Genomic DNA, 57671 nt, shown 5'->3' on the forward strand with positions numbered 1-57671 from the left:
CAATTGCAGTGGCGGCACCAACCGCGGAATCCGTGATTACCTTTTATTCGGAAGGTTATGACAAGAAATATGTAATCGATCTCACAGATCTGACGCCGAAGGCAGAAGACGACGGTACGACGGCGTTGATTCGCGGTATGGCTGCGGGATTCGGAGAGTTTGGATACAAGGTGGGCGGCTTCAAGGCGTACATCTCCAGTAACGTGTTCTCGGCATCGGGTCTAAGCTCGTCGGCTTCATTCGAGATGCTGATCTGTACGATTCTTAATCATTTCTACAACGAAGGAACGCTGGATGTTGTGGTGATGTCCAAGATTGGTCAGTATGCGGAGAATCAATATTGGAATAAACCGTCCGGTCTGCTGGATCAGATGGCATGTGCTTATGGTGGTCTGATCGCGATTGATTTTGCGAACCCGGCTGAGCCTGTCATTGAACCTGTGCAATGGGATTTCCAACAGAATGGCTACTCCCTGGTGATTGTAAATACAGGCGGAAACCATGCCGATCTGACCGAAGACTATGCTGCCGTGCCGTTTGAGATGAGAGCGGTTGCTCAGGCGCTGGGCCAGGAGTATGTTCGGGAGATTACAGCCGAGAACATCTACGCGAACCTCAAGCAGGTACGTGAAGCTGCGGGAGATCGTGCGGTGCTGCGTGCACTTCATTTCCTGGAGGAGAATAACCGGGTAGATGGCCAGGTGCAGGCGCTGCGGGATGGACGTTTTGCGGACTTCCTGAATTTGATTACAGCGTCAGGGAACTCGTCCTGGAAGTGGCTCCAGAATGTATATCAGAGTGGTTCTGTGAAGGAGCAGGAGATTGGGATTGCGCTTGCCCTGACCGAAAACTATCTGCAAAACCTGGGCGATGGTGCCTGCCGTATCCACGGTGGTGGATTCGCAGGGGTAATCCTCACTATCCTTCCAAACGACAAAGTCGATGAGTATATGTCCTGGATGCACGGCATGCTAGAAACACCAATTATTGTCGTGAACGTGCGTGCACAGGGTGCAGTGTGTCTGAATGAATTGATCGGCTAGGCGTGAGGTCATCGTGCATTAAATTTATGGGTAACGTGTAACGCTTCGAACATAAATGATTGTGGAACGTGAACAAACGAATCAGAAGAATAAATAAGTGTTTAACCAAGTCCGGGCCTGCCCGGGCTTTTTGGTTTATTTTAATTTCGACTAAAGTCCAAACTTTGAAGATGATTTGCTTGTTGATTAGGTAGTGGGTTAGAAACGGCGGGCTGATGCTGAGAGGGTATTTAACATGAAACAGAGGAATATTTCAGTAGGTTTTGACAAGGGAGGGTATTCAAGATGACTACAACCACAGTGACGGATGCGCTTGAAGAGGAACAATTATATCAAGAGTTGAGGCGTGAACTGGAAGATATAGAGGACGGCGAGCAGCGGCAAAGAGTCCTGAACCGAATGATCAGACAGCTCAAGTTTGCCAAATGGCGAAAAGGACGAATGCATAACTTCGACACCTACTTTCAAAATGTAAAACCGGTAACACTTTGGTTTATTTTAGCGACGGGTGCACTTACGCCCGTACTGTTATTTAGCATGTTCATATGGGTGTCGCTGTGGGTGGAATGAGATTGAAGCAGGGAGGGTAATTACCTTGTATAGGGGAGAAGCAAGAGATTGACATCCAGAGACAAGGGAGGTACTTATGTTATTTGCAATTTTTTTTGTTGCCATTATATTCAGTGCTCTGCTGATCGTTCGAATTGAAGAAGGAAGAAGACTGAGAATTGGCGCACTGACGGTCGTGGTGTACTGCATATTGCTGTGTCTGTTACTTGTATTTCAATCGGTTGAACAGGGTGAAGATTTTATGTATCTGGGGTTCTTCAATATAACCTATGGTGCGGCCAAAGTATGGATTAACATTTACGTGGTCATCGCCCTGGCAGCGTTCATAACGTATCTGGGTGCGAGCGAAGAGGAGTAGGTGTTTTGAAGTTATGGTAACGGCGAGTGAGGTTGGATGTATAGATGTATCTGATTCTACTTCTTTTGATCAAGAATCTCTTTGGGAACAATCGCATTCTGCACTTCAAAAGTATCATAATTGACGAGAATTGTGATCTCCGTATTTTTATTATTCTTTACATGTCCGCTCAAACTCACATTATGACTCAGGTCAGCGGGAAGGAATTTATGATCTGTGAACTCTACCTCCACACCATAGTTCTCCTTAAGATAGGCGAGACTCACTTGCTGGGCTTTCTCTAAAGTTTCCTTTTGTTCGTTAGACATACATCCAGAAAATAAAAAGATGCATATGAATAAGAAAGAAAAAGTAAGATATTTTTTTATGGGCATGTTCAACTTGAGTACTCCTTGCTGCTATTAATTGAGTAGGATGTTGTTACTTTCTAAAAAGGAGTTTAAATTTTCTATTTAATACTAATACAGCTCTTCTTTTTCATTAAAATAACGATGCAACCCCTTTATATATAACATATTACAATTATATTTGGAATTAATTAGTGAAAAGGAGAGAACCACAAATCACCAGAATGGAGCATTCCAATGGTTAGCGGTTCTCTGAGTTAACTTTATTTTAGTGTGACCCTTGCGGGTGTTTCTGTTCGAGAGGTTGCACTTGCCCTTGCATAAACTGGTGATATTCACGGAAACTGCTGATATGATGCAAAGCATCGGTTTTGGAAGACTGGATTTTGACCTTACCGTCTCCAGGGTTCTTTTTCATCTCGGTAAGTGCTGACTTGGATCCTTCGATATCACCTGACATTTCCTGAATTCGCTGCAGCAATGCGGGGTGCCCTTCATGCTGAAGCATTTCAGCAAGTGGTCTCATTTCCTCAAGCTTTTGACTGGATCGTTCGAGTGTGGTCATCACCTGATCCCCATCGGTATGTGCACTCAATGAGACCATTCGGTGGATATGATCTTTCTCCATACGCTCCAGAGCCTCAAGATGAGAAGCCTCAAGTCGCTTGGGGTCATTCCAGCTTTCAACTTGAACCTCTGGTTCATTTTGCTGTGATGCATGGTTTGGACTATTCCCGTTATTCCCGCATCCCCATAGTAAAGATGAACAGGTCAGGATTGCACCGACTGCAATGATGCTTTTCAAGCTCATGTTGTCACTCCTTCAATTTTTTCCTGAAGGTAGTATGAGCCAACATATATCGAATCATGCCTTTTCCGCAGAAATTCTTTCCTGAAATTACCCATATCCCCAAAAGTTCTGGTAACAACAGCCTACATTAATCCATTGGTGATGGTCCTTCGATTGCCTCAATTGCAGACTTTTAGCTTATTTTTTCTGACCTTTGTTTTCGGTGTAAGCATCTTGATTTATAATTAATTTATTTGAATAAGAGGTAATTATTACAAATGAACTACATCTAACCGTTACATAAAGAGAACCGGGAGTTCTCAGGGTCAATTTTTGTTAACACAGCTATTTCATTGCAGTGATTCCTTAGGATGAGGGAACTTCTTTTTTTGGATTACGGTTATCCATAAACCAACCCGGTCCTTCGACACTGAGAACTTCCTGTCTGTCATAGTTATACGAAACTGTAATCCGTTCATCTTCATGTCCTGTTACATAACCGTACAGGTAAAGACGCGAATGGATTGAAGGATCATCAATATCATAGCTGGTTACAACAAATTCAGCATTGTAATATTGCTTGATGTACTGGGCACTGATAGGCGTAGCGATTTCTACCATTTTTTGTTGATCTGATGTGGACATGCTCGAACATCCTATTACAAATGTAAAAATAAGCAAAAGAACTACCGTTAATAGCTTTATTCTCATTAGGTGTATATCTCCTTTTATGGTAAAAGGTATAAATATAAATTTAGTTTAGTTGGAATTTTAGCGACAGACAAGGAGGAGGCGATGCACATCTATAACAACCCGATTTGGCGCTGGACCTTTACCCTGCTGTATCCAGCCATTATTTTCATCTTTCAGAGCTGGGGGCCGATATTGGAATCATGGGCGGGTCCCATTATCTTTGTTGCTTTATTTTGCTTTCTGTGGAGCGGGATTGAGGAGATGTTCATCTCGACAGGGCTGACCTGGTTAGTGGCCATCCCGTGCTGGTGGTATTTTATTGAGCGTCCGCAGCCGTCTTTCGGTGCGGAGAATTTTGCGGCACATCTTTGGCTGATTGTCATTATTTATATCGTTTTCGTGCTCATTCCTCAGGCGCTGATCCTGACCACTCGTCTAAGGATTATGGAATATTATAAGAAGTGACATCAAAATGGGCAATTACATCGGATTTCTTACAGAATCTTCAATCAACAGATAGTTTCAACTCGGCACCAGTTGGAAGGCAGCTTCTGAATATCCTTATACAGTACTTACAATAAGCCATTTCACCGCATGGCACAGTGCTGTTCAACACATGTTTGATTTAAGTAACTCATTTAACGGAGGTTATAACTGGCAATGAATAATTTTCAAAAAATTGTGTCTGTATTACTGGTGCTGATAACTGTCTTACTGGTACTTATCTATTTTGAAATAAGGCATAACAACAAAGTACAAGACGGCATTCATAATTATTTGTACAATGCAGATTAATCTTCTTGAAACAGAACAAGCTACAGACCTTCTTATTAGGTGTCTTTTCTTTTGAAGTAAGAATTACTCTTTTTATTTGAGTATGAAGTAGTTTTAAACAGTACACAGTTGTGACAAGTGTAACAGTAGAATTCGGCGGTGTACCGTTTTGGCTGGTTGAATCAATATACGAATACTCTTTATTACAATGTTCCAATCCTGCTGTTCGGATTATCATTAAATAAGCCCTCTTGTCCGGTTTTTAACCAAACAAGGGGGCTTACTGCTTCTGATTTGCTATACTCTTCTCTGGAATTTTCCCGTATAGGGGATGGTGATCTTGATGTTCAGGTTCTGAATGGAGTCTTCGGTCAGGATCATCTTCGAACCATTATTGGATAGCTTACGCCACAGGCCTGGATTTTTGCGGTACAGCTTCTCCTGAAGGCCATACACATCGACTCCGCGCCGCAGCCCCTCACGGTACGTTTGCAAGATTTGATCCCGTAACGTTTTCTCACTATATTTGACCATTTCATCATAGGAAATGGGGGTGAGATATTCGTACAAGGCGGTTAGGTACTTGGCATCGATATTGAAGTGAACCTCATTCCCCTTAACAACAGGCTTGATCTTAAGATTGGGCAGACCCACACTGAGGACCCCATAGATGGTTCCCTCATTTTCAATCATCAGTGGTGCGCGCCGCATATCCTTGAGCAACCAGTGGTATCCCGGAAGCTTACTGCGAGGCAAATATTCGAAATTATCTCCGGTTCGTTCGAAAAAAGCACCCTCAATGACAAACAGTTCGTGTTTCTTTTTGTTTTGAGACCAATGCTCCTTGTTCAGGGCAATACTTGGCAGATACGTTGTCGTGGACGTATTGTTATGCGTGGCAATCAGCTTGAAACTAAGCACTGGAGGAAAGAGCGACTCCTCCAAAAATGTGGGGAGTGGGTTATGAAGAATGCTGTCCAGCGGCGACATATTGTAGATGGATGTCGCACTCAGAATATCCTCCAGTGGCTCACGAGTACCATACACCCAAGTGGTATATCGCGATTCCGGAAAGCGTCCGAGCATATCGAACACATCCTTGATGTGATTGCTTGTCAGAACGCTTTCGTCCATGACGATAGCGGTCACATGGCCCCAGGCGATATGAAGCTGAGCGCTCCGGAACAGTTCATTTACAGCCAGATTCAATGTTTTCCCAGCCGCATGTCCCACCCATACGGGAGGGGTATCCGCTGTTTTGGCAGAGCTTTCGCTTTTGGCTACACTGGCAAAGTCCATCGTTTGAACATACATGTGATACAAACCGTCCTTGTATTCAATGCCGATCGCTTTGGCATAATCGACCTGCTGAATCTCATAGGCACTCCAGCATCCGCTGGTCACGAGACACAGAGCAAGGCTAAGCAGCCCGAGCGACCACCTTCGCATCTGCCGTTTCATCGATCGTTACCTTCTTTGCGTGGCTTTTGTGTTTCAAGATAGACCGGTCTGCGCTTCATCCATCCCTTCGGCAGCTTGAACAGGGATGCCATGGCCTGCTTGAAATTAAGTGGTGTCAGCGGGGTCAGGTAAGGAATGCCGAACGACTTCAGATCGGTCAGATAGATCAGGAACAGGATGATGGACAGGATGAAGCCGTATATACCCAGGGATGCGCTAAGGACAAAACAAAAGAAACGGAGAATCAGCACGGAACTGGTCATCACCTGATTCACGATTGTAGCGCCTGCGACCACTGTGACGGCAATGACGACAATCATGAGCGGGGAGACCATGCCTGCACGGATGGCTGAATCCCCGATAATCAAACCACCAACGACGGTCAGCGTTTGACCAATAGCGCTGGGAAGACGTACTCCTGCTTCCCGGAACAGCTCCATCAGAAGCATAATGAGAAACATCTCCACACCCGATTCCATCGGCAGACCCATCCGTCCAACCGAGATCGTGGCTACGAGTGGAAAAGGCAGCTGATCCATATGAAAGGAAGTCAGGGCGATATAAAATCCGGGCAGGAATATGGTCACCAAAAGACCGATAAAGCGGAGCATGCGGCCCATGTTTACCGGGAGGAAAGGGAAGTTTGCATCCTCCGGGGATTTGAGAAGCAGAAACAGATTCACCGGACCAATGATAACACTGGGATTGCCATCTACGATAATAATGAAGCGACCATTGAGCAGGCATTCTGCTGCAAAATCGGGTCTGCCCGTGTAATGAGTTACCGGAAACAATGTGAGCTTCGATGGCGATAACAATTCCTCCAGCTCGTTGGCTGCCATAATGCGTTCCGTATCAATCTTGCGCAGCCGATCCTTGACATCGTCAATTAAGTCGGGGTTGGCAATATCTTTGATGTACATCAGAGCGACTTTGGTCACCGTACGTGAACCGATTAGTTCGATATTGCATGCTAATTCGGCTGTACGCAGACGTGTACGAATCAACGTGATATTCACTGACATTCGTTCGATGAAGCCATCCCTTGGACCGCGGATAGATACTTCCGTTGTGGATTCTTCCGGTGTGCGGGTAGGAATATTGGATATATCCATGCTCCACATGGTCTGCAGGGAAGGGATGCAGACCAGCATATGCCCCTCAAACACCCGGAGGGATATCAGTTCCTTCCCCAGTTCAGCCTGCAAATCCATACGTGTCCACTGCAGGGTGATGGCTCTCTCGATATCGGATGTACGTAGAAAGTGAGTATGCTCGTAAGCACGAGTCAATTCAGGCAGAATAATATCGTATATGGATTTGCTATCGACCATGCCGCTGCAATACACAAGGATGATCTGTACGGGAGACTCCCCGATCATATGGCTGCTGATGATGACATCATCAGATCCGTCAAAAAATGTCGTCAGGTTATGCTCATTCATTCGAAAAGGTTCAGCCTGTTGCTGGCCCTTCTTGGGTGTTGTTTTGATCGGCATGGGCAGGAGCCTCCTTGTCTTTTTTGTGTATGAACGCGGCCAGCGTTAATAGGACGGTAACAATGGATACATAGATGAGCATTGCCGGAAATTGAATGTGTTTCACATAATATTCAACATAATCAATCCGCCACCAATGTACAGCTATCAAGCACATGATGAATGTGACGGACAATACAGCAATGTATCGCTTCTTGGGCCTGCGAATATCCAGCAGATCTACAATGAGGTAGATGGAAATCGCTACTCTGGCAAAAGAACCGCTCAGCCATTGATAAATGGATAGGAAGTCCACGTGCTGGAGCAGCTTCCCGATATTCACCAGCTTCCATTGCTCATAAGGACTGCTCCGCTGCTTGGCTGCCTCCTCCGGGCCAAATTCAACAATGGCTCCCAGGGTAGGGCCGATGGCCATACTAAGCATAAATAGACCAAGGAGCAGAACATGCCACCAACGAATTTTGCCTTTAACATCGTGCTGAAACAGCATCAAGATCCAGATCTCCATTAGTCCTGCAAGCGAATAGATCATGCCATTCATAACGGGTCCGGCACCATATTCCATGATCGGGAATAACTGGCCATAGTCCTTGTATTTCATGTTGGCTGACATGACAAAATAGCCGAGTAGGACCACGAAAGGCAGCAGAATGCTCGAAGTCATGGCAATGGAACGGATCCCTTTGGCAGCCGCCCAGGCAGCAACCAGCGCTCCGCCTCCGGCGAGCACGTATGGCGGTGTGAATTGCAGATACGTGGATACCGTCCAGTTCGTTGTCTCATATAAGGTATGTGTGCCAAGTGCGAGCAGTAAAAGAGAGGCCGAAATACGAAAGATCCAGGAAAAAACCGCACCGAACTCCCGCGTAATCCAGTCGGTTAGACGCTGTCCCCTTACCCTTCGAATAATAATGAACATCATACATAGAAAAAGCATGAAGAAAGGCGCAGCAGCTACTACAGATAGCCAGCCGTCTCTACCGGCCTGATCGAGAATGGCCGGAATGGATAGAACATGGCATACCAGTCCGGCGCTGAGCAAGATGATGGAAAAGGAAAGCCATATCGTGATTTCTCCCTTTTCACGGCTCATGGAAATCCTCCTTTCCGTACGAGGAAGTTTCCGTTAGCTTGTACAGCATATGGTGATTCGATTCCTCTAATCTTCTTTTTGAAGCAAAACGTTCCATTACATAACGGTCGGACAATTTTTGTCCCCTTTTCCGAAGCATTTGCCATAGTACTGCACATCTTCCCCAATAGAACGGACATAAATTTCATGTTCTTTATCTGCAAAATATGTCCCTACTGTGCCTGCTGCTCAAGGTATACCGTTAAGGTACATCGCAGACAAGAGGAGGATGATGCGAATGAAATGGTGGTCTTCAAACCGTCTTCGCCTGATTCAAAATAATCTCCGCGAGATTGATGCGGATATGAATGTGGACCTGCTGATCCAGGAGCTGCAGGAGTTCCAAGCTAATGTGCTGATGATGAATGCGGGAGGAATCTTCGCCTTTTATCCTTCTGCACTGGAGCATCAATATGTCACACCTTATCTTCATACCGATTTATTGCAAGAAGCTGTATCGAAGACCCATGAGCAAGGAATGAAGTTTATTGCCCGCTTCGATTTCAGCAAGGCGCATGAATCGCTCTTTGAGGCACATCCGGAATGGTTTTATCGTGACCGTAACGGACAGGAAGTGAACTATTATGGAATCGTGCATACGTGTCTGAATGGGGCGTATCAGCAGGAAAAGTCGATCGAGACGATTACGGAGGTGCTTGAGAAGTATCCGGTGGACGGCATTTTCTTCAATATGTTTGGATACCAGCATTGGGATTACAGCGGCAACCATTATGGACCTTGTTATTGCGACAACTGCAGGCGTCGTTTTCAGGAGATCTGCGGGGCTGAACTGCTGAACTACACGGGGCCGGAGCATGAACTGCATAGAGCGTATCTTCATTTTCAGGAGATTACATCCAGGGCGATCCTGGAGAACATTGCAGACCGGGTAAAATCCCGTTGGCCGGATGTGGCCATAAGCACCTACCACCCGCACCGGGTTGACATCATTCGCAAGGAATCGAATACATCGCTAACCCGAAGCTTGCCTTTATGGCAGTATTCCGCCTCAGAGAATGTGGCCTCCGTAGTGAGCAGTTGGGACGATAAACTGGTCAGCAATTGCAGTATCAATGCCATAGATTTGACCTATCGATTCACGGGAGTGTCTCCCTATGAGACGGAAGTAAGGTTATATCAGAACATTGCCAGCGGCTCCGGACTTGATTTCTGTATTATAGGAGCGTTCGAGGGATATCCGGATCGGAAGAATTTTGAAGCAGCCCGGGACATTTTTCGGTATCATGCAGCGCATGAACATATCTATGGAGGTCTTGCTTCCATGGCTGAAGTCATTTTGATTAAACCAAAGGCACCAGAGGCAGGGACTGAATATTTGGGTCTGTTCAAAATGTTAAAAGAAGCCCATGTCCTGTTCGATGTCATCGTCGAAGATCAGATTACCGCCATGGCACATAAGCTGGCCGCAGTGAAAGCAGTCATCCTGCCTGGTTTGCAAAGGCCTCACATCGATACCAAGGAAACGTTGAGCAAATTGCTCAGCCAAGGCGCAGCGCTGCTTGCTACTGGAAATGCCTTAAGAGAGGATTCAGAAGCATTATCAGACTGGTTCGGAGCCGTGCATACAGGGAATACCAACTTGCTTCCCTCTGCCTATCTTCACGTGGGAGATGAAGAGCGTTTTCCCAGTCTGAAGGCCCGGGAGTGGATCACGGTTAGCGGTAATTTTGATCACGTAGAATTTGACCCATCGAATACCGAATGCTGCATGCCGTATATTGAACCTGCATCATTCGGTCCGCCTGAACGGGCGTATGGACACCGGGTGGGGGACAGTTACGGGCTGGGAATCTCCAATCCGCCAACCGGCGGTACAGCAGCCTATTACACGTGGAATCCGGGTGTTCTGTATTACAGGCACGGTTTTGAAGATCACAAGCATGCCGTGGTGGATATTCTGGCCCGGCTGATCGGGGAGAACGTGTTAAAGAATGATCTGCCTGCCAGCACGGAGCTATTTCTGAATCGGACGGAACAAGGAGATGTACTTCTCCAGCTCCTGAACTTGTCCGGTTTTAACGGAACGACATATCTGGAAGCGATACCGCTATATAACCGCACGATTGAGTTTCGCGATATCGGAGTACCTGTTCAAGCGTACTCATTATGTTCGTCGAATAACATTCCCATGAATATCGAAGGGAACAAAGTCAGACTAACCATTACCGAACTGAAGCGGTATGAAGCCATTGTACTTGAGATGGAACATGTCCCGAAGAAAGAGGTGTCGTTAACCGAATGAAACCTCAGATAACGACGGTGAACCGTGCCGCGGGCAAGCTGCAATCGGGCAGCCTTCTGTCTCGCATGTACAAACACCGAATGATCTATTTGCTTATTTTGCCGGGGCTGCTGTATTTCCTGCTGTTCAAGATCGTTCCTCTCTGGGGACTGCTGCTGGCTTTTCAGGATTACAATCCGTTCCTCGGGTTTACGGGAAGTGAATGGGTGGGATTCAAGCATTTTAATGAGCTGTTTGCCAGCTCCAACTTCTACATCATGCTGCGAAATACGCTCGCCATTAATCTGATCGCACTGGTATTCCATTTCCCGTTGCCGATTCTGCTGGCTCTCATGTTGAATGAAATTCGGCATGAGACGTTTAAACGCATCAACCAGTCGATTGTGTACTTACCGCACTTTCTGTCCTGGGTCGTCGTTGCCAGCATGACGTTTTTTCTGCTCTCCACGGACGTCGGCATTGTGAACAAGCTGATTGCACAGAGCGGCAAGGATACGATTTCGTTTCTATCAGAACCGAACTATTTCTGGGGGCTGCTTACGGCTCAGAGCATGTGGAAGGAAGCCGGCTGGGGAACGATCATTTTCCTCGCGGCCATGGCGGGAGTGGACCCTCAGCGGTATGAAGCTGCCGTTGTAGACGGAGCCGGACGGTTCCGGCAAATCTGGCATATTACGCTGCCTGCCATCCGGCCGACCATTATCATTTTGCTGATTCTGCGCCTCGGCAGCATGGCCGATACGGGGTTTGAACAAATTTTGCTGATGATGAATCCGTTGGTTCGTTCGGTTGGAGAGGTATTTGATACGTATTCCTATACGTACGGGATATTGCAAGGCAAGATCAGCATTGGGGTTACCGTGGGGCTGTTCAAGGGACTGGTTGGATTGTTCCTGATTGTGGCAGCCAACAAAATTGTAAGAAGACTTGGACATGAAGGCATCTATTAATCCCGTGGGTGGGTGGTCTATCAGAAAGGAGGATAGGTTATGAGCTTTGTTGTGCAGAAAAAAGGGCTCACGCTCTTCGACTGGATCAATTACAGTCTGGTTGCTTTGATCTCGCTGGCATGTATATTCCCGTTCTTATATGTCTTCAGCGTTTCGTTTACCGATCCGAAGGTGTATGTGCCGCTCAAGTTTTATCTGTTCCCGGAGAAGTGGTCGCTTGAATCCTACCGGTATATTTTATCAACCAACAGTTTTATCAATGCGTTTAAAAGCACGTTGTTTATTACGGTTGTAGGCACCATACTGAATATTATCGTATCCTTCACCATGGCTTATGGGTTAACCAAACGCTCTCTGCCGGGGCATAAGTGGATAATGGGATTGGTTATTTTCACCTTGGTGTTCAGTGCGGGGATTATCCCGAATTACTTGCTCGTGAAGGAGCTGGGACTGCTAAACTCCTATTGGTCCATGATTTTGCCTGGACTGACGAATGCCTGGAGCCTGATTGTGATAAAAAGCTTTCTGGAATCGCTGCCTTCGGAGCTGGAGGATGCGGCACAGATCGATGGATGCAGTGATCTCACCGCATTTTTCCGGATTATTGTACCGTTATCCATGCCAGCGATCGCCACGTTTACATTATTTTTCGCGGTAGGACATTGGAATGCGTATTTCAATGCATTGATCTATTTATCCGATTCAAGCAAATGGACACTTCAGCTGCTCATCAAGACGCTCGTCATTGATTCGAACTCTGTCGCCGTAGCTCAGGCAGGAGCAAGTGATGAAAGTGTCGTTCCGCAGGAGACCATTCGTATGGCGTCGATTGTACTCGCCATGGTGCCGATCCTGATTGTGTATCCATTTTTGCAAAAGCATTTTGCCAAAGGTGTCATGATTGGCTCCGTCAAAGGTTGAACGCTGATGAAGTTGAATTGTGCTTTATGTATAAATGCAAACGCTTACCAATCTGACGATAAGGGAGATGAAGGCGAATGAACAAGGGGAACAAACGATGGACGACATGGCTCTGCATGTTTCTGGCTGTAACCATGCTGGCGGCATGTACGGGGAACAGTGGTTCAGGTGAAACGGCAGGCAGCACAAATAGCGGAGAATCCGGTGGAAATCAGCCGCTGGACATCAAGATGTTTGCCGGATTGTACAATGAAATTCCCGATATGAACAACGAATACTGGACCGAATGGGAGAAGCGCACCAACGCCAAACTCGATATTGAATGGGTGCCTTCAGGCGATCTGGATACAAAGCTGGATTTGCTGCTCGCCTCCGGCGATCTGCCAGAAGTGGTGGCCTACCAGAATCAGATTCGCCCCACGCTGATTACCGCGATCAAGAACGGTGCGTTCTGGGATTTGGCTCCGTTCCTAGGAGATCTCAGTGAATATCCGAACCTGAAGGAGAATCTGGCGCCGGATGCGCTCAAATACCTGTCTGTGGATGGAGGGATTTACGCTGTTCCACGCTCCCGTTCCCGAGTTGATGGCGGACTGAAAATTCGGGAGGATTGGCTGAAGCAGTTGAACCTGCCGGTTCCCAAGACATTCGAGGAATATAGGGAAGCCCTGAAGAAAATCGTGGACAGTGATATGGACGGCAATGGCAAAAAAGATACGGTCGGCTTGTTATTCGTCAACAATCCACCAGCCATGTTCCAGGCCGGATTCGGGGCGTATAACCCGACCTACGATAACGATGGTGGGCTCATGAGCCCGGGTTTAACACCACAATATGTGGAGATGGTCGAGTGGTTCCGCGAACTGTATGCGGATGGGCTGCTGTCCAAGGAGTATGCCGTAATGAAGGAAAGTCAGGCCGAAGAACTGTTCAAGACCAACCGGGCGGCTTCTTACGGACGTCCGATCTGGTGGGATCATGAATGGGAGCAGGCCATGAAAAAATCAGGGCAGCCTGACGCCAAAATTCTGAATTTGTCTCTGACAGGTCCTCATGGAGACGCAGCGGTCGGTCTGGAGACCGGAGTTGCTGGTGGATTCTACATTTCCAAGAAGGTGCCTGAAGAAAAGGTGAAGCAGCTCCTGAAGTATTTTGATATGACCGCTTCCCAGGAAATGACGGACTTTGCCTACTATGGAATTGAGGGTACGCACTATACGGAACAGGATGGTCAGAAAGTGCTGACGGAGCAAGGTGTCAAGGAAGTGAACACAACGAGCAAAGGGGCAGGTGTGCTCGCCTATGCCAAGTGGGGCAAAGTGATTAGTGCTTCCGGAGACAAAGCCTATAATGACGCCAAAATCAAGGAAGTCGAGAATTTCGACGAAATTGGTAAGATCGATTTCTACCGGGTGATTACCTCGGAGGCCTGGAGAGAGACATGGCCCAAATATGGAGACGAGTACAGCTCCATGTTGACCCGAACGATTGTTGGACAGATCAGTGTCGAAGAATTCAGAGCCTATGTAGACAAGTTGAACAGCCAGCCGGACATCAAGCAGGCCTATCAGGAAATGGCCAAGGCTTATGAGCAGTTTAATCAACAATAACGAGGTAAAGGAGAAGCGATGAAGACTCCCATACTGAGCGATAAGGAACAACGTCCCTGGTGGCAGCAGCCGCTGCGCATCATTCAACCTAACATGCAGGTGAAGGACACCGAGAAGATTGATCCCGAACGGCTTGCGGACCAAATGTTCGAGATGGGTGCCAATGCCATGGTGTTTAATGTGGGTGGAATCTATGCCTGGTACCGATCGAGTGTCGCATTTCATGTTCAAAATGAATACTTGCCCCGCGGCAGCGACCTGCTGCGGGATATGATCCAGAGCTGTCATCAGCGCGGGATTCGCTTTATTGCCCGCTTTGATTTCAGCAAGGCAGAGGACTCCGTTTATTTGCAGAAACCCGGGTGGTTTGTCCGCAAGGAAGGTGGCCAGCCGGATATTATCGGCGCCACTCGGCCGGGGGCCTGGCCTCTGTTGATGTCGACCTGCATTAACGGAGGCTACCGCAACGAAGAACTGGCGGTTCCTGTAATTCGGGAAGCACTGGAACGTTATGAGATTGACGGTGTCTTCTTCAACGCACCCGGATATGTATATTGCCAATGCTCCAATTGTCAGAAGAAATACAAGGGGATGTATAGAACAGAGCTGCCGAGTACTTCAGCAGAGCTGGCGTCTGATTTTGCAGCTCGCTGCTTCGATGATAATCTGGGCCGGATGTATCAAGAGATCAAGGCTGTACGGCCTGAAGTGCCGATGATCCTGTACTACAATCTGCATCGGGATAATCTGGAGAAACGGGTGTCCATCACTGACATGCTCTGTACTGAACCGCAGGATGTGTTGTCGCTGGGGCATACCCGTATCCCGGAGTTCTGGCAGCCTGCGCTCAGTATCAAGGTGGGGCGTTCCGTTCCGGGTCGTCCTGATCCCTTCGGCATTGTACATTCTTGCCCCGGCATGGACTGGCGGCATACCGGGCTTCCGCCTGCCGAATACCGCTTCTGGCTCTCGCAGATTCCAGCCAATGGCGGTCAGCTCTGGCATTCATTAACCGGAATCCCCGATACGATTACGGATAAGCGGATTTTGCGAACCGTGACAGAAGTCAACAGGGATGCAGCGAAGCTTGCTTCCCATATGGACGGCGCACAACCCGTGAACCAGGTGGCGCTCATGTGGAGTGCCAATCGTTCAGCGGAAGGCTTGGCGGAGGCGCTCATCCATAAGCATATTCCCTTCGATGTGATTCTGCCTGAACAGGTGGCCAGCGTGAACCTGAACCACTATCCGGTCGTTATTTTGCCTGAAGGATTTGCACATTCATCCCATGTTATAGATTTGCTCCGCGATTATGTGAGTCAGGGAGGCAGCCTTATCGCAGAGGGAGAGCTGCCGAAGATGGAAGAACCGACGGAATCGATGCTGATGGACCTGTTTGGTATTTCCGGGGAAATGCAGGAGAGCGAGTATTTGGCTGCATCCTACCTGCGGTTTGAACAGATATCTAGCACAGACAATGAAGGGAATCCACTGCAGCGGAAGCTGGAGGAAACGGAACTCATACCGCATCGAGGCAAGGTGATGTACTGTCAGCCCAAGGATGTGGATGTGCAGGTATTGGCAACGTTAGTTCCTCCGTTTTCTCCGTTGGAAAGTGTAGGAGCGCCTCCGGAACGGGCCTCACTGGCTGTTAAACAAACCGATATTCCGCTGGCACTGTTGCGAAGCTTTGGCACAGGGCAGACCTTATATTTCCCATTTTCGCTTAGCGGTCTGATACAGGAATTCAAATTGGAGGAGCATTTCCGATTGTTTGCCAATGCAGTTCATGTGCAGCTGAATAATAGAGCTCTGGTATCGATCACGGAAGCACCCGGTTTACAGCTGACTGTTTTCCGCAAGGATAACGACCTGCTGATTCATCTGGTGAACGGGGCAGGACGCAGACCGCTGTCCTCTGTGCTCCCCATCCATGATATTGAGATTACAGTTCGTTCAGGGGAGGATAATTCTGTAGGGGACGCTGAAGCGTTAATCGCAGGAATGAAGCTGAAGACAGAGCGTACTGGAAATAAACTGAAAATTAGATTCCCCACGCTGGACGTTTGGGAGTGTATCCGGGTACCTCTCTTGATATAATGAACCCGAACAGAGGCATGCGAAAATGAGCCTAAGGCGCAGCATACGGGGGTGATTCCATGAGGCGGGTAATGCATACCATCCAATCAGCGCTTGACCGCTGGTTCGCAACGAATGGTTATCTGAAAAGACTGATCTGGTTGGGCTGCATGTCGGTGGTCATCCCGGTGGTGCTTGCCGGAAGCGCGTACTATCATTTCTCGATGATCAAACTGACTGAACAATTCCAGGATAACAATATGGCCTCATTGAACTTGCTCAAAGACAGGGTGGAGAATATTCTGACCAATATTGAGCATGAATCCATGCAGCTCGCGAGTGGCCCGTTGATGCGAAATGCATTAGGCAGTGCTCATTATGAGAGCGATTACTTTCTCCATCTTGATCTGCTCGATCTGTTTCAGCTCCACAAAAACACCAATAACTTAATTGAAGAAATGATTTATTATGATGCCAAAACAGATATGGTTCTGTCCCATTATTACGGATTGGTCCCGCTGGCGGATTACAAGGAGAAGCAGGATATGGAGACTGCTCTGGAAGGCCAAGCAGCTGCAGGTTGGAGTTATCTCCCTCAATCCGGAGAAGCGGGTTATATTTCCTATGTTAGGCAAGTGCCCGTCATGGGCCAGGGAGAACCGCGGGGAGTGGTCATTCTCCAAATGAAGGAACAGGAGCTGCGGAGTTTGCTGCGCAGCTATTCCGTCAGTCTGAAAGATCAATCCCTCGCCATTCTTAATGCAGATCAGCGTATTATTTTGCACACGGAAGGCCCTGGAGAGATAGGCAAAAGGGCATCGGAGGACGATGTGCTGCAGCAGATTGCATATGCAGAAGGCAGAGAACGTTCCGGCCATGAGGTACTGAAGAGCGAGGATGGGAATGAACTTGTGGCATATGCCTCGGCATCCATGGGAAGGACCTATATATCCCAGCTCCCTGAGCAGGAGATGATTGCCCAGTTGAATTGGATCAAGGTGCTCATCCTGATCTCGGTGTCCATCTTTGTGTTGGTCGGTATGCTGCTCACCTGGTTCAGCTCACGGCTGGCCTACAACCCTATTCAGCAGCTGCTGCGGTATGGAGAGCACTTGCGCAGGAACGGACAGGAAACAGCTCCCCAGGGGAATGAAATTGAATATATCCGGTCTTCGCTCAGCTATCTCAATGAACAGACCGAAACCCTGAATCGGTATATAGAGGGCATACAGCCAGACCTCCGCGATCGTTTTTTGCAGAGATTACTGCAATCTAGCGGTTCATGGACCAGCAGCAGGTTGGAAGAAGAATGTGCCAGACATGATTTCCGGACAGAGGGACAATTTTTGGTGTTGGTCGTCAAAGTGGAAAATCTGGTCAAGAAGAAACGATTTTTACCCAGTGAAGGCCCCGTCATTGTATTTGCCCTGAGAAACGTCATGGATGAACTGCTCAGCCAAAAAACGGATTTGACGGGGTATGTTGTAGACAAAAATGATAGTGATTCGGTGGCAATCCTGCATTTTGATTCAGAGATTTCTCCTCGTGAAGCGAGGCAGAGGGTATGCAGCTATGCAGAGGAGATTCATCACGCACTGGATCAATACCTGTCTTTCTCGGCAACTGTGGGCGTAGGGCGTCCGGGTCAACTTCATGGGATCGCAGAGTCCTTTCGGGAAGCGCAGCTCGCCCTCCAGTATCGGCTATTTGATGATGCCGAGAACGTTCTGTTCTATGATGATATTCTGGCCACCCAGCGTAATCCGGTCTTCATGTATCCCCGGGAGATCGAAGAGGAGATTCTTGAATCACTATGGAACGGAACGCTTACGCAGGCGGAGGATGCGCTGCATCGGTTTTCCAAGAAAGTGCGCGCATCCGAATCCTATACGGTCATGATTCAGGGATATCACATGCTGCTGTCAGCCATTATTCAATTCATGGAGATGAAGGGTCCCGGCATGCTTGAACGACTGGGCAGCAATCTGTTCGACCAGCTGCAGGAGAATCAAACATCGAAGGAGATGCACGACTGGTTTATCGGTGTGCTGTTTCCTCTGTGCATTGAGGCCAGTCAGGATCTTCGCACCAATTCATCCCGCCTGATTGTTCAGCGGGTCTGTGAGCATCTGAGCAGCCATCCCGAAGGAATGCTGTCACTATCGGATTGTGCAGAACTCGTGAATGTCAGTCCTTCCTATCTAAGCAGGCTCTTCAAGAAGGAAATGGGGGTGTCCTTTATCGAATACCTAATGAATCTGAAGGTGCAAAAAGCGAAGCAATTGTTGAAGGATACCGATTGCACCATTACGGAAATTGCCGAACAGGTGGGATATTCGGAACGCAATCTGAACAGGGCCTTTCAGCGGTTTGTTCAGATGTCGCCCAATCAATATCGAATGTCGGTCCGCTAGATTTCATGTAAATGATAGACGGCGGGGTGCGAAAGCTATAACATACAGATATAGCGATCCAAGACAAGCACCTCACCAAACCATAGAGAAACAAGGAGGAAACCTACGATGACAAATACGACGAAGGCACCTGGAGAGACGAAAGTCGGCTTTATCGGTACAGGCGTTATGGGGAAAAGCATGGCAGGTCATATCCAGAAAACGGGCTACCCGCTGCATGTGTATACCCGCACAGCCGCCAAAGCAGAAGCATTGGTGAATGAAGGGGCCGTTTGGCACGATACACCAGGCAAACTTGCGGCTGAGTGTGATGTCATCATCACCATGGTAGGATATCCGAAGGATGTAGAGGAGATTTATCTTGGCGAGGATGGTCTTGTGGCCAATGCCAAACCGGGTTCAACCCTGATTGATATGACGACATCCAGTCCCATGCTGGCTGCTCGTATCTTCGAGGCGGCAGAAGCCAAGGGGCTGCATGCATTGGATGCACCCGTATCGGGTGGAGATATTGGCGCACGCGATGGCAAGCTGTCCATTATGGTTGGTGGCACCTCGGAAGCATTCGAAGCAGTACGACCGCTGTTCGAGTGTATGGGCACCAACATTGTATTGCAGGGCAAGGCGGGTTCCGGTCAGCATACCAAAATGTGCAACCAGATTGCCATCGCATCAGGCATGATGGGCGTATGCGAAGCACTCGCCTATGCCAAGAGTTCGGGGCTTGACGCGGAGAACGTGCTGAAGAGCATTGCTACCGGTGCAGCCGGAAGCTGGTCGCTTAGCAATCTCGGTCCGCGCATGATCGCAGGCGATTTCGAGCCTGGATTCTATGTGAAACATTTTATCAAAGACATGGGAATCGCCCTTGAATCGGCCAAAGCCATGGGCATGAAGACGCCGGGTCTTGCGCTCGCGGAATCCTTGTATCAGGAAATATCCAGGAATGGTCTGGATGAGAAGGGCACGCAGGTGCTCTATACGTACTATCTTCAAGCATAAATACATTTTGTGGTAAGCGGCAGCGTGTTCTTTTTCTTCAGTGGAAAGGGATGCGCTGCTTTTTTTAGAATTTTCAATGGATCGCATGTGTCTAAAGTCACGATATTGGTTGAATATTTTCGTATACTTTGGTTTGTGCAAGGAAATTAGGCCTGATGACCTTTATTTTTACCCGTCTTCATCCGACATAAGTAATAGAAGTTTACATAATGAAAGTCCAAAGATGTTGTTATGTTGTTCAATTGTCGTAACCGATCACCTGTAACTCACACTAAATTTTAGAACGGAGCTTGCCCATGTTCAAAAAAATCCTGTCTCTGTTCAAGACACAGCCAGAGCTTGCGAGTTCAATTACGGCTTCGGCCCCCGCAATCCCGGATACGAGCCCTGCACCTGCTCGAATGACGCGGAGCAGACGCAAGTCCAAATCCAAATCCAAACATGAAGCCGCTTGGATCGGCGAGCCGGAAGAACCGACTACAGCAGAACGACTGTATAGTCTCCCGGGACAATACAAAGTTTTGAGTGATCTGCTCGTTGCCAATCCCAAATCCCGTTCAGGCTATTCTCAGATTGATCATGTTGTTATTGGTCCGCGGGGGATCTTCGTCATCGAGACCCGTAACCTGACAACAGGCGAGATTCGGGGTGGGCGCAGAGAAGCCAACTGGACGGTCAGTACCAGTCGCATTAAGATGTATAATCCCCTGATGCAGCATCGGGGTCATGTTGAGGCGGTTCATGCACACCTCGGAGATTATAAGCGGATCCGCATGATTTCCATGGTGACCTTCACCAATCGCTGCCGGATCAGTGTCGATCCTGCGGTAAGGTATGTGAATTCCGATGAACTGGTGATATATGATCATGAATTGGTTGAGACCATTCTGCGCAAAACGGAAAGACTCGAAACAGAAGTACCTGAAACGTTGTTTAAGGAGCAGGATATTCAGGCTATCTATTCCCTGCTGTCGTCAGCCAATTGCACAGAGCCTCAGACTCGGGCGGAACATATCGAGAAGGCTAAGGGGATTAAATAGCGTATAGATAGGTTTCTTGCAGACACTGTTGTCCTTCGGGATGACAGTGTCTTTTTGTACTTTTGTCGGGGGCATCCAGTCATGACATCTCAAGGAGACAGGTACATCGTCGTATACACCCAGAATTTAACTTATGTTAGAATGTAGACCAATACTTACCTGTGAATACGGCATGTTATCCGAAGATAGATCATATGGAGTATAGGAGTTCAATCGTACATGCCATGGTTAATTTAGATTATATGCATACATAAGATAAGGGGAAGATTATACCATGAAATGGACACAACCGATTCGGATGTTTACCTTGATATTCAGCTTGGCTGCTGTTTTATCCGCATGCGGTGGCGGGGCCAAGGAAGCTGCCAGCCAAGAGCCAGCTCAGGAGGCGGGCGCGGAATTAACAGCGGACAGTACTCAGACGTCCGGAGCTGATCCTGCAGCAGAAGAGAGCGAGAGTAACGCTTCGGAGCCAGCCTCGGCTGGAACGGAGTCTACTCTGAAAGAACTGCAGGAAGAATACGCGGACAAGCTGGGCTATATCCGTATTCCGCTGGACGACCATCCGGTTCGCCGGGTTAGTGAGGAAGGGTCCAAGAATATTAACGTTGCCAATTACAGTGATACTGTCGTGGATATAAATGCGGAGGTTCCGATTCATGCCAATACACAGCGTTTAATCGATGACGCCTTTCCTTTCTTTACAACTGTACAGGCTCCTGACGTGACCTATATCACTTGGGATGAAGCTACGAACCTGGAACGGGCCATGGTCAAGACGCTGTTTATTTCTCGTGAAGGTCTGCTGATTACGGAAGATGCGATGAATAACAAGGATTACAGCAGCCAATCGTTTCAGGACTCCATGGATTTCTTCAGAGTTACCGCAAAATTCGAATCCATGGCTCCGGTTGCACAGCATCCATATGATATTACGTTAAGCGAACTCTACGACAAGGCCCGCAAGTCATGGGGGGAGCTGGCAGTAATGGACCCCGAGCAGGATGAGGCAGCGTTTGCCGAGAAGTACCAAACGGCGAGAACGGATGCCAATAATGCGATGGGGCTGCTTAACATATTGCTGTCTACGAATGAGGAAGAGCGTATGGAGCAGACATACGGAAAGTAGAAGCGCGGCTTGTCCCATTCATGGATGAGCCCCAACAACGTACCAACATAAATGAAAGGTCCATCCGATAAACGGATGGGCCTCTTCCAGTCATTTCCTATATTCAAGGCAGATGAATGGTTTGAATATGATCGGTATGCGTAATCAAGGTCTGACCTTCTGCCTCTACCAGTTCAATCAGCTTATTGTCTGCGGCCTTCAGCAATCCAGCCCGATATGGCTTGTCACCAAGGTTCAGGATGACAAGTTCACCAACCATTTTCTGAAGCTGTTGGTCCATTGTCCGGGAAAGAGGCATGGACGCAGGCTGAATGGGGAAATGCTGCTGGCTTAGGGAATAAGGCGTGCTGTTTGTTGGAGAAGGAATGATATATTTCAGATGATTGATGGAGACGTAGACCGAATGATGCAGCGGAGAGAAGAAGATGAAGTAATCGTTCATAATGTTCGTAATATAACCGTGCAGCGTACGCCCGCCTATCGAAATTTCACTGAATCTTCCGCGGGCATTCATTAATATTTTACGATACGATATATTGTTGTGATCCATCTCGGGATCAGGCGCTGGCACGCTGGAGGTGGAACTGGCATCGCCCCCTTTAGTTATGTGCATGGATTGAAGGTGATGAAGAGGTACATAGATGAATCGTTGATCTCCGTAAACAACAATCAGGTCCTGACCCATATCAATGATCTCACCCTGAATTGGAAGTTTACAGCCGGATAGTTCCAATTCGATGGATTTTCCAAGCCACATTGTTGGGAATTTCACAGTATACCTCCTCTCAATATAGAATAGACGTCCAAATATATAGGGAAAATAGGCTGACAATTAGACTAATTGGTATCACTATGAAGGTGACTTTCATATACTGTTTCCAAGAGACTCGAACATGGTGGGTCTTCAAAATAAACATCCAGATCAACGTTGCTAGAGTACCTATCGGTGTCAGCAAGGCGCCTATATCACTTCCCAGAATGTTGGCCAGGTAAGCCAGATGAAGCTGGGTATCACCTAGTTGAAGATCGGTAACTGCAAAGGTGCCAATCATGACGGAAGGCAGGTTATTGAGCAGATTGGATAATAGAGTGAGCATTAGACCCGATACGGCAATGAGACTGGCGTCACCACCTTCTATCATGGGCTTCATCCACTGAACGATAACAGCTGTCATTCCAGCCCGGTGAAGACTATCCACGATAATATAAATGCTGAAGGCGAAGAGCAGAATATGCCAGGGCGTTTGTGTAACTACATCCTTAAGTCCAGTCCGGGTGCGATACCAACGCACAGCCAGCATCAGAACAACACCAGTGATGGCGACAATCTCCATAGGGATTCCCCACTGCTCAGCGAGAAAGTATCCTGCACGAATGAATACAACAATCCCGATACAGACACGGAACAACCACCAGTCTACGCTCATTCCACTATCTGCTCGTGGTGTATCCTGATTTCCTGTTTGCAGCGGATGATACCCTGAACCGGATGTGGATTGCATGGACATAGGGTAGTGATGAATAACCTTGGGAATACTTTTGCGAAAATAATAGAACAGCAGTATGGTCATCACCATGATCCCCAGCATCGATGGCACAAACATCATCTGGGTGTAGGTGTTCAGGTTTAATCCGACCATTTGCAAGGCGATGAGATTGGCAAGATTACTAAGTCCGATCGGGGCACTGGAAGCTGTAGCGATGAGTGCACCTGAGATCAGGTAAGGTAATTGCTGATGCACTTTGAGGCGTAGGATGGAACAGATTCGGAGGATGATCGGTGTTGTAATCAGTATACTGCCGTCGTTGTTGAAGAAGATGGTCATGAGAAAACAGAGTAATAGAATCAGCCAGAATAATCGGAAGCCGGAGCCTCGTGCCTTTTCTATCATATTGATGGCGATCCAGCGGAAAAAACCGATGCTCTCGAGAATGATGGACATGACAATGGTCGAGAGAATGGTTACAGCAGCGCCAGAAACAATCCCGAAGATGCCAACGATATGGGCGAAGCTGCTTACACCAGTAATAACAAGAAGAAGGGCGCCAAGCGAAGTAGGAATGGATTCATTTAATCCGCCAGGTCGCCACATCAGGAAAATGACAGTAATAATAAACACCCCGAAGGTTAACCACAACTGGTAATCAGGCATTTACTGTGATTCACCTCCCAGGGGGAGAAGTCCTGGTGGAGATTGAATCGAATGTTCGTGGGTTGGAGTGGGCCTTCTTCCAGGTAGAACGATCCAGTACAAAGGCACACCGATTAAGACAACAGCAACGAAGATCAACATGATGTTTCCCCCCTTTAAACTGGTTGATAACCTAAGCTGTCACGTAACGATTAAGATCTCTTTTTACCGCCGGACTTGTTTCCACCGGATTTATTCCCGCCAGATTTGTTTCCTTTGGATTGGTTACCTTGGTTGCCGCGCGAACGGTTGCCTTGAGCTCCTTGTGAACGGTTACCGCGTGATTGATTGCCTTGAGCCCCTTGTTGGGCACCTTGGGAGCGATTGCCCCGGTTCCCTTGAGCGGCCTGATTACCCTGGGATTGGTTGCCTTGAGCAGCTTGATTCCCTTGAGAACGATTGCCTTGAGCAGCTTGGTTTCCTTGACTCGTGTTATTACCATTGTTGTTGCTGTTGTTAGAGTTATTGCTATTATTGTTGTTACTACCGCGTACAATGGATACCGATTTCACATGCTGCAGGGGAATACGAACGATCTCCTGATTTTTCAAAGCCAAAATTAATTGGTTCTGATTGGCATCGGCCAAGATGCCTTCGACTTTTTCGGGACCTCCCCGGTTGATCTGAACACGACGGAAGCGGAGTGCCTGCATAACCCCAAGAAACGTATTGGATGGAATTGGATTGCCCATGGCTGCAGCTCTGTTTCCGCCGGAACGGCCTGTGTCTGTTATGCTTTTGACATGGGTTTCATTGACATAGACGATGCCTTCCTTGCAGCTCATCGCCATATAGTCCCACCGTACGTCCATCAGCGTGCCCGTTACGGAATCTGGGCCACCCCGGTTAATCTTGATCTCTCTTCCTAGCAAACCTCTCATACCTTGACCGTTCATAGACATTGTGTTGTGCCCCTTTCGTGATATAAGTTCAGATGGACATAAATGGCGGATGTTTTGTTGATCCCTTACATTCGTCATTCGTGTCTGTCTGTAGTTTAATCATATGAAACATGCCATTGAGAGGGACTAGCCAGACAACCATTTCTATACTATTTTGGCTATAATCTATGAGAAGATGATGGTAATCATAGATTAATGGCACGATTATTCCGCATCCCGGAAGGTTGGCTTGTAGGTGCTATGAATGGAACTGTGTATCTGCCCTTACGGCTCGCTGTGCTCCTGCATAGGATGGTGTAACAGCCTACGGGCAATCTCAGGAGTCTTCGAAAGGCGGATGGAAATGGCTCTACCTGTCTACCACATCACGATTTCCGATAACGAGTATCAACAGTTAACATCAGATATCTGGTCAGATACGTTTGTGAGCGGAACGATGCAGATGGACGGCAAACCGCTTCCCATCCGAATTCGATACCGGGGAGGGCACACACGTGGCTATGTCAAAAAGTCTTTTGAAATTCGAACGTCCAGCAGAACGTTCCATTTTAATGCTGAGTACGATGATCCCTCATTGCTGCGCAATGCACTCTCGTTCCGTTTTTTTGAATCCCTTCGGGTTCCGGCTCCGTCGACGCAGCACTGCATACTGTATCTAAACGGAGAGCTGCAGGGTGTCTATTTGCGTATTGAGGGAGTTAAATCGTTCTTTTTTCGACAGCGAAAAATGCCTGTTCGAAGCATCTTCTATGCGGTAAACGATCATGCGGGATTTGCACTGAATTCGACTGAAACAAACTCGGATCTACTATCCGGATACACACTGATCCGCGGCAAGGACGAGGATCGCATGAGGCTCCGTACCTTTATCCAGCAGCTGAATACGAAGTCGAGGCAGGATCTGCTTCGCTTTTTGCAGGCGAGAATGGATACGGATAACTATTTGCGCTGGCTGAGTGGAGCAGTACTTACAGGCAATTTCGATGGATTCCATCAGAATTACACATGGTATGAGAAGATCAAGACCCGGAGGTATGGGATCCTTCCCTGGGATTATGAGGGGACTTGGGGAAGAAACTGTTATGGCGCAAGAGTAGATCCGAACCTCGTACGGATTCAGGGATATAACAAACTGACCGGACGGCTGCTTGCTTTCCGCCTTTTCCGTCAGCAGTACAAGAGAATGATGAAGCAGTATCTGATGAACGTTTTCACTGAGAAACGAATTATGCCTGTAGTGTATCGATTACACGGTCAGATCCGTGAAGCTGTGGAGCAGGATCCCTACATGAAATGGCCGATGAATGTTTTTTATGGTGAACCCGAGAAGATTCGTACCTATGTGGCAGAGCGCCGGGAGTATCTGCAGAAGGAGTTACACCGATTGTAGGTGCCCCGATATATGGTGAAATGATAAACTTTGACCAGTGCAGACAGGGTCAGGGTTTTTCTGTTTTTTTGAACAGGGGTGTGATATGTTTTTAAGCATAAGACGGGAACGGGATAAGGGTGAGGTGCGTGTACAGGATATGGTGGGATAATTTTTGTAAACGCTTTAAATTTAGAACGAAACTAGTCTTGTTTTTATCGGCTGCGACGGTACTCATCTCCGGAATGACAGGGCTGATTACATATCGCATCCATATTGCCCTGTTCAATGAAGAAGTCAGTCGTCAGTATAGTCTTACAGCAGAACAGGTTCTGGCACGGCTGGATTCGCGGGTCAACGACATGTACAAGGTCACGGATTATATCACACTCAATCCTTCCGTGAAAAATGCCATTAAGGCACAGGCAGCAGGCATCTCTTCCTATGATCAGATGAAGCTTGAGGATGAACTGGATGATCAGTTGTACCAGGTAAGGCTGGATGCACCGGAGATCATGGGGCTTCGCATTTATGATCTGAAGGGAAATATATTTAATCTTGGCGCCTTTGCTGGCTCGTTTCAACAGATGAATCCTTCCTATTTGGCCGAGATGGTTCATAAGCTGGAAGGGACGGGCGGTGAATATGTGTGGAATCGTCTGGGTCCGGATGCTTTTCTGCAGGAGGAGCAGTCCAATTGGATTTTGGCTGGACGATTAATGCGGTCGGTTGATCTGGAAACGTATGGAGTGATGTTGATCCTGTTTAACACCTCGCTGTTTGAGTCGTATCTCAAGGACCTGCGATTGAACGAGGAAGTTGCTGTTGATCTGTTTGATGCCGAAGGGCAGCTGCTATATGCGTTTCATAATCAGGATGCAGACCCACCACCGCTTACACAGCTAAACCTGGGGGCAACAGAAATCAGGGACGAGCAGGGATCAACGCACCTCTATACCAAACAAACCTCCGACAAGGCAGGTTTCACACTAGTAAGCAAAGTATCGCTCGCACAGATTCAGAACAAAGGGAAACTCATCCTGCAAGTTGCCGTGTTCTCTGCCGCAGCCAGCGTACTATGCTCCTGGTTCATCATCACTATCATTAGCGGCAGATTGCTGCGTCCGCTGGCCAGTCTGGTCAATGCGATGAAAAGAGTGCGCGATGGCCAGTTCGATACAAGAGTCCGAATTGAGACGCGGGATGAGCTGGGCTTCATCGGTGAACGGTTCAATGCGATGGCTTCACGGATCGATACGCTCATTCATCAGGTGTACGAGCGGGAACTCAGTGAAAAGGAAGCTGAGCTCAAAGCCATTCAGGCGCAGTTGAACCCTCATTTTCTATATAACACACTAAGCATGTTTTTCTGGAAGTTTTATATGCTGGGCGATGAGAAATCCGCTCGTCTCGTTACAGCCCTGTCTGAAATGCTGCAGTATACATTGGAACCCGTGCAGCGATTAACGACTCTCCAGGATGAGATGACGCAAATCGATCATTATCTGCAAATCCAACAGGCCAGATATCAGGAAGCATTATCCATAAAAATTTCAATTCCTGCCGAGTTACTTCGCTGTCAGGTGATCCGATTGCTGCTTCAGCCTATCGTCGAGAATGTGTTTGTACATGCCTTCTCAGACAAGAGGGACAATCGCCGTCTGCAGATTCGTGGTTTACGGCAACCAGGGCGTGAGACGGAGAAGGAAACGGACATGCTTATTATTGAAATAGTAGATAACGGCTGCGGCATGGATGCAGCGGTCATGGAACGAATAATGAAGCCAGTTCCACATGCGGAAGAGGAACGTCAGCATATCGGTATCCGAAGTGTACTCCGAAGAATCGAACTGATTCACGGGGAGCCTTATGGCGTACAGATCGAGTCTGCTGTGGGTGAAGGGACGCTTGTACGCCTTCGTCTACCATATCAAATCGGAGCAGGAACCATGCCCGGGAATTCGGATGATAGAGAGGAGCAGGTGCTGTGAATGGACGAATGCTTGTAGTCGATGATGAAGCGTTATTCCGTCAGGGGCTAATTCATCTGGTTCGGAACAACCCTCTCGGATGGGAGGTTGTGGGAGAAGCTGCTGATGGAGAAGAAGCGATTCAGGCGGTGCACAGCTGTACGCCTGATCTGATTATTACGGATATTAACATGCCTGTAATGGATGGTCTGGACTTGGCTGAACGCATACATGAGAGCGGGCGGGATATCATGATTATCATTTTGACAGGGTATCGTGAATTTGAATATGCACAGCGTGCCATCCGCTATGGGGCTATTGAATTTTTGCTCAAGCCGTTCTCCCTCGATGAAGCATGTAAGGTGCTGCGCAAGGCACATGAACGGTATCGCCGGAAGCAGTCGGACATCCGAATCAGGGAGCAATACAACCAGGTGGACCGTACCGAGAGATGGCGCGAAGAACTGGCTTCACTGCTGCTCCATCAGCAATTTGAGCAGATGATCATTTGGGTGGAGGACCTGCTGGAGGAAGCCGCCCGAATGCCACTGCCCCAATGCAAATCCGAGATTCATCTGCTTATGAAAGTCATGACGGACATGCTCGCACAGCAGCTTCAGCCACAGGAATCCGGGGGACTGGACACATTCGGTCCAGATCCGCTGCTATGGATTCATACCGTGCCCGAAGTCATTGCATGGGCTCGCTCGAAGAGTGAAGAGTGGATGGATATGATGATGCGCCTGACCCGAGAGCAACAGGATCATGTGATCACACGTGTCATTCGGTATATTGAGATGAATTACGCCGGAAGCTGCTCGCTGCAGGCCGCAGCTGTTCATGTGCATGTGACGCCGAATTACCTGAGTCATTTATTCAAAAAGGAGACCGGGCAGGGCTTCAGCCAGTATGTCAGCAAACGCCGGATCGAGAAAGCGAAGCTGCTGCTGTACAGCACCCGGCAGAGCATGGCGGATATAGCAGAACAGACAGGCTTCGATAACTCAAGCTATTTCACAACGGTATTCAAACAGGCGACAGGATTGTCTCCTCGCGAATATCGTAAGCTGGGCGCTGGAGATCACCAAGAGTAGCGCCTGTTCTTTATGTGTTTTACAGTCAAGATCAGATCATAAGAAATCTGTATGCAGACAGTTTTATTTCCAATGACAACCCCACCATGTGGGGTTATTTTTGCGTAGAAATTTTAAAAAGGATCGTTAAATAACAAATGTTTACGCTTACATTTTTATCTAAAATACAGTTATAGCCATCCGCAGCAGAGAGGAGTGATGAATATGAAAGGCGAACTGGCCGCTGGAACGCCATCCGGAGTACAACCACCGGATAATGAAATGAAGCATCGAATCAGGCAGCAGCGGCTAAGAAGGTTCAAGACCAATATTCCGTTAATCCTGATGTTTATTCCGGTGATCCTGTTTTACCTGACCTTTCGTTATGCACCCATCGGTGGACTGGTCATGGCCTTCAAGGACTATAACTTCTATGACGGGCTCTGGCATAGTCCGTGGGTTGGCTTCCAACATTTCGAGACGCTGTTCAGCGATCCGCGTACGGTGGAGATTATCCGGAACACTTTGTTCCTGAGTCTGTTAAGCATCATCGTAGGATTCCCCATTCCAATTATCCTGGCCATCATGCTCAATGAAGTGAGAAACATGGCCTTCAAGCGGACGGTGCAGACCGTGGTCTACATGCCGCACTTCTTCTCCTGGGTCATTATTGCGATGATGATCATGACGGTTTTCTCATTGGAAAACGGGATCGTAAACCGCTGGGTCGAAGCTTGGACAGGTGAACCTTACCCGTTTATGTACAACAAGGGCTCCTGGATTGCGGTGTTCGTTGGATCGGGAATCTGGAAGGACATGGGCTTCAATGCCATTATTTTTCTGGCGGCACTCACGACCATTGATCCGAGCCAATACGAGGCTGCACAGATGGATGGGGCGAGCAAAATGCGTCAGATTTGGCATGTGACCCTTCCGGGCATACGTTCGACAATTATTCTTCTGCTCATTCTGTCGATGGGGCGGGTGATGGAGGTTGGCTTCGACCAGGTCTATATGCTCCAGAATTCCAATGTCAACGAGGTTGCTGATGTCATCAGTACGTATATTTATCGCACGGGCCTGCAGGGGGCACAGTTCAGCCTGACGACAGCGATGGGATTGTTTGAATCCCTGGTGGCCTTTATTCTCATCTTTTGTGCGAACTACATTGCACGCCGATTCAACGAAGGTTTGTGGTAGGGAGGGAGAGAGAGCAGCATGAGAAAAACCAGAGGAGAAAAAGTCTTTTATCTGATCAATTATGTATTGTTATCATTGGTTGCCGTCAGCTGCATCCTGCCCCTTCTGAATATCATTGCTTTGTCTTTCAGTGATGCAAGAGCCGTCGTGTCCGGTAACGTAGGGTTATGGCCAGTCGATTTCACCTGGTTCTCCTACCACAGCCTGATTACAGGGACGCCGATTCTGAACGCGTTCTGGAACAGTGTGGAGATTACGTTAATCGGTACAGGGCTCAGCATGGCCGTGACCATTATGGCGGCATATCCGCTGTCACGGAGGCACTTTTATCACCGGCGATTTTTTACGATGGCAATGGTGTTCACGATGATTTTTAACGGTGGACTCATTCCGACTTACCTGGTGGTGCAAAACCTGGGGCTGGTGAATAGTTACGGTGCACTCTGGCTGCCTGGCCTGGTGAGCACGTATAACATGCTGATCATGCGGTCCTATTTTGAAAATCTGCCCGGGGAAGTAGACGAGGCGGCCCGCATTGACGGTTGTGGTGAGCTGGGGCTGTTGTTCCGTATTGTGCTGCCGCTATCCAAACCTTTGCTGGCGACCATTGCTCTCTTTTACGGCGTGGGGTACTGGAATTCGTTCATGAGCGTGATGATCTACATCAACGATACATCCAAATACAACATGACTGTACTGGTCCAGAATATGATTATGTCCAATCTGAATGTACAGGACTTTACCGATCCAACGATGATTTCAAATCTGACACCGGAAGGTATTCGGGCGGCAGCCGTGATTGTGATGGTCATTCCGATTTTGGCGGTATATCCGTTCTTGCAGAAGTACTTTGTCAAAGGCGTTATGCTTGGTTCGATCAAAGGGTAAGACAGGCAAGCGGGATGTCGGTCATATTGCATGGGTGTCATATTACATGAGCGAAAGAGGGTCTTATCTATGGCGTTAAGGATGAAGGCATGGGTGAAGTCGGGTCTCGTTCTGGGCTTGATCGGTGGAATACTGACGGGCTGCACAGGGGGAGGTAGCAGTGAGCAGGCAGAAGGCGAAGGCAGCAGAGGGAACATCACATCAACGATCTATGATCGGGGGGCGGTTCCGAGCGGTATGGGCACGATTGAAGATAATATGTGGTCCAAGTGGATTAACGAGAATGGTCCGGCAAATGTCAAATATACGGCAGTTCCCCGCTGGGAATCCCAGTCCAAGTTAAACGTATTGTTTGCTTCAGGCAGTGCGCCGGATGTCATTTTTGAATTCGGAACGCCCATCCGCAATACCCTGTTTAATCAGAAACAGCTTATGCCGCTGGATGACTTGATCGAGAACTCCAGCGTGGAATACAAAGCACTCATGGAGAAATATCCTCAGCTGAAGAAAGCTGGCATCAAAAGTGATGGCAAGTTGTACGAGGTCGGACGCATGAATGAGGTATTTCCGCTGACGAGCTTTTTCATCCGGGAAGACTGGCTGGAGAAGCTGAATCTGGAGGTGCCGACGAACGAGGAAGAGATGCTGGCTGTAGCCAAAGCCTTCACGGAAAATGATCCGGATGGAAATGGCGCAAATGATACATATGGCATCGGCGGGTTTCAATTTGGGGATACAGCAGGTCTGTTCCGCTATATGTTCAATGCCAACTGGGTCAATGTAGAGAATGGTGAAGTCGTTGTGGGTCCCAACCACATGAAGGAAGCGACCGCATTTAAACGTGCCTTGTTTGAAGCAGGCGTGGTGGATAAGGACTTTCTAACTGATAAGGACGGCGCCAAGGCGAAGCAGGATTTCCTGAATGGCAAAATCGGCATGTATGCTGCCATGACTTCGGATTATACGGGTTTTGCGGCGAAAGAACTGGATACGCTGATGCAAAATGTTCCGGAAGCTAAACTAAAAGTCATCGCGCTGCCAACCACTTCGGTCGGACAGTACACGATGGTATGGAACAACCCGGTGCAGATGACGGCGGTCGTGAATGCACGCGCCAAAAATCCGGAAGCGGTCATGCAGTATATTGATTTTTTAACCAAAACGGAGTCCGGTCGAACCTTCAAAAATGGATTTGAGGGCACACATTACACCCTGAACGAGCAAGGTTGTCCGCGCATCTCCGATCAGGAGAAATACAAGCAGGAGATCAGCTGGGCAGGGGACTATGCCATGATGTACAGCCGCCTGGAGGAAGGCAAATGCGGGTATACCGAAATGCTGTTCAGCGAGGAGATTCCATCCCAGAAGGAAGGGCTGCGACTCTTCAAGGAAGCACGGGAAGTATACATGACGGATCTTCCGGTCGGAGAGGGCGTGACCCACTCGGAACATATGCCACAGCTGCCGAAGGAGCTTCAGGTGAAGCTGACCAATGTAACGACAGCCATCAACGATATTTTCACACGGTCCATCATCGGGGGCAGCAAGTATACGGTTGAACAGGCTGCGGCGGAAGCCCAGCAGAAGTGGGAGCAAGGCGGAGGGCCGGAGATCGAAACGTGGTACAAAGACTGGTGGAGCAAGGAAAAGGATAATGTACTGGTCTGGGACGATTTCTATGAAATCTATGAACAGCAGCAGGCTGATTTTAAGAAGGCAAAGTGAACAGATTCATATATAGTTAATGATTCAGCCTGGGCCTACCGCCCAGGTTTTTTTCCTGAATAGATATCCTCTTGTCCATTTCAGGTTAATAATGAGAAGGAAAGAAGATATTAACGATTCCAACCTGTAAAATGAGATATAATAATCGTATTGGGTACGTGAAATTTTACATAGAGTTAACGAAAGAGACTAACGGAGCTGGCTGCGTAGACCAAAAAAATGAGTCACGGTAATCTAGCCCTCCGGTGCCGGAGGAATGGTAATGATCAAGCTGTTGTACTACTTGAAGAAGTATCGGGTTGCCGCGAGCGCTGCACTGGTCATGATGCTGATTGAACTCGCGGTGGAACTTGCTCAGCCTTACCTGATCTCCAAAATCATTGACAACGGGATACAGCAAGGAGATCTGTCTGTGGTTTGGTTGTGGGGCGGCGTGCTTGTCGGCAGTGCTGTCGTGGCATTTGCTGCCGGAATCGCCAGTTCATTTTTTGCATCACATGCGAGTCTCGGGTTCGGATATGATCTGCGGGAGAAGCTGTATGACAAAGTGCAAGCGTTCTCTTACGCCGTATTTAACCGATTCGCCACGTCCTCGCTGATTACCCGATTAACCGGGGATGTGACCCAGGTACAGGATACGGTATTCATGAGTCTGCGGTTCATGACACGTGTGCCACTAGTGGTTATCGGAAGCATGATTATGGCCGTTGTCGTGAATCCCAGGCTGGGATTGCTGCTCGTGGTGATGGTGCCTGTTCTGCTCGTATTTGTCATGTGGATGATCAAAAAGGCCGCACTGCTGTTCCGCAATGTGCAGCGCAGACTGGATGCCGTCAACGGTGTCATCCAGGAGAATCTGACAGGCATTCGGCTGATCCGTGTCTTCGTCCGGATGGGCCACGAGATCGAGCGCTTTGCCGGATTCAGCGGCAAGCTGATGAAGGGTACGATCTCCGCGCTGCGCCTGACAGAGACCACCATGCCCTTCATGCTGCTCATGATGAATGGCTGCATCATCGCCGTGCTCTGGTTTGGACGGCGTGACATCTCGACCGGCAGTGCAAGCGTCGGTGAAGTGGTCGCGGTCATCAATTATCTGCTCCGCACCATCGGGGCCATGTCTGCCTTGTCCTGGATTCTGGTGACCTTCTCCAGAGCCAGTGCTTCAGCACAGCGAATCAACGAAGTTTTTGATACAGAGGATCCATCGGAGGCTGATCAGAATTCAGCTGTGGTTCAAGACCCTGGAACTGGAAAGCAGTTTAAGCGAGCTAATGCTGTTCAAGGTGCAGTTGAATTCCGAAATGTAGGATTCAGCTATCCGAACAGTGATATTACAGTCCTGGAGGATATTACGTTCTCGGCCAAGCGAGGCGAGCGCATCGCCATTATGGGTGCGACAGGATCAGGTAAATCATCACTCGTGCAGCTGATTCCAAGGTTGTATACCGAGGATCAGGGCAAGGTGTTCATTGATGGCAGGGATGCAGACCAACTGCCAATACCTGCATTGCGGGGTGCAATCGGTTACGTGCCGCAGGAGGTGGTTCTCTTCACGGGTTCCGTGCGGGATAACATTGCCTGGGGACGGGAGGACGCAACGCTGGAAGAGATCAAGGAAGCCGCGAAGCGTGCCCAGATTCACGACACAATTGAGAAGCTCCCGAATGGATATGATACGCAGCTGGGTCAGCGCGGGGTTAACTTGTCCGGTGGTCAGAAGCAGCGTCTGTCCATTGCACGCGCATTGATCAGACGTCCGAGCATTCTGATTTTGGATGACAGCACGAGTGCACTCGATGTGGCAACGGAAGCGAGGCTGCTGGATGCGCTGGAAGAGCTATCTTGTACCACCTTTATAATCACCCAGAAGATCAGCTCAACGACTTCTGCGGATCTGATTCTTCTGCTGGACGATGGACGTCTGATTGGGCAGGGAAAACATGAAGACCTTATGGATTCGTCCGAGCTGTATCGCCGAATCTACGGATCTCAATACGGGGAGGGTACACCACATGTTCAAAGCGTTCATTGAACCTTTCCGTCAGCCTCCGCCGCCACTGGATCCCGAAACGCTAAAAGCAGGTGGAGGTCGCAAGCCGAAGGCACGGGCGAAGAACTGGTCCGGTACATTGGGCCGGATCTGGACTTACTTGGCTCGCCGCAAAGTGAAGCTGACGATGGTACTGCTGATGGTATTTGCCAGTTCTGCACTGGCGCTGCTTGGTCCGTACATGGTTGGCGTGGCCGTGGACAATTATATGGATAGCGAAGCGACAAGCTCCAGCTGGATGACGTTTTTGTTGGGACTCGCAGCAGTGTACGTGCTGTTCTCACTCACTTCCTGGCTGCAAAATATATGGATGATTGAAATCGCGCAGGAGACCATTTTCCGGATGCGTTACGATCTGTTCTCCCATCTGCACAAGCTGCCGATTCCATTCTTCGGCAAACGTCAGCAGGGTGAGATCATGAGCCGAGTCACGAATGACATCGAGAATGTCAGCGGTACGCTGAACAGCTCGGCCATTCAGATTTTCTCCAGTGTGCTGACGCTGCTTGGTACGTTTGGCGTGATGCTCTGGTTAAGTCCATTGCTGACCCTGCTGACATTTATCGTTGTACCGCTGATGGCGATTGGCATGCGCTGGATTACACGTCGAACCGGACCGCTCTTCAAAGAACGTCAGCGTAATCTCGGTGAACTTAATGGGTATATCGAGGAGACCTTGTCTGGACAACGAATCATCAAGGCCTTCTCCCAGGAGGAGCGGGTGGTTCGCGGATTCGAAGAGCGGAATACACGAATCCGGGTATCCGGTTTTTGGGCGCAGACCATTTCCGGTTTTATCCCCAAACTGATGAATGGATTGAACAACCTGAGCTTTGCTATTGTGGCAGGGATCGGGGGGATTCTGGCCATCCAGGGTACGGTTACCGTTGGGGTCATTATCATCTTCGTGGAATATGCTCGTCAGTTCACTCGTCCGCTGAATGACCTGGCGAACCAGTGGAATACGCTATTGTCTGCGATTGCAGGGGCGGAGCGGGTGTTCGAAGTGTTGGACGAGGATGAAGAAGCGAAGGATGAAGGAGCTGCGGTTTCACTGAACAAGGTAGAAGGAGATGTGCGCTTCGACCGGGTCTCTTTCGGATACGATGAGGGACGCAGCATTTTGCATGAGATCAGCTTTGAGGCGAAGCCGGGTGAGATGATTGCCTTGGTGGGGCCGACAGGAGCTGGGAAAACAACCTTGATTCAGCTATTGTCCCGCTTCTATGATCCGACAGCGGGAATGTTGACGGTGGATGGAAGGGACATTACGACCATTCGGCGTGAAAACCTGCGTTCCCACATGGCTTTTGTTCTTCAGGATTCATTTCTGTTCCAAGGGACCATTCGGGAAAATATCCGATTTGGCCGTCTGGATGCTACAGATGAAGAAGTAGAAGAGGCTTCAAGATTGGCCAATGCTCACTCTTTCATTATGCGCATGAAGGATGGGTATGACAAAGTGCTTCAGGCAGATGGGAGCGGCATTAGTCAGGGACAGAAACAGCTGCTTGCCATTGCCCGGGCCATTTTGGCGGACCCGTCCATACTCGTATTGGATGAGGCGACCAGCAGCATTGATACCGTTACAGAGATCAAAATCCAGGAAGGTCTACAGCGGCTGATGCAGGGACGTACCAGCTTCGTCATTGCCCACAGGCTGAACACCATCCGGCAGGCAGACCGCATTCTGGTGCTGAAGGATGGGCAGCTGCTGGAACAAGGCTCGCATGACGTGCTGCTGGAGCAGGGCGGCTTCTACAGTGAACTGTATTACAGCCAGCTGCGCAAGAAAGCGCAATAGTAGTCTGTGAGTCAGGTGATCGATTCATATTAGATTTTATGATTACAGCAAAAGAGCAGGGATGAGGGCATGAAACCCTTGATTCCCTGCTCTTTGCCGATTTGTCGAAGGTGTGGAAAAGCGCTGCGCCGAGCCTGGCTAAGAAAGAAGATAGGAAACATGGACAGAAGATCGTATTGAATTATCTGGAAAATATAACCGTGACGATATGTCATCTTAAGGATATACTGGAACGAGATGTTTTTCAGGAGGTACTTGTTGGATGAAGAATGCAAAAGTTGCTTACTTGCTCTTCTTTTTCAATGCGGTCTATCTAATCACTTTGCTTGGATACCCGGTGGTGCTGATGCTTTGTGTGTTTATGTTTGATGCGCCGACTTCACATGACTATATATCCAACTATATAACGGTCTATATTATGGCTTCATATCCTGTAGCTGTTCTCTTGTCACTCAGCTGCTGGATTTTTTATCATGTACGCAAATTTAAATGGGCCCTGGTTATCGGTAATTTATTGTTGTTCTGGGTTGCGGCAATCATATTAGTCGGTATTGCCTCCAGTTTTGTTTCGTTTTAGGTCATAGCTAGAATCAATGAAATAAGATTGTGTTTCCGGGAGGTCGCTAATTGTGAAAAATCGTACCGTAGCATACTGGCTTTTATCCATCAACGCAATCAATTTGATTACTCTCGTAGGCTATCCTTATATGTTAATTATCAGTTTCTATATGTTTGCCAGCAGCAATACAGATGATTACATACTGGAGTACATTGTCGCAGGGGTGCTGGCTACGTATCCGGTTTCCGTCCTTGCATCATTCACTTGCTGGGCGTTCTATAATAACTATAAGTTCAAAGCTGCATTAATGATGGCGAATTTGATACTGGTTTGGGTGGCGGTCCTGCTGCTGGCTGCGCTTGCTTCCACCCTGATATAGGTTAAAAGCAAATTGAAAAGGCAGAACCTTCATATGCGAAGGTTCTGCCTTTTTTGACTATCCGCTGATTACACGCCAATTATTCGACTGCTCCACTTTCAGAGGTTGATGTCTGCGAATATAGTCCTCCACCAGTGCCGCCATATCTGTGGCGCCTTCATGCAGTACCTTTTTGCCAGGATACATGGCGTAATCTCCGCCTCCTGCCGCACGGTAACTATTCATCACGACAGAGTACGCTCCATTCATATCAAGCAGTTTACCTTCACGTTCCAGTCTGACCACTCGGCTCCCCACAGGCTTCGATATGTCCAGCTCGTATTCGAGGCCTGCCCACATATCATAGTTGTAATGCTGCGGCTTCGGGGTCATATAGGCCGGATTGACCACGACTTCACCGGAAGCGCTCAATTCAAAATAGCGTGCTGTTTGCTCCAGCGCATCCCGAATGTCCTGACCGCTTAACTCCAATACAGTCAATGTATTGGGATATATAAAATTGGATAACACATCCCTCACCGTAATGCGGGGGCCAAAGCCGCGGGCTTCTTCACTGAGCAGTGCCGTATTGGAAATTTCAGTTCCGGTTGCTTCCATCTGTACCTGGTGTACAAAGTCAATGAAGGGATGTGCCGAGAGCCGCAGAGCAGTGACATCGTTGATGGACAAGTCCTCGGCTACTTCGCCAATCGGCTGATCGAGCCATGCTTGAGCAGCAGCTTCCAGGTCTTCCGTAAGATCCATGACAACAGCATCGGGCTGTACATGGCTGTTCTCATCCAGAAGCAGCAAACGAGCTTCTTTCCCCGTAATCTTCCACGTCCCGTCCGAATGCTGCTCTAATTGAACGGATACTTGTCCAAGACCGTTGCCGCTGAAGCCTGGCTGAATGACGGTCACGCCATGAATTTCGGCAGTAAGCTGACGGTGCTGATGCCCGGTCAGAAGTACATCAATACCTTCGATGTCACGGCAGATGGCATAGGCCTGGTTTTCTCCAGTTAACCGTTCGGCAGGCTCACCGCTCTCCAGATCACACTCAAATCCGCCATGATAACTGACCACCATTACGTCCGGCTGCTCATGCTCGCGAATGTAACCAACCCATTTTCGAATGGTCTCCAATGCGTCAAGGAAATGTAAACCTTCGATATTCTTCGGATGCTCCCAGTTCGGAATATAGTGAGTGGTTGCACCAAGCAGAGCTACTTTAACACCAGAAGCTAATGTCTTGATGATGTAAGGAGGACCATTCGCGGGTACATCCGGCTGTTCGCTGCTAACAATATTGGCGGATAACCATGGGAATTGGGAGGCATGAACGGCTCCGCGCAGCAACTCCTGACCATAGTTAAATTCATGATTGCCCATCACGGCAGCGTCATAGCCCAGTTCATTCAAAACCGTGATGAAGGGATGAACATGGCTATCCGTTTCCAAGGAAGCAGCATAGGATGCCAAGGGAGAGCCCTGCAGCAAATCCCCGTTATCCACCAGCATGAGTTCGGGTGATTGTTCACGCTGCTTGCGGATCAGCGAAGCGAGCAGGGCAAGACCTGCTGGACGGTACGCATTGGTATTGTAATGAATGGGACGGATGGCCCCGTGAAGATCACTAGTGAAAAGGATGTCGAAATTAGACGTGCGGGTTACGGATGTCATTTTACAATCTCCTCTAATATATAAATATGAATATATGGAATCACAGGCTGTTTTGCCAATGATTAACGAGTGAAGATCAGCCTCTGTATCTATATCTTCAACCATAATGAGCCTATTCTAACAGATGAAACTTCGTCTGACAGCCTGACAGGAAACTTTACAAAACTCCAAATTTCGTTTCACATCGCGCAAATATTTGCCAATTATAGTAGACAAGTATTGAAAAATAGAAACTCTTTGGAGGGTGTTCGCTTGAAGAAGTCCGCTTTATTTTTACCATTGTTGATTTTGGTTCTGTTTCTAAGTGCTTGTGGGTCTAGCAGTACAACGGGTTCGGCTAACGAGACGAATTCGAGCTCCAATGCTTCCGGTACATCTACCGAAACGGCAGAAACAGACAAAGAAGCCGAAGGGTATGTACCAACTGAATTGACTGTACAGTTCGTTCCATCCCAGAATGCAGACACACTTGAAGCCAAAGCAAAACCGCTTGAGAAATTGCTGGGCGACAAACTGGGCATTCCGGTAAAAGTCAGCGTATCCACGGACTACAACACAATTATCGAAGCGATGGCTTCCAAAAAAGTAGACGTGGGCTTCCTGCCACCAACGGCTTATGTACTGGCAAAAGAAAAAGGTGCAGCACAAGTTATTCTGCAAGCACAACGTTTTGGCGTAAATGATGAGACAGGTGCTCCGACGGAAGAACTGGCTGATTCCTATAAATCCATGTTTATCGTAAAAAAAGATTCGCCGATCCAATCCATTGAAGAACTGAAAGGCAAAAAGATCGCCTACCAAAACGTAACTTCTTCCGCAGGTTATGTATGGCCGGCAGGTCTGTTGCTGGACAGAGGCATTGATCCATTGAAAGACGTAACTCCTGTAACGGTAAAAGGTCATGACCAAGGTGTTATTGCTGTACTGAACGGTGACGTTGATGCAGCTGCCATTTTCCAAGATGCACGTAACACGGTTTCCAAAGACTACCCAACAGTATTCGAAGATACACGTGTACTGGCGTTCACAGAGCCGATTCCTAACGATACGATCGCTGTACGTACAGACATGAATGCGGATTGGACAAGCAAAATCAAACAGGCGTTCATCGACATCGGTACAGATCCGGAAGGTCATGAAATCATCAAAGAAATCTATACACACGAAGGTTATGTAGAATCTGATGACAGCAAGTTCGAAATCGTTCGTCAATACGGCGAAAAAGTAAAAACCGAGTAGTCTTTGTTACAAGTAGACATTTGAAATATGTAGATGGTGCCATTCGTTTCCAATGAATGTAACAGATGTATTCGCAGTGCGGACAGGCCAGTTCAGCGTGATATACGCTGCGCTGGCTTGTCCCGTTACTGCCAGGCAACGAAATAGAACTCTATTAATGAAAGAAGGATTAATGTCATGATTGAGCTTCGCAACGTAACCAAAACATACGCCAACGGCACCAAAGGCCTAGATAATATTAACCTTACCTTTAAGCAAGGCGAATTCATTGCGGTTGTAGGCTTGTCCGGTGCGGGTAAATCCACGCTGCTGCGTTCCATCAATCGTCTTCATGATATCAGTGAAGGGGAAATCGTGATCAACGGCAGTTCTATCACGAAAGCTCAGGGCAAGAGATTACGAATGATTCGCCGGGATATCGGTATGATCTTCCAGAGCTTTAACCTGGTTAAACGCTCGAGTGTCCTGCGTAACGTTCTGGCGGGCCGCGTCGGGTATCATTCCACGATGCGTACCATTTTGGGCCGTTTTCCAAGGGAAGATACGGAACTTGCATTCGAAGCGCTCGAACGCGTAAACATTGCTGAGAAGGCTTATTCCCGTGCAGATCAGCTGTCCGGCGGACAACAGCAGCGGGTGGCGATTGCCCGCGTGCTCGCACAGGAAGCAAAAATCATTTTGGCAGATGAACCGGTTGCCTCCCTAGACCCGCTCACCACCAAACAAGTGATGGATGATTTGAAACGCATTAATCAGGAGCTCGGCATTACGACCATCGTTAACCTTCACTTTATTGATCTGGCAAGGGAGTATGCGACACGTATTGTCGGTTTGCGTGCAGGTGAAGTGGTGTTTGACGGTCCAGTGGAAGAGGCGACAGATGAGCGTTTTGCGGAGATCTATGGCAGACCGATTCTCGCAGACGAGTTGTTGGATAAACAGGCTGTAACCGAGCAGGGAGAAGTACTGGTATGAAGGGGCAGTCTGGCGCTTCACTTCATACACCACTAACGGGAGCGGGGAAGGAGCCCGGATCCGGACCTGGACAGGTCGTCAATCGACCCAAACCACCCGGCCGCACCAAACATCTGCTCACGCTAATTATCATCTTGCTGCTGCTGTGGGCCAGTGCCAAACAGACCGATGCGAGCTTCGGCGAACTGTTTGGAGGATTCCCCGAAATGTGGAAATTGATAAAGGAAATGTTTCCACCTCGGTGGACTTACTTTGACAACATTGTTCAGGGCATGCTGGAGACCATTCGTATGGCTCTGATTGGCACCACCATCGGCGCAATTATTGCCATTCCGGTTGCGATAATTTGTGCAGGCAACCTGATGCCAAGCCGCTGGATCTACTATCCGGCCCGGTTTGTACTGAACCTGATTCGTACCGTGCCCGATCTGCTACTCGCTGCACTGTTTGTTGCTGTATTCGGTCTTGGCCCGATCCCGGGTATTCTGGCACTTGCCGTATTCTCCGTCGGACTGATTGCCAAGCTGACCTATGAAACGCTGGAAACAATTGATCAGGGACCGCTGGAAGCGATGACGGCTGTTGGCATGAACCGGATTCAACTGATCGTCTATGGTGTGGTACCACAACTGGCTGCCCAGTTTACGTCCTATGTTCTGTATGCCTTTGAGATCAATGTGCGTGCGGCTGCCATCCTTGGATTGGTAGGTGCAGGCGGTATTGGACTGTACTATGAAGCAACACTTGGATTCCTGGAATATGACAAAACGAGCGTGATCATTCTCTTTACTCTTGTTATTGTTCTGATCATTGATTATGTAAGTACTAAGCTGCGGGAGAAATTGTTATGATGAAAAATGAAACGAGCGTCATCCGGCGCAAACCTCGGAAGAACCCGCTTCGCTGGGTCATTGTGTTGCTGCTCATCCTGGTATATGCCTGGGCACTGGCAGGCGTACCGTTTACTGGCCTCAAGGAAACAGCCGGACAGATTATGAAGGCGATTATTGCCGGGATTTTTTCGCCTGACTGGGATTTTGTCTATTTGCCGGAAGGTGAAGATTTGCTGCGAGGATTGCTGGACACGCTGGCGATCTCGATCCTGGGAACCGTTATTTCGGCAGTGCTGTGTATTCCGTTTGCTTTCTGGTCTGCCAGAAACATGAGCCGCTTCCGCGGCATATCGGGTGCAGGGAAAATGGTGCTGAGCTTCATCCGTACCTTTCCTGAGATTATTATGGCTTTGCTGTTTATCAAGGCTGTAGGACCGGGTTCCTTCGCGGGTGTACTCGCACTTGGACTGCATTCCATCGGGATGCTGGGTAAACTGTTTGCGGATGAAGTGGAAAATATCGATTATGGACCATCTGAAGCGCTGCTTGCTTCGGGAGCCACTCGTATGCAGCAACTGTGGTTTGCCGTGCTGCCGCAAGTATTGCCTGGATTCCTCAACTACACATTGTATCGCTTCGAGATTAACGTACGTTCTGCAACCATTCTGGGTGTGATTGGGGCAGGGGGAATTGGTACACCGCTGATCTTTGCACTCGGCACGCGGAACTGGCCGCGAGTAGGGATTATCCTGCTGGGGATCATCGTGATGATCACGATCATTGACCTGATCTCGGGGTATATCCGGAAGAAGCTAGTATAAATAATCATAGATGTCTTGGATTAAGAAGAGGCTATCACGTGCTGAAATATAACTGCGCGGATAGTCTTTTTTCTGCATTTTAACTAAATCTTGATTCTCAGATGATCCATTAAGGTTTGCAACATTTTCGTTTCGTTTTTATAAAAGAGGTGGGAGGAATATGAGAGCGGCAAACTGTCACAAAAAATAAAAAAACCGAAACCATGTTGCCCGGAATCCAGGCCACTGTTGGGTTCGGTTTTTTTGTTATCTCTTAGCTAGCCAAAGGCAGTGCTTTGGTAACTTGAACCGTAATCGTTTCGGTGCTTGTCACACCAGCTGCATTCACCAGGTCAGCACGGTACGTGTACGTTCCGTTGGCACGACCGGACAGGTCTGTTGCCGCGCTTTGAGCAGATGGTGTTGCAGCTTTCAAGGCTTGAGTATCAATCAATACATCATTCTCATAGAGGCGATACTCGGTTGCATTTGTACCCCACCAGAGGTTCATCGTTACTTTGTAGCTGCCATCTCCATCCCAGTTGTCCTGGGATAGGACTGCTTTGCCTGGAGCGGCATTGGCAACTTGAACCGTCAGTACTTCACTGCGAGTGGAACCGCTGGAGTTCGTCAACTCGGCTACATACGTATAGGTACCGTTGGCTTTGCCTGTAATCGTCGTTTTAGCGGATTGTGCTTGCGGAGAAGCACTGGTCAGCGTTTGCGAATCGATCAACACGCCGTCTTCGTACAATTTGTAGCTTGTCGCGTTTTCGCCCCACCAGAGGTTCATGGTAACGGTATAGGATCCTTCAAGAAGACCATTGGTATGGCCATTATTGGAGGAAAGTACGGGTTTACCCGGTGCACCCGCCGAAGGAATCGAAGGCTCTTCACCGCCGCCTTCTTCCTCGGCAGCAGCAAAATCATTCAGGTTTCTTGGTTTCAATTGATATACATCCTTGAAGATGGCAGCCACACCGGTAACATTGATTTTGTCACCTGCTGCGTAAGGGAAGCTCGATTCAGTTACCCCTGTGCGTGTATCAACACGTACATGAGTGCTTGTCCCGTCTGCTGCAACTGCGTCAAATTCAAACGATCCAACAGGTGTTGCACTGACCATGTTTTCAACCGTTACGTCTTTCAGTTGGATCAATTGTCCCTGATTGTTATCCGTTACTGTCGTTGCTTCAACAGGAGCCGGGATATCAGCCGTTCCTGTTTTTTCAATGGCAACAATGTCTGTCAGTTCGAACTCGGAGTTATACAGCGCCGTAGCTGCAGTAACCTTAACCTTGTCTCCGGCATGGAAACCGCTTGTGCTCTGGAAAACATACAGTCCCCCAGTTTCATCCTGCAAGTAGAAGGATTGTCCGCCAAAAGCACCTGGTTCGGTAGTTACAACGCCCTCAACGGTTACCGTTGTTCCGGCTGTTTTGGCACGTGCTTCAGCAATGGTAATGGCTGCAGGAATCGGCCCTTCTTCCTCAGGAAGCTGCTCGGCTGGAACATTGCTGATCGTGACAGCATTCATGATCAGGTTGCTGCCGTTCAGGCGAAGGCGTAAGTTCGCGGCACCGGAAGTTCCTGGCTTGATGCGAACGTTCAGATCCTTGATAGCCCGGCCTTTGCTGTCGGAAGTTACGCTGAATGTGGAGCTGTAGCCATATGAAGTCGGCCAAGTGCCGCTCTCATTCTGAATCATCGCTACTTGAGTTCCGCCAGTCAGATAAATTCCTGCACTGTACCCGGATACAGTCGTGTTGGCAGGCATGTTTTCCACGACAACGCGAATCTGGAAGTCCTCTGCGTTAGGCAGTGTATCCTGTTTCACGAAGCTGTAGGAAGCATTGGCGCTGGAAGCAGGTCCGCCATAGGAACCTGGTTTGAAGGTGGAGCTGTCATACCATTTGTAGCCTGCAGCGGGTGCAGCCCAAGGTTCAGCCTGTGGCTCGGTAGAAGCTGCTGGTTCTTCGAATGCCAGCAATGCAGTTGGACTATCCAGTTCCAAACCGTTTACCTGGGTCAGGTCGGTATAGTTTTCTTGCGTAGCAAGCCAGTTTACTGTGTTGACGAGCAGCGCAGCATCGTCAGCCTCTTTGAAACCATCATAGGTTGTTTTGCGTGCACCCGTCTCTTCACGCAAATATTTTGGAGATGCATCTTCTACTGGGGAGGAGTCTCCGATGAAGGCTGCTTTACCTGCACCCAGCTTGGATACGGCTACGTATGGACCTTCTTCGATTCCACCGCCGTTGTAGACGCCTTGATCCACCGCATTATTCCATTTTGCATTGGTTTTTGGCAGGTAGACGATACCCTTTGCTTTTTCCGGATCAGTAATGGCAAGAGTTGAACCGGCATGCATGGCTACAGCCGATACGCCTTCCGTGATCCCGAAGGCTTGATCAGCCGGGACAATGATATTTGCATCGATATCGCCAAGTGCGTTATAGCGGAATCGTACGCCAAAGTTATCGGACAACCAGTCTGAGCTGGTTACGTTTTTCATTGCTTCAGAGTTGCGCTCTTCTACACTCATGCCTTTGGCTGGATCTTCAAATGCGCCGCGGCGATAGCCGTTGAACGCTTCCGAACCGTCCCAACGGTTTTTGTTTCTATCAGCATTGTAGTGATCTCCGATGAAGAAGATGCTGCCGCCATTTTCTACATATTCTTTCATCGCTGCCTGCTCTGTCGTTTTGAACGGAATGTTAGGTTCAGCGATAACAAATACGTTGTACTCCTTGAGGTCGTCATAGGTAAAAGGGGTGGTCTTGCGCAGTTCTTTTACATAATACCCGTCATTTGCGAGTGCATTACCGAAGTCCGAGAAGCCGCCATCGATAACCCAGTCTGCCGCACCAGCCGTCTGTGCATGCGTATTGTCGAACAATACCTTTTTGCCGGCATTTTCATTCACCACTTTTGCCTGGATGAACGGTGCCGGATCAGTCGGTCCTTCTGCGTGAACAGCAGCATTCCCATGCCATAATCCGACCTGAAGCGGTAAAGCCATGGACAATGCAAGGAGTGATTTTAACCATACTCCGCGCATGCTAGTCAATTTACCCAACCAAATCCCTCCCAAATATTAGTTGATTCATAAGTTCGTCCATATTTTATCACACCAAAATCTCACATAGTCATAACAATTTGTAAAAAATACCTCGAGTTTTGTAAAATTGAGCCATTAGTCATACGTCAAAATGAGAATATACGATAAAAGCTTACATCCTCTGTTTATTTTTGCTCATACCTAATCTGAAAAAGTCATCTCTTAGGAGATGACTTTGGCACGTATGCGATTTACGGCATGGAATACCGAAGATTTGATCATGCCTTCACTGCGATTGACGAGCTGAGCGGTTTCCCTGATGCTGTATCCATGAATGACGCGCAGCTCAAGGATTTTGCGATGTTCTGGGTTACTGACGACAGAGAAGAGATCATTAACACTCTCGGTGATCTCCAGTTCGGATATGTCATAGTGGTACGTTGGCACGTCAAGCCTGCTATCCCGCTTCATGGTTCGCGTTCGTTTGCGGAAGGTGTCCAGAGCGAGGTTGTAAGCAATCTTTTTGAGATAGTAGAGCAGTCGATCTTCAGGGATGTCTGCGTGAACGTTCATGAGCCGAATGAAGCATTCCTGCGTCAGATCTTCCGCATCTTGAGGCTGCCTGATGATATGGGATAAGTACCGTGTGATATCCGATTTGTAGTTAACATATGCGTTGTTAATTGTTGCGCTGTTCATGTAATGCGAGTCTCCTTTGATTACCGTCTGCATATCCGTTCCGGTTGGTACGATTCGAATGTCAGTATAGCGAGAGGATGTTTCCAAACGCGCCAAACTTGTATCTAACTTGTAACAATTGGAGCCTAGCGACCTTCGCTACCCACATCAAGTTCGAGACCACCAATCTTAAAATGAGACTTCGATGGACATGTGAAAGGTAGTGGAGGAGACGAAGTCGATTCTGGAGATAACAGCGATCGGAAAAACAATTCGTAGACGGAACGGTTGTTCAGACTTATTTTTGAAATGAGTCCAATAAAACACTGAATATTGATCGTTTTGAACGGATATTTGCCTATGTCACAGCGGAAAGGATGTCTATAATAGTACCCGTTGGGCAGGAATGCTTGCTCCGAATTGAATGAGGAATGGAAGGAGGACAGTGCTCTGGAAGTCGATTAAGTGGTTGATCGACTTTGTTTATGTAAGCGCAATCATTATGTTGTGGCGACCTGTTCTGTTCAAAATTAAGATAAGCATCACCTATTCTGTCTCAAGGAGAGTGAAGGTTGATGAATTCCAAAACAACAGTAAAGGTACATAAGGAAGAGTTTCCCCGTGTACAGACCAATCGTCGGAAGATGCGTATGCCGCTTGCGGCCAAGGTGTTATCCTCGGCACTCAGCGTAGCTTTGCTTATTGCGGGAACCGCGGGGACAAGCGGAGCAGCGGCTTCCAATGGCAGCAGTGCAGCAGAGGCTAGCCTTCAATCACACAAGGGGGGCGGTTCATTGAAAGAGATTCAGCTCGAATATTTGGATCGGGGGCTAGTAGCCGCATCCACGTCCGAAGGTGTTTTTCTAAGCTGGAGGTTACTTGGGGATGAGGCAACGGGGTACAGCGACAAAGGGCTGACAGGCACGAACTTCAACGTATACCGCGACGGCAAGAAGATTGCTACCGTTACGGACAGTACGAACTATATCGATCCCGCAGGAAAATCGTCTTCCCGCTATGAAGTGGCCGCTGTTAACAGCAAGGGAAAGGAAAGCAAGCGCAGCAGCTCCGTTAAGCCGTGGGCGAGTGGCTATATGGATATTCCACTGCAAAAACCGGATGATGGGGTTACACCTGCTGGCGAAGCCTACACGTACTCCGCGAATGACATGAGCGTAGGTGATGTGGACGGAGACGGCCAATATGAGTTTTTCGTCAAATGGGACCCTTCCAACGCCAAGGATGTATCTCAAAAAGGCTACACCGGTAAAACGTACGTCGATTGCTACACCCTGGATGGCCAGTTGTTGTACCGGATTGATCTCGGGGTCAACATCCGTGCGGGTGCTCACTATACACAGATGCTGGTTTATGATTTTGATGGAGATGGCAAGGCAGAATTGATGTTCAAGACCGCTCCGGGAACCAAGATTATCAAATATAACAAAAAGGGAAAAGTGACGTCAGAGAAATATATAACGCTGCCAAAAGAAGACCGCAAAGCAGGGTACTCCAACGAAGACGACTATCGTTTAAGTGCTGACGGTTACTATGATCATGTAGTCGACATGTTCAAAAACTGGCACAAACACGAGGAGGTTGTGAAGGGGAACTGGCCAGCTACGCTGGAGGAGGCTTTTGGCATAGAGAAGAAGTATGCCTATCCATTGTCCCAACAGGATGCCGAGAGTCTGGCTGATTACTTCATCGATGTCTATGCGCCAAGCCGCAGTGATAAGAACGAGCTGCGCAAATTCGAAGGCTTTATCGTAGATGGACCTGAGTACGTGACCGTGTTTGAAGGGGAATCCGGCAAAGAGCTAGAGACCATTCCTTATGAGCCGGAGCGCCATGATGACGGTCTAATGTGGGGCGATTATGCCATGGCACGGATCGAGCCAGGTAACCGGGTGGATCGTTTCCTGGCAGGAGTGGCGTATCTGGATGGCAAGAATCCATCCGCTGTCTTTGCACGCGGGTACTATACACGCTCGACGATGGTGGCTTATAACTGGGACGGCAAAAAGCTCAAACGCGAATGGAAAGTGGACAGTGGCTGGACGCCGATGAAAAATCCGTTCAACGACGGACCACACGGTGTAGATGGCACAGATCCGGAGTACGGCTCCATTACAACTCAAGGTGCTCATTATTTCAGTGTGGCTGATGTCGATGGAGATGGTAAGCAGGAGATTATCTACGGTTCAGCTACGATTGATCATGACGGCAGTGTGCTGTACAGCTCAACGGATCTGATGCCTGCGGAGAGTGCTGCACCGGGAACGGTGGCCCGTCTGGGTCATGGGGATGCACTGCATGTGGCAGATATTGATCCGGATCGTCCGGGACTTGAAATCTTCATGGTGCATGAAGGCGGTCCGTGGGCTCCATACGGATATTCCTTGCGGGATGCCAAGACCGGAGAAGTGATCTATGGCGGGTACACAGGCAAAGATACTGGGCGTGGTATGGTAGGGGATGTAGACCCGACTCGCCGAGGCTTGGAGACATGGGCCGTAGGATTGTGGACAGCCAGTGGGGAGAAAATAAGTGATAAGGCGCCTGGCACCAATATGAATATTCGCTGGGCAGCAGATATGACGACTCAGATCGTAGACGGCGCGATTGATGTTACTCCAACCATCAAGGATTGGAATCGCGGCACGCTGCTGACCGCCACAGGAACATTAACCAACAATCATACCAAAGGTACGCCATCTCTGGTGGCCGATATTTTCGGGGATTGGCGGGAAGAGATGCTGGTGAGAACGGAGGACAGCTCGGCGATCCGCATCTATCTGAGTACGGAGAAGACTGACCGGAAGCTGTACACGCTGATGCATGACGCCATGTACCGTGTAGGTATTGCCGGACAGAACAGTGGTTATAACCAGCCTTCCTATCCGTCCTTCTACATGGCATCGGATATCGACTGGTCGAAGGTAACGCTGCCCAAGTTCTTCACTCCCCAATCAGGTAAAGGTGGAAAGTGATTAGGCTCAGGTTGATGAAAACAGGTATCTGATATAAAACCTAGCTCTGGAATATCCCGGTGTGTCTCGGCACATGAGGGGTTCCAGAGCTTTTTCACGTAGGAACGTAAGAAGAAGTAGGAGAACTGGATCGAAAACTCATCCAATTGAGGGACACTATATCCAGTCGAGGGGCACTATATCAGAGCTATATCCTTATCTTCATGTCAAATGTTCTATGGACGCGAATGCTTCAATTCTGCAGTTCCCTTTATCATAGATTAGCTTGGTTATGGAACATTCGGGAATTAGACGGTTTTGTACGGTTTTAAAATCAGGATGCCAGACGTTCAGCTCTCGCTCGGTGAACGCCTGAACCAGGAAATCGGTAATAAGTCCGCCATGGGTAACCACGATGATGTTACGGTTTGTCAGCTCTTCATTGTGCAATTCGGCCAGTAGGGAGGCCAGACGTTGACCCGCTTTTTTGGCCGAGTCCCCTACAGGCGGGATGTAATCCGGTTCAGACGTGCATTGGTCCCACATCGCGATAAATTGCTCCAAGGTCTGATCAGGACAATCGCCCCAATTGGCACGCTCTCGCAAGCGGGAATCCTCGGCTGCAGGACAACGAGTATACAAGGCAATCCTTTCGGCAGTTTCTTTTGCTCTTTGAAGGGGGCTCGTAACAATTTTGGTGATAGGGAAAGCAGCCTTGGCCAAATGCCTTGCTGTTAACTCCGCTTGTATGATCCCTTCAGGAGTAAGGGGTACATCACCGATACGCCTCTCTTTTAAACCGTGTCTCACGAGATGGAAGATGGTACTCATCATACACGACCTCCTTATAGGATGGATAATAGGATGCACTTAAAATTAGATATTTAGCTAATTATATAATTATCTAATTAAAATAAGCAATCTATTTGAAGCAATAGAGTTTAACACCACCTTGCAGAATTGTTACAATGGAGAAAAGTGAGGATCGCTGCATCAACGGAGGTATGGACATGAGCACGAAACGTTTTTCGGGAAGCCTGTTTCAGAAGGAGCTGCGAACAGCGGACTGCGGGCCGCGATTCTACGCGTACTATTATAAGCAATGGGACAATTACAGCATGGCCTATCACCATCATGATTCGACTGAAATCATGTATATCATTTCGGGGATGTGCAGGGTCGATGTGCTAATGCCAGATGGGAATTCAGAGCAGGCTGTGTTGAAAAAGGGGCAGTTCATTCTGCTGGATGCAGGTGTTCCGCACCGTTTACTGGTCGAGGATGGTGTTCCATGCCGGATGTTAAATGTGGAGTTTGGCTTTGCTGGCTCGGCGCCTGGACAACCCTCTATTCGGCAGCTCGCTCAGGAAGAGGAGGAAGTCGGTACCTTCTTAACGCACGCTTCGCCTTACATGGTACTGCCTGATCCGGAAGAGGTATACCACATTATGAAAAGCCTTGTACTGGAGCTGGATCAACGCGGCCTCATGAATCACGGCGGGGCTGCGATCCCGATGCGAATCATTCCTTCTGATGAACGATCCCACCATCGCGAGGCCAGGAATCTCAAGTCACCGGAACAGGGTACGCTGGTGCGTACACTGTTTATCCAGCTGCTGGTCCGGGTTGCACGGCTGCGTGGGGAGATGAGCCGGAGTGCACCGGATCAGTCGGAGCTATATGTTAAACGAACCATTGAGTTCATGCATCACAACATGGATCGCAGCATTCAGATGAAGGATATCGCGGCAGCGGTCAATCTGCATCCCGGCTATCTGCATCGCATTTTTCGTCAGCACACCCGGCGGACCCCAACGGACTATCTTACGATGCTTCGAATGGAGAAGGCCAAGATGCTGCTGCAGCAGACGAATATTCCGATCTCGGAAATTTCGGAGTATGTGGGCGTGGGCAGTCGTCAGTATTTCCACATGTTATTCAAAAAATATACAAGCCGGACTCCGGTTGAATATCGATCCATGATGGAGAGACATGTCAGCCAGTACCCAACAGAGGAATGAGCGGAGTATGTTATTTTTAGCCAGGAGAGAAGAAATTCATTCGATAATATAAGTTAGGATTTTTGACAACCTCATCTGGAACTGGTCATGATTTTGATAACGCTTCCTCAATTGCCGTTGATACAATGATCTCATGAAGTGAGGTCATTAACCGAAACGAAACATTTCGGATTACGGGAGGATATGCGAATGTCGTTTAAAGTAGCATTTATCGGGGCAGGGAGTATCGGTTTTACAAGAGGTTTGCTGCGGGATTTGTTGACGGTACCGGAGTTTAACAACATAGAGATTGCGTTCTGCGATATTAATCAGCACAATCTGGACATGGTGACAGAGCTATGCCAGCGGGATATTCGCGAGAATGGACTCCATATTCAGATTCAGCCTACCACGGATCGAAAAGAGGCGCTTAAGGACGCGAAATATGTACTGTGTACAATACGTGTCGGAGGGCTGGAGGCATTTGCAACCGATGTGGACATTCCACTCAAATATGGGGTGGATCAATGTGTCGGCGATACATTGTGTGCGGGAGGCATTATGTATGGGCAGCGCGGAATTGCCGAAATGCTGGACATCTGCAAAGATATTCGGGAACAGAGTGCACCGGATGTGCTGCTCCTGAATTATTCCAACCCGATGGCTATGCTAACGTGGGCTTGTAATAAATATGGCGGAGTTCGCACCATCGGATTGTGTCACGGTGTGCAGCATGGACATCATCAGATTGCAGAAGCATTTGGATTGAAGATGAATGAAGTGGATATTGTGTGCGCAGGTATTAACCATCAGACCTGGTACATTAAGGCTTCTCATGAAGGCAAGGATCTTACAGGTGATTTGCTTGAAGCTTTTGAAAAACATCCCGAGTACAGCCGTACCGAGAAAGTCCGGATCGATATGCTGCGCCGCTTCGGCTACTACAGCACGGAATCGAACGGGCACCTGAGCGAATATGTGCCATGGTACCGCAAACGTCCAGAAGAGATTCAGGACTGGATTGATCTGGGCAACTGGATTAACGGAGAGACGGGCGGGTATTTACGCGTGTGTACAGAGGGCAGAAATTGGTTCGAGACCGATTTTCCTAATTGGATGAAGGATGAACCGATGCAATTTGTTCCGGAAAAACGTGGCGGAGAACATGGTTCGTACATTATAGAAAGTCAGGAAACGGGACGGGTATATCGCGGACACTTTAATACAGTGAATAACGGAGTGATCTCCAACCTGCCGAATGATGCAATCATTGAAGCACCAGGATATGTGGATCGCAACGGGATCTCGATGCCGCATGTCGGTGATCTGCCACTGGGTCCGGCTGCGGTATGTAATGTGAGTATTTCGGTGCAGCGGCTTGCGGTTGAAGCGGCTGTACACGGAGACGACAAGCTGCTCCGTCAAGCATTCATGATAGATCCGCTTGTCGGTGCCGTATGTAATCCAAAAGAAATTTGGCAGATGGTTGACGAAATGCTGGTTGCTCAGGCGAAGTGGCTGCCGCAATATGGTGAAGCCATTGCTGCCGCAGAAGCCAGACTTGCTGCGGGTAATCTTATTCCTACGAAGGAATATGAAGGTGCAGCACGTCTCAAGGTGAAAACGATCGAAGAGATGCAGCAGGATCGTGATGCAGCGAACAAAAATGCGGGTGAGTCCGATAAGGGGAAAGACCGCGAGAAAGTGCAGCAATAATCGTAAGATTCATCTGGTCAGAAAATAACCTGAACATTAGCCATGACAAGGCCCACTCCAATGTGTTGGAGTGGGCTTGTTTTTTTATTTTTTCTCCACAAGATGAACAGCAAAAGCAAACGAAGTATCTCCTAGGGAGACATTGGAGTCTTTAGGAGAGGACCAGCGGGCAAATGCTCCATAATAGTGAATGCCTGTTTCCTGTGCCAACTGGAATGATCCTGCTTTCAATGAGACGCGATGAGCTTTTCCATCCACATATTCGACTAAAGTAAATTCATCCGGGGCAACGTCAGTCCCCATATTAATGGATACATCCTCTCCCACAAGTAAAGTAACAGGAGTTATTCCTTCCAGCAGCTCAAGGACTCCTGCGTAGTCGACACACAAGCCCTCCCAGCAATAACTTCCCTGTACAGCGGGGATGGCGCTGCCGCTCACGGATTGGATGATGGGTGTAGGAAGTTCCGTTGGCAAGTTATTGCGAAGACTTGTTCCTGAAGGGTTATTTTCCACGTTGTTCATGTTGTATTGGTTGGTATTGCATCCGGACAATAGGAACACAGATCCAAGCAGCATAAGGGTAGTCCAAACTCTCATTGAATGTATGAAATTAATCTCAAACACCTCCCCAATATATTCCATACGAAAAACAGCAGAGGAATGTTGCTCAGCAATGGGCGGGCACGGAGTTGAAGGCACTTCAGGACCCTGTCCAATGGGATTCCGTGGTACGCTCGAAACTGGAGAAACCAGCAAAAGTACAAGAGGCATTTTCACAAATTGTTGACAATTGAGCTGCATGAAAACGTAGGAAATAGGCAAGACACTCGACTCTTCTCCCATGCTATGTTATTATAAGGCTCTGATAACGTGGTAACGAACTAAAGCGTTTGGGTTTTGGTTACAGACATGGAGGGGTTCTAGAGATGAGAAAAAAAGCGATATTCCTATTATTCATCAGCATATGCATGATCGTTGTAGCAGGTTGTTCCAGCTCGGGAAGCAAGGACGACAACTCCATTATTGTGGGGATTGATGACAAGTTCGCTCCAATGGGATTCCGGGATGAACAAAATGAAATCGTCGGCTTTGATATTGATTATGCCAGAGCTGCAGCGGAGAAAATGGGTAAAGAAGTTACCTTTCAGCCGATCGACTGGTCTTCCAAAGAATCAGAGCTGAACAGCGGCCGGATTGACATGATCTGGAACGGGTACACGATTACGGACGAACGCAAGGAGAAAGTGCTGTTCACGAAGCCGTATTTGGAAAACAGTCAGGTTGCGATTACACTGGCCGATTCCCCAATTACGAAGCTGGATGAGCTGGATGGCAAAAATGTGGGATTGCAGGCTCTGTCTTCAGCAGCAGATGCACTCGCAGCCAGTCCCCTGAAGGACAAAGTGAAAGCTTCCGAATTCAAGGATAACGTTCTTGCACTGACGGATCTGAAGACGAAACGTCTGGATGCCGTTATCATTGATGAAGTGGTGGCAAGATACTACATGTCGAAGGAAGAGGGTACATTCAAATTGCTGGATGAATCCCTTGCACCGGAGCAATATGGTATTGGTATCAAAAAAGGCAACGAGGAACTGCTTAATCAGCTGCAAAAAGCACTGGATGAACTGAATGCCGACGGAACGGCAGCCGACATCTCAACGAAGTGGTTGGGTGAAGACAAGGTGTTGAAATAGACAGGTTAGCGCCTGACATACGATCAGAACAATATGACCCCGTATTCCTCTTGGAGCATCGACTCCATTGGAATGCGGGGTTAACAGATTAGAGGAGACAAAAAATCATGAGTTGGGATTATATATCTACTATTTTGAAGCCTATGCTTGAGGGAGCCCAGACAACCATCTTTATGTTCTTGCTCGCTATCGTGCTGTCCGTACCGCTTGGATTCGTGGTCACGCTGGCAATGAGAAGCCAAATTAAACTACTGGCATGGATTGCACATACGTACGTCTATGTCATGCGGGGAACACCGCTGCTTCTGCAGGTATTATTCTTCTGCTTCGGTCTTCCGCTGCTTCCTGTGATTGGCGATTACCTGGTGTTTGATCGTTTCGTTGCTGCGGCGATTGCATTTATTCTGAACTATGCGGCGTACTTTGCCGAAATCTTCAGAGGCGGTTTGCTCTCCATCGACAAAGGGCAGCATGAAGCTGCACAGGTTCTCGGCTTAACCAAGTGGCAGACAATGACCAAAGTCATCATTCCACAGATGATCCGGGTCGTATTGCCAGCAACGGCGAATGAGTCCATTACTCTGATTAAGGATACGGCTCTGCTCTATGCGGTTGCGGTTCCTGAATTGCTGTATTACGCCCAAGCCGCGGTCAACCGGGATTTGCAGTTAATCCCATTTTTTGTGGCAGCGATCATGTATCTGCTCATGACACTGGTGCTTACACTGCTGTTCAAAGCGCTGGAGAAGCGGTTTTCATTTGAATAAATTAAATCTGATTAATCAAAGGACTGTCTGCATATGACACATATTATAGAAGTGAATCAGTTAAGAAAATCATTCGGCACACTTGATGTACTGAAGCAGGTAACCTTCAATGTGACACCGGGTGAAGTCATTGCCGTGATTGGCCCTTCGGGCTCAGGCAAGAGTACGATGCTGCGCAGCCTGATTCATCTGGAGGATATCTCCGGTGGAACGATTCGCATTCAGGATCAGACACTGGTTGATAATGGCCGTTATGCGGGGACTGCGGAGATCCGCAAAATCACGGATCGTATGGGTATGGTGTTTCAGCACTTTAATCTGTTCCCGCATCTGACTGTACAAGCCAATCTGGAACTCGCACCGAAGACGTTGAAAAAAGAAAGCACGGCCATCATCCGCCAGCGAAGCCTGGAATTGCTCGGTAAAGTAGGGCTGTCCGACAAGGCGGATGCCTATCCGGCCAATCTGTCCGGTGGACAGAAACAGCGCGTAGCCATTGCCCGCGCATTGATGATGCAGCCAGACATCCTGCTGTTTGATGAGCCGACTTCAGCACTCGATCCCGAGTTGACTGGAGAAGTGCTGCGAGTGATCAAGGATCTCGCACAGGAGAATATGACGATGATGATCGTTACCCATGAGATGAGTTTCGCCCGTGATGTTGCGGACCGGGTTTTCTTCATGGATAACGGTGAAATCGCCGAAGAGGGCCCGCCGGAGCAAATCTTCGGTAATCCCAAGCTGAATCGCACCCGAACCTTTCTTCAGCGGGTGGAAGTAGATTCTTAAATCGAAATGAAAGTGGTGCTCCATTAAACATGGAGCACCACTTTTTTTAAGTTCATTTTAAGAGATGTACCCGTCGAACAACCACTCCCGCCAGTAGTAAGAGGATGCTCAAAGATTACATAATTACAAATTTATTAATAAATATATTTATTTTACATAACGACATGAGTCCCCTTACTTCGACAAGGATATGCATTTATTATGAGGTGGAGTATAGTGTTCGAATTCAGAATCGCTATACGGCTTATCAATATGAGAGGAGGTTAATATATTCATTCATAAGTAACAAA

47 protein-coding genes (1 of these 47 only partly in view) are annotated in these 57671 nt (G+C 48.4%); 33 read left to right on the forward strand and 14 right to left on the reverse strand.

All coding sequences use genetic code 11. The annotated features are described in order from the left end of the window. From MHB82_RS04560 to MHB82_RS04570, 3 genes are all read left to right on the forward strand, one after another. On the forward strand, window positions 1–1043 hold the 3' portion of the coding sequence (locus tag MHB82_RS04560) for a galactokinase (protein WP_341173963.1). It extends 247 nt beyond the left edge of the window; 1043 of the gene's 1290 nt are visible here — the last part of the coding sequence; the start codon falls outside the window, past its left edge; it ends in the stop codon at window positions 1041–1043. 285 nt (window positions 1044–1328) lie between these two features. Beyond that, window positions 1329–1613 (forward strand): hypothetical protein, encoded by a 285-nt coding sequence (locus tag MHB82_RS04565; protein WP_341173964.1) that lies wholly within the window; start codon window positions 1329–1331, stop codon window positions 1611–1613. 76 nt (window positions 1614–1689) lie between these two features. Further along, a complete protein-coding gene (locus MHB82_RS04570) occupies window positions 1690–1971 on the forward strand; it encodes a hypothetical protein (protein WP_341173965.1) in 282 nt (93 codons plus the stop codon). A 56-nt stretch (window positions 1972–2027) separates the two neighbouring features. Here the strand turns inward: MHB82_RS04570 and MHB82_RS04575 are convergent, their stop codons facing one another. From MHB82_RS04575 to MHB82_RS04585, 3 genes are all read right to left on the reverse strand, one after another. Next, window positions 2028–2351: a hypothetical protein gene (locus tag MHB82_RS04575; protein ID WP_341173966.1), complete on the reverse strand. Its 324-nt coding sequence runs from the start codon at window positions 2349–2351 to the stop codon at window positions 2028–2030. Window positions 2352–2586: 235 nt separating this feature from the next. Beyond that, window positions 2587–3129 (reverse strand): hypothetical protein, encoded by a 543-nt coding sequence (locus MHB82_RS04580; RefSeq protein WP_341173967.1) that lies wholly within the window; start codon window positions 3127–3129, stop codon window positions 2587–2589. 345 nt (window positions 3130–3474) lie between these two features. Next, window positions 3475–3753 (reverse strand): hypothetical protein, encoded by a 279-nt coding sequence (locus tag MHB82_RS04585; RefSeq protein WP_110755832.1) that lies wholly within the window; start codon window positions 3751–3753, stop codon window positions 3475–3477. 150 nt (window positions 3754–3903) lie between these two features. On the opposite strand from MHB82_RS04585, the gene MHB82_RS04590 reads away from it, so the two are divergent. Continuing rightward, complete coding sequence (locus MHB82_RS04590; RefSeq protein WP_110755835.1) at window positions 3904–4266, forward strand: hypothetical protein; 363 nt, start codon at window positions 3904–3906, stop codon at window positions 4264–4266. A 606-nt stretch (window positions 4267–4872) separates the two neighbouring features. Here the strand turns inward: MHB82_RS04590 and MHB82_RS04595 are convergent. The 3 genes from MHB82_RS04595 to MHB82_RS04605 are packed head-to-tail and all read right to left on the reverse strand — an operon-like array spanning window position 4873 to window position 8628. Then, window positions 4873–6036, reverse strand: a complete 1164-nt coding sequence (locus MHB82_RS04595) for a Ger(x)C family spore germination protein (RefSeq protein WP_341173968.1) — start codon at window positions 6034–6036, stop codon at window positions 4873–4875. After that, window positions 6033–7535, reverse strand: coding sequence for a spore germination protein (locus MHB82_RS04600; RefSeq protein WP_095361109.1), 1503 nt, complete (start codon window positions 7533–7535; stop codon window positions 6033–6035). The genes MHB82_RS04595 and MHB82_RS04600 overlap by 4 nt, the downstream gene beginning before the upstream one ends. After that, window positions 7492–8628 carry an endospore germination permease gene (locus MHB82_RS04605; RefSeq protein WP_095361110.1) on the reverse strand — a complete coding sequence of 379 codons (1137 nt, stop codon included), beginning with the start codon at window positions 8626–8628 and terminating at the stop codon, window positions 7492–7494. The genes MHB82_RS04600 and MHB82_RS04605 overlap by 44 nt, the downstream gene beginning before the upstream one ends. A 277-nt stretch (window positions 8629–8905) precedes the next feature. Between MHB82_RS04605 and MHB82_RS04610 the strand changes: the two genes are divergently transcribed. The 9 genes from MHB82_RS04610 (at window position 8906) to MHB82_RS04650 (ending at window position 22075) form a co-directional block, all read left to right on the forward strand. Further along, a complete protein-coding gene (locus tag MHB82_RS04610; protein ID WP_341173969.1) occupies window positions 8906–10930 on the forward strand; it encodes an alpha-amylase family protein in 2025 nt (674 codons plus the stop codon). Then, window positions 10927–11880, forward strand: coding sequence for an ABC transporter permease (locus MHB82_RS04615; RefSeq protein ID WP_095361112.1), 954 nt, complete (start codon window positions 10927–10929; stop codon window positions 11878–11880). The genes MHB82_RS04610 and MHB82_RS04615 overlap by 4 nt, the downstream gene beginning before the upstream one ends. A 39-nt stretch (window positions 11881–11919) precedes the next feature. Continuing rightward, the gene (locus MHB82_RS04620; protein WP_095288713.1) at window positions 11920–12801 is read left to right on the forward strand and encodes a carbohydrate ABC transporter permease; all 882 of its coding nucleotides are present in this window, start codon (window positions 11920–11922) and stop codon (window positions 12799–12801) included. Between the two features lie 77 nt (window positions 12802–12878). Then, a complete protein-coding gene (locus MHB82_RS04625) occupies window positions 12879–14411 on the forward strand; it encodes an extracellular solute-binding protein (RefSeq protein WP_095361113.1) in 1533 nt (510 codons plus the stop codon). A gap of 18 nt (window positions 14412–14429) precedes the next feature. After that, a complete protein-coding gene (locus MHB82_RS04630) occupies window positions 14430–16511 on the forward strand; it encodes an alpha-amylase family protein (protein WP_341173970.1) in 2082 nt (693 codons plus the stop codon). A 59-nt stretch (window positions 16512–16570) separates the two neighbouring features. After that, window positions 16571–18904, forward strand: coding sequence for a helix-turn-helix domain-containing protein (locus MHB82_RS04635; RefSeq protein WP_341173971.1), 2334 nt, complete (start codon window positions 16571–16573; stop codon window positions 18902–18904). 108 nt (window positions 18905–19012) lie between these two features. Then, window positions 19013–19906, forward strand: a complete 894-nt coding sequence (locus MHB82_RS04640) for an NAD(P)-dependent oxidoreductase (protein ID WP_341173972.1) — start codon at window positions 19013–19015, stop codon at window positions 19904–19906. A gap of 296 nt (window positions 19907–20202) precedes the next feature. Further along, complete coding sequence (locus tag MHB82_RS04645; protein WP_110755863.1) at window positions 20203–20946, forward strand: nuclease-related domain-containing protein; 744 nt, start codon at window positions 20203–20205, stop codon at window positions 20944–20946. A gap of 274 nt (window positions 20947–21220) precedes the next feature. After that, window positions 21221–22075, forward strand: a complete 855-nt coding sequence (locus MHB82_RS04650) for a hypothetical protein (RefSeq protein WP_341173973.1) — start codon at window positions 21221–21223, stop codon at window positions 22073–22075. A gap of 103 nt (window positions 22076–22178) precedes the next feature. On the opposite strand, the gene MHB82_RS04655 is transcribed toward MHB82_RS04650, so the two are convergent. The 3 genes from MHB82_RS04655 to MHB82_RS04665 all read right to left on the reverse strand — a co-directional run bounded on the left by MHB82_RS04655 (window position 22179) and on the right by MHB82_RS04665 (window position 25169). Further along, complete coding sequence (locus MHB82_RS04655; RefSeq protein ID WP_341173974.1) at window positions 22179–22847, reverse strand: DUF2642 domain-containing protein; 669 nt, start codon at window positions 22845–22847, stop codon at window positions 22179–22181. A 13-nt stretch (window positions 22848–22860) separates the two neighbouring features. After that, entirely contained in the window at window positions 22861–24228 is a 1368-nt protein-coding gene (locus MHB82_RS04660; protein WP_110755868.1) for an arsenic transporter, read from the reverse strand. Window positions 24229–24419: 191 nt separating this feature from the next. Beyond that, on the reverse strand, window positions 24420–25169 hold the full coding sequence (locus MHB82_RS04665; RefSeq protein ID WP_110755870.1) for a hypothetical protein: 750 nt from the start codon (window positions 25167–25169) through the stop codon (window positions 24420–24422). Between the two features lie 337 nt (window positions 25170–25506). Here MHB82_RS04665 and MHB82_RS04670 point away from each other — a divergent pair, with 337 nt between their 5' ends. From MHB82_RS04670 to MHB82_RS04715, 10 genes are all read left to right on the forward strand, one after another. Beyond that, entirely contained in the window at window positions 25507–26559 is a 1053-nt protein-coding gene (locus tag MHB82_RS04670; RefSeq protein ID WP_341173975.1) for a CotH kinase family protein, read from the forward strand. Window positions 26560–26747: 188 nt separating this feature from the next. After that, on the forward strand, window positions 26748–28529 hold the full coding sequence (locus MHB82_RS04675) for a cache domain-containing sensor histidine kinase (protein ID WP_341173976.1): 1782 nt from the start codon (window positions 26748–26750) through the stop codon (window positions 28527–28529). Further along, window positions 28526–29602, forward strand: a complete 1077-nt coding sequence (locus MHB82_RS04680; RefSeq protein ID WP_341173977.1) for a response regulator transcription factor — start codon at window positions 28526–28528, stop codon at window positions 29600–29602. Before MHB82_RS04675 ends, MHB82_RS04680 begins: the two co-directional genes overlap by 4 nt. A gap of 204 nt (window positions 29603–29806) precedes the next feature. After that, window positions 29807–30781 (forward strand): ABC transporter permease, encoded by a 975-nt coding sequence (locus MHB82_RS04685; protein WP_095361124.1) that lies wholly within the window; start codon window positions 29807–29809, stop codon window positions 30779–30781. Between the two features lie 18 nt (window positions 30782–30799). Next, the gene (locus MHB82_RS04690; RefSeq protein WP_095361125.1) at window positions 30800–31669 is read left to right on the forward strand and encodes a carbohydrate ABC transporter permease; all 870 of its coding nucleotides are present in this window, start codon (window positions 30800–30802) and stop codon (window positions 31667–31669) included. Between the two features lie 69 nt (window positions 31670–31738). Next, window positions 31739–33394 carry an extracellular solute-binding protein gene (locus MHB82_RS04695; protein WP_341173978.1) on the forward strand — a complete coding sequence of 552 codons (1656 nt, stop codon included), beginning with the start codon at window positions 31739–31741 and terminating at the stop codon, window positions 33392–33394. A 262-nt stretch (window positions 33395–33656) separates the two neighbouring features. After that, window positions 33657–35429: an ABC transporter ATP-binding protein gene (locus MHB82_RS04700; RefSeq protein WP_341173979.1), complete on the forward strand. Its 1773-nt coding sequence runs from the start codon at window positions 33657–33659 to the stop codon at window positions 35427–35429. Further along, entirely contained in the window at window positions 35410–37251 is a 1842-nt protein-coding gene (locus MHB82_RS04705) for an ABC transporter ATP-binding protein (protein ID WP_341173980.1), read from the forward strand. The genes MHB82_RS04700 and MHB82_RS04705 overlap by 20 nt, the downstream gene beginning before the upstream one ends. Window positions 37252–37513: 262 nt before the next feature. Next, on the forward strand, window positions 37514–37828 hold the full coding sequence (locus MHB82_RS04710) for a hypothetical protein (RefSeq protein ID WP_341173981.1): 315 nt from the start codon (window positions 37514–37516) through the stop codon (window positions 37826–37828). Window positions 37829–37880: 52 nt separating this feature from the next. Beyond that, on the forward strand, window positions 37881–38189 hold the full coding sequence (locus MHB82_RS04715) for a hypothetical protein (RefSeq protein ID WP_341173982.1): 309 nt from the start codon (window positions 37881–37883) through the stop codon (window positions 38187–38189). A gap of 57 nt (window positions 38190–38246) precedes the next feature. Here MHB82_RS04715 and MHB82_RS04720 read toward each other — a convergent pair whose 3' ends face one another. Next, entirely contained in the window at window positions 38247–39851 is a 1605-nt protein-coding gene (locus MHB82_RS04720; RefSeq protein ID WP_341173983.1) for a bifunctional metallophosphatase/5'-nucleotidase, read from the reverse strand. A 252-nt stretch (window positions 39852–40103) separates the two neighbouring features. Here MHB82_RS04720 and MHB82_RS04725 point away from each other — a divergent pair, with 252 nt between their 5' ends. From MHB82_RS04725 to phnE (MHB82_RS04740), 4 genes are all read left to right on the forward strand, one after another. Next, entirely contained in the window at window positions 40104–41090 is a 987-nt protein-coding gene (locus MHB82_RS04725) for a phosphate/phosphite/phosphonate ABC transporter substrate-binding protein (protein ID WP_341173984.1), read from the forward strand. 177 nt (window positions 41091–41267) lie between these two features. Next, window positions 41268–42065, forward strand: coding sequence for a phosphonate ABC transporter ATP-binding protein (gene phnC, locus MHB82_RS04730; RefSeq protein WP_110755894.1), 798 nt, complete (start codon window positions 41268–41270; stop codon window positions 42063–42065). Then, window positions 42062–42916, forward strand: a complete 855-nt coding sequence (phnE, locus tag MHB82_RS04735; protein WP_110755896.1) for a phosphonate ABC transporter, permease protein PhnE — start codon at window positions 42062–42064, stop codon at window positions 42914–42916. Before phnC ends, phnE (MHB82_RS04735) begins: the two co-directional genes overlap by 4 nt. After that, a complete protein-coding gene (phnE, locus tag MHB82_RS04740; RefSeq protein WP_183522458.1) occupies window positions 42913–43719 on the forward strand; it encodes a phosphonate ABC transporter, permease protein PhnE in 807 nt (268 codons plus the stop codon). Before phnE (MHB82_RS04735) ends, phnE (MHB82_RS04740) begins: the two co-directional genes overlap by 4 nt. Window positions 43720–43972: 253 nt before the next feature. Here the strand turns inward: phnE (MHB82_RS04740) and MHB82_RS04745 are convergent, their stop codons facing one another. Then, window positions 43973–46777, reverse strand: a complete 2805-nt coding sequence (locus MHB82_RS04745) for a DUF5689 domain-containing protein (RefSeq protein ID WP_445671215.1) — start codon at window positions 46775–46777, stop codon at window positions 43973–43975. 204 nt (window positions 46778–46981) lie between these two features. Beyond that, window positions 46982–47458 carry an RNA polymerase sigma factor gene (locus tag MHB82_RS04750; protein ID WP_176476164.1) on the reverse strand — a complete coding sequence of 159 codons (477 nt, stop codon included), beginning with the start codon at window positions 47456–47458 and terminating at the stop codon, window positions 46982–46984. A 629-nt stretch (window positions 47459–48087) separates the two neighbouring features. Between MHB82_RS04750 and MHB82_RS04755 the strand changes: the two genes are divergently transcribed. Continuing rightward, window positions 48088–50430, forward strand: coding sequence for a rhamnogalacturonan lyase (locus tag MHB82_RS04755; protein WP_341176580.1), 2343 nt, complete (start codon window positions 48088–48090; stop codon window positions 50428–50430). 201 nt (window positions 50431–50631) lie between these two features. On the opposite strand, the gene MHB82_RS04760 is transcribed toward MHB82_RS04755, so the two are convergent. Next, the gene (locus MHB82_RS04760) at window positions 50632–51240 is read right to left on the reverse strand and encodes a histidine phosphatase family protein (protein WP_341173985.1); all 609 of its coding nucleotides are present in this window, start codon (window positions 51238–51240) and stop codon (window positions 50632–50634) included. Window positions 51241–51419: 179 nt separating this feature from the next. Between MHB82_RS04760 and MHB82_RS04765 the strand changes: the two genes are divergently transcribed. Further along, a complete protein-coding gene (locus tag MHB82_RS04765; RefSeq protein ID WP_341173986.1) occupies window positions 51420–52430 on the forward strand; it encodes an AraC family transcriptional regulator in 1011 nt (336 codons plus the stop codon). Between the two features lie 189 nt (window positions 52431–52619). Continuing rightward, window positions 52620–54125 (forward strand): alpha-glucosidase/alpha-galactosidase, encoded by a 1506-nt coding sequence (locus MHB82_RS04770; protein WP_341173987.1) that lies wholly within the window; start codon window positions 52620–52622, stop codon window positions 54123–54125. Window positions 54126–54209: 84 nt separating this feature from the next. Here MHB82_RS04770 and MHB82_RS04775 read toward each other — a convergent pair whose 3' ends face one another. Beyond that, entirely contained in the window at window positions 54210–54725 is a 516-nt protein-coding gene (locus MHB82_RS04775; protein WP_341173988.1) for a hypothetical protein, read from the reverse strand. Between the two features lie 329 nt (window positions 54726–55054). Between MHB82_RS04775 and MHB82_RS04780 the strand changes: the two genes are divergently transcribed. The 3 genes from MHB82_RS04780 (at window position 55055) to MHB82_RS04790 (ending at window position 57381) form a co-directional block, all read left to right on the forward strand. Next, window positions 55055–55825: an amino acid ABC transporter substrate-binding protein gene (locus MHB82_RS04780; protein WP_341173989.1), complete on the forward strand. Its 771-nt coding sequence runs from the start codon at window positions 55055–55057 to the stop codon at window positions 55823–55825. A 107-nt stretch (window positions 55826–55932) separates the two neighbouring features. Next, window positions 55933–56592 (forward strand): amino acid ABC transporter permease, encoded by a 660-nt coding sequence (locus MHB82_RS04785; protein ID WP_095361142.1) that lies wholly within the window; start codon window positions 55933–55935, stop codon window positions 56590–56592. Window positions 56593–56625: 33 nt separating this feature from the next. Continuing rightward, window positions 56626–57381 (forward strand): amino acid ABC transporter ATP-binding protein, encoded by a 756-nt coding sequence (locus MHB82_RS04790; protein WP_095361143.1) that lies wholly within the window; start codon window positions 56626–56628, stop codon window positions 57379–57381. Window positions 57382–57671 lie beyond the last annotated feature (290 nt).

The organism is Paenibacillus sp. FSL K6-2862, from assembly GCF_038005125.1.
Classification (GTDB): Bacteria; Bacillota; Bacilli; order Paenibacillales; family Paenibacillaceae; genus Paenibacillus; species Paenibacillus illinoisensis_A.

What these genes read in the sequence shown, in the direction of transcription:
- MHB82_RS04585 (WP_110755832.1), bottom strand. Translation starts at nt 3,753, where the DNA reads ATGTCCACATCAGATCAACAAAAAATGGTAGAAATCGCTACGCCTATC.
- MHB82_RS04595 (WP_341173968.1), bottom strand. Translation starts at nt 6,036, where the DNA reads ATGAAACGGCAGATGCGAAGGTGGTCGCTCGGGCTGCTTAGCCTTGCT.
- MHB82_RS04750 (WP_176476164.1), bottom strand. Translation starts at nt 47,458, where the DNA reads ATGAACAGCGCAACAATTAACAACGCATATGTTAACTACAAATCGGAT.
- MHB82_RS04770 (WP_341173987.1), top strand. Translation starts at nt 52,620, where the DNA reads ATGTCGTTTAAAGTAGCATTTATCGGGGCAGGGAGTATCGGTTTTACA.
- MHB82_RS04790 (WP_095361143.1), top strand. Translation starts at nt 56,626, where the DNA reads ATGACACATATTATAGAAGTGAATCAGTTAAGAAAATCATTCGGCACA.
- phnE (WP_183522458.1), top strand. Translation starts at nt 42,913, where the DNA reads ATGATGAAAAATGAAACGAGCGTCATCCGGCGCAAACCTCGGAAGAAC.
- MHB82_RS04630 (WP_341173970.1), top strand. Translation starts at nt 14,430, where the DNA reads ATGAAGACTCCCATACTGAGCGATAAGGAACAACGTCCCTGGTGGCAG.
- MHB82_RS04690 (WP_095361125.1), top strand. Translation starts at nt 30,800, where the DNA reads ATGAGAAAAACCAGAGGAGAAAAAGTCTTTTATCTGATCAATTATGTA.
- MHB82_RS04710 (WP_341173981.1), top strand. Translation starts at nt 37,514, where the DNA reads ATGAAGAATGCAAAAGTTGCTTACTTGCTCTTCTTTTTCAATGCGGTC.
- MHB82_RS04625 (WP_095361113.1), top strand. Translation starts at nt 12,879, where the DNA reads ATGAACAAGGGGAACAAACGATGGACGACATGGCTCTGCATGTTTCTG.
- MHB82_RS04640 (WP_341173972.1), top strand. Translation starts at nt 19,013, where the DNA reads ATGACAAATACGACGAAGGCACCTGGAGAGACGAAAGTCGGCTTTATC.
- MHB82_RS04645 (WP_110755863.1), top strand. Translation starts at nt 20,203, where the DNA reads ATGTTCAAAAAAATCCTGTCTCTGTTCAAGACACAGCCAGAGCTTGCG.
- MHB82_RS04615 (WP_095361112.1), top strand. Translation starts at nt 10,927, where the DNA reads ATGAAACCTCAGATAACGACGGTGAACCGTGCCGCGGGCAAGCTGCAA.
- MHB82_RS04765 (WP_341173986.1), top strand. Translation starts at nt 51,420, where the DNA reads ATGAGCACGAAACGTTTTTCGGGAAGCCTGTTTCAGAAGGAGCTGCGA.
- MHB82_RS04665 (WP_110755870.1), bottom strand. Translation starts at nt 25,169, where the DNA reads ATGTCTATGAACGGTCAAGGTATGAGAGGTTTGCTAGGAAGAGAGATC.
- phnE (WP_110755896.1), top strand. Translation starts at nt 42,062, where the DNA reads ATGAAGGGGCAGTCTGGCGCTTCACTTCATACACCACTAACGGGAGCG.
- phnC (WP_110755894.1), top strand. Translation starts at nt 41,268, where the DNA reads ATGATTGAGCTTCGCAACGTAACCAAAACATACGCCAACGGCACCAAA.
- MHB82_RS04785 (WP_095361142.1), top strand. Translation starts at nt 55,933, where the DNA reads ATGAGTTGGGATTATATATCTACTATTTTGAAGCCTATGCTTGAGGGA.
- MHB82_RS04580 (WP_341173967.1), bottom strand. Translation starts at nt 3,129, where the DNA reads ATGAGCTTGAAAAGCATCATTGCAGTCGGTGCAATCCTGACCTGTTCA.
- MHB82_RS04760 (WP_341173985.1), bottom strand. Translation starts at nt 51,240, where the DNA reads ATGAGTACCATCTTCCATCTCGTGAGACACGGTTTAAAAGAGAGGCGT.
- MHB82_RS04685 (WP_095361124.1), top strand. Translation starts at nt 29,807, where the DNA reads ATGAAAGGCGAACTGGCCGCTGGAACGCCATCCGGAGTACAACCACCG.
- MHB82_RS04600 (WP_095361109.1), bottom strand. Translation starts at nt 7,535, where the DNA reads ATGCCGATCAAAACAACACCCAAGAAGGGCCAGCAACAGGCTGAACCT.
- MHB82_RS04570 (WP_341173965.1), top strand. Translation starts at nt 1,690, where the DNA reads ATGTTATTTGCAATTTTTTTTGTTGCCATTATATTCAGTGCTCTGCTG.
- MHB82_RS04780 (WP_341173989.1), top strand. Translation starts at nt 55,055, where the DNA reads ATGAGAAAAAAAGCGATATTCCTATTATTCATCAGCATATGCATGATC.
- MHB82_RS04605 (WP_095361110.1), bottom strand. Translation starts at nt 8,628, where the DNA reads ATGAGCCGTGAAAAGGGAGAAATCACGATATGGCTTTCCTTTTCCATC.
- MHB82_RS04775 (WP_341173988.1), bottom strand. Translation starts at nt 54,725, where the DNA reads ATGAGAGTTTGGACTACCCTTATGCTGCTTGGATCTGTGTTCCTATTG.
- MHB82_RS04590 (WP_110755835.1), top strand. Translation starts at nt 3,904, where the DNA reads ATGCACATCTATAACAACCCGATTTGGCGCTGGACCTTTACCCTGCTG.
- MHB82_RS04610 (WP_341173969.1), top strand. Translation starts at nt 8,906, where the DNA reads ATGAAATGGTGGTCTTCAAACCGTCTTCGCCTGATTCAAAATAATCTC.
- MHB82_RS04660 (WP_110755868.1), bottom strand. Translation starts at nt 24,228, where the DNA reads ATGCCTGATTACCAGTTGTGGTTAACCTTCGGGGTGTTTATTATTACT.
- MHB82_RS04635 (WP_341173971.1), top strand. Translation starts at nt 16,571, where the DNA reads ATGAGGCGGGTAATGCATACCATCCAATCAGCGCTTGACCGCTGGTTC.
- MHB82_RS04620 (WP_095288713.1), top strand. Translation starts at nt 11,920, where the DNA reads ATGAGCTTTGTTGTGCAGAAAAAAGGGCTCACGCTCTTCGACTGGATC.
- MHB82_RS04650 (WP_341173973.1), top strand. Translation starts at nt 21,221, where the DNA reads ATGAAATGGACACAACCGATTCGGATGTTTACCTTGATATTCAGCTTG.
- MHB82_RS04755 (WP_341176580.1), top strand. Translation starts at nt 48,088, where the DNA reads ATGCCGCTTGCGGCCAAGGTGTTATCCTCGGCACTCAGCGTAGCTTTG.
- MHB82_RS04700 (WP_341173979.1), top strand. Translation starts at nt 33,657, where the DNA reads ATGATCAAGCTGTTGTACTACTTGAAGAAGTATCGGGTTGCCGCGAGC.
- MHB82_RS04565 (WP_341173964.1), top strand. Translation starts at nt 1,329, where the DNA reads ATGACTACAACCACAGTGACGGATGCGCTTGAAGAGGAACAATTATAT.
- MHB82_RS04670 (WP_341173975.1), top strand. Translation starts at nt 25,507, where the DNA reads ATGGAAATGGCTCTACCTGTCTACCACATCACGATTTCCGATAACGAG.
- MHB82_RS04705 (WP_341173980.1), top strand. Translation starts at nt 35,410, where the DNA reads ATGTTCAAAGCGTTCATTGAACCTTTCCGTCAGCCTCCGCCGCCACTG.
- MHB82_RS04695 (WP_341173978.1), top strand. Translation starts at nt 31,739, where the DNA reads ATGGCGTTAAGGATGAAGGCATGGGTGAAGTCGGGTCTCGTTCTGGGC.
- MHB82_RS04720 (WP_341173983.1), bottom strand. Translation starts at nt 39,851, where the DNA reads ATGACATCCGTAACCCGCACGTCTAATTTCGACATCCTTTTCACTAGT.